At 63.7% G+C, this 56,358-nt stretch carries 57 protein-coding genes, 2 tRNA genes, 1 other RNA gene and 2 pseudogenes (2 of these 62 only partly in view); 34 read left to right on the forward strand and 28 right to left on the reverse strand.

From position 1 onward, the window contains the following. The 3 genes from APZ21_RS32255 to APZ21_RS32265 all read left to right on the forward strand — a co-directional run. On the forward strand, positions 1–558 hold the end of the coding sequence (locus APZ21_RS32255) for an MMPL family transporter (RefSeq protein ID WP_054816866.1). It extends 1,680 nt beyond the left edge of the window; only the last 558 of its 2,238 coding nucleotides appear in the window; its start codon lies off the left edge, out of view; the stop codon is at positions 556–558. A 44-nt stretch (positions 559–602) separates the two neighbouring features. Next, complete coding sequence (locus APZ21_RS32260; protein WP_239476976.1) at positions 603–1,241, forward strand: TetR/AcrR family transcriptional regulator; 639 nt, start codon at positions 603–605, stop codon at positions 1,239–1,241. A gap of 79 nt (positions 1,242–1,320) precedes the next feature. Continuing rightward, positions 1,321–2,595 carry an ammonium transporter gene (locus APZ21_RS32265; RefSeq protein ID WP_054816868.1) on the forward strand — a complete coding sequence of 425 codons (1,275 nt, stop codon included), beginning with the start codon at positions 1,321–1,323 and terminating at the stop codon, positions 2,593–2,595. Here the strand turns inward: APZ21_RS32265 and APZ21_RS32270 are convergent. Then, positions 2,588–3,721: a neutral zinc metallopeptidase gene (locus tag APZ21_RS32270; protein ID WP_239476977.1), complete on the reverse strand. Its 1,134-nt coding sequence runs from the start codon at positions 3,719–3,721 to the stop codon at positions 2,588–2,590. The two genes, APZ21_RS32265 and APZ21_RS32270, sit on opposite strands and share 8 nt — an antisense overlap. Before the next feature lie 155 nt (positions 3,722–3,876). Between APZ21_RS32270 and APZ21_RS32275 the strand changes: the two genes are divergently transcribed. Then, a complete protein-coding gene (locus tag APZ21_RS32275) occupies positions 3,877–5,502 on the forward strand; it encodes a DUF2207 family protein (protein ID WP_054816870.1) in 1,626 nt (541 codons plus the stop codon). Positions 5,503–5,541: 39 nt separating this feature from the next. Here the strand turns inward: APZ21_RS32275 and APZ21_RS32280 are convergent, their stop codons facing one another. Then, complete coding sequence (locus APZ21_RS32280; RefSeq protein WP_054816871.1) at positions 5,542–6,810, reverse strand: ROK family transcriptional regulator; 1,269 nt, start codon at positions 6,808–6,810, stop codon at positions 5,542–5,544. A gap of 307 nt (positions 6,811–7,117) precedes the next feature. Between APZ21_RS32280 and APZ21_RS34615 the strand changes: the two genes are divergently transcribed. After that, entirely contained in the window at positions 7,118–7,306 is a 189-nt protein-coding gene (locus APZ21_RS34615; protein WP_063125122.1) for a hypothetical protein, read from the forward strand. Between the two features lie 96 nt (positions 7,307–7,402). Here the strand turns inward: APZ21_RS34615 and APZ21_RS32290 are convergent, their stop codons facing one another. Continuing rightward, positions 7,403–7,990 carry an HhH-GPD-type base excision DNA repair protein gene (locus APZ21_RS32290; RefSeq protein ID WP_054816873.1) on the reverse strand — a complete coding sequence of 196 codons (588 nt, stop codon included), beginning with the start codon at positions 7,988–7,990 and terminating at the stop codon, positions 7,403–7,405. A 157-nt stretch (positions 7,991–8,147) separates the two neighbouring features. Here APZ21_RS32290 and APZ21_RS32295 point away from each other — a divergent pair, with 157 nt between their 5' ends. After that, positions 8,148–8,996 carry a methyltransferase domain-containing protein gene (locus APZ21_RS32295; RefSeq protein WP_371852306.1) on the forward strand — a complete coding sequence of 283 codons (849 nt, stop codon included), beginning with the start codon at positions 8,148–8,150 and terminating at the stop codon, positions 8,994–8,996. 54 nt (positions 8,997–9,050) lie between these two features. On the opposite strand, the gene APZ21_RS32300 is transcribed toward APZ21_RS32295, so the two are convergent. Beyond that, the gene (locus APZ21_RS32300) at positions 9,051–10,340 is read right to left on the reverse strand and encodes an aspartate aminotransferase type Ic (RefSeq protein WP_054816875.1); all 1,290 of its coding nucleotides are present in this window, start codon (positions 10,338–10,340) and stop codon (positions 9,051–9,053) included. 151 nt (positions 10,341–10,491) lie between these two features. Next, positions 10,492–10,586: signal recognition particle sRNA small type (gene ffs, locus APZ21_RS33510), an RNA gene on the reverse strand. 150 nt (positions 10,587–10,736) lie between these two features. Between ffs and APZ21_RS32305 the strand changes: the two genes are divergently transcribed. After that, positions 10,737–10,824: transfer RNA gene (locus APZ21_RS32305), tRNA-Ser, on the forward strand. Between the two features lie 952 nt (positions 10,825–11,776). On the opposite strand, the pseudogene APZ21_RS36530 reads toward APZ21_RS32305, so the two are convergent. Then, a pseudogene (locus tag APZ21_RS36530) lies at positions 11,777–12,871 on the reverse strand (recombinase family protein); the annotation flags it as partial. A 549-nt stretch (positions 12,872–13,420) separates the two neighbouring features. Between APZ21_RS36530 and APZ21_RS32320 the strand changes: the two are divergent. The 3 genes from APZ21_RS32320 (at position 13,421) to APZ21_RS32330 (ending at position 16,198) form a co-directional block, all read left to right on the forward strand. Then, positions 13,421–14,068 (forward strand): hypothetical protein, encoded by a 648-nt coding sequence (locus APZ21_RS32320; RefSeq protein ID WP_156371451.1) that lies wholly within the window; start codon positions 13,421–13,423, stop codon positions 14,066–14,068. 871 nt (positions 14,069–14,939) lie between these two features. After that, positions 14,940–15,224: a DUF3892 domain-containing protein gene (locus APZ21_RS32325; protein WP_054816879.1), complete on the forward strand. Its 285-nt coding sequence runs from the start codon at positions 14,940–14,942 to the stop codon at positions 15,222–15,224. Between the two features lie 74 nt (positions 15,225–15,298). Continuing rightward, entirely contained in the window at positions 15,299–16,198 is a 900-nt protein-coding gene (locus tag APZ21_RS32330; protein ID WP_162240406.1) for a 2'-5' RNA ligase family protein, read from the forward strand. On the opposite strand, the gene APZ21_RS32335 is transcribed toward APZ21_RS32330, so the two are convergent. Continuing rightward, a complete protein-coding gene (locus APZ21_RS32335; protein ID WP_156371452.1) occupies positions 16,182–17,456 on the reverse strand; it encodes an NsdA family TPR-like regulatory protein in 1,275 nt (424 codons plus the stop codon). The two genes, APZ21_RS32330 and APZ21_RS32335, sit on opposite strands and share 17 nt — an antisense overlap. Before the next feature lie 325 nt (positions 17,457–17,781). On the opposite strand from APZ21_RS32335, the gene APZ21_RS32340 reads away from it, so the two are divergent. The 12 genes from APZ21_RS32340 to APZ21_RS32375 all read left to right on the forward strand — a co-directional run bounded on the left by APZ21_RS32340 (position 17,782) and on the right by APZ21_RS32375 (position 28,914). Then, positions 17,782–17,997, forward strand: coding sequence for a hypothetical protein (locus APZ21_RS32340; RefSeq protein WP_054816882.1), 216 nt, complete (start codon positions 17,782–17,784; stop codon positions 17,995–17,997). 15 nt (positions 17,998–18,012) lie between these two features. Then, on the forward strand, positions 18,013–18,384 hold the full coding sequence (locus APZ21_RS32345) for a hypothetical protein (protein WP_054816883.1): 372 nt from the start codon (positions 18,013–18,015) through the stop codon (positions 18,382–18,384). Positions 18,385–18,664: 280 nt separating this feature from the next. Then, positions 18,665–20,290 carry a B12-binding domain-containing radical SAM protein gene (locus APZ21_RS33525; RefSeq protein ID WP_204249196.1) on the forward strand — a complete coding sequence of 542 codons (1,626 nt, stop codon included), beginning with the start codon at positions 18,665–18,667 and terminating at the stop codon, positions 20,288–20,290. A 68-nt stretch (positions 20,291–20,358) separates the two neighbouring features. Then, positions 20,359–21,672: a radical SAM/SPASM domain-containing protein gene (locus APZ21_RS33530; protein WP_082393645.1), complete on the forward strand. Its 1,314-nt coding sequence runs from the start codon at positions 20,359–20,361 to the stop codon at positions 21,670–21,672. A gap of 77 nt (positions 21,673–21,749) precedes the next feature. Continuing rightward, entirely contained in the window at positions 21,750–22,799 is a 1,050-nt protein-coding gene (gene selD / locus APZ21_RS33535; RefSeq protein ID WP_082393632.1) for a selenide, water dikinase SelD, read from the forward strand. Between the two features lie 7 nt (positions 22,800–22,806). Then, positions 22,807–23,817, forward strand: coding sequence for a phosphoenolpyruvate carboxykinase (ATP) (locus tag APZ21_RS34620; RefSeq protein WP_156371453.1), 1,011 nt, complete (start codon positions 22,807–22,809; stop codon positions 23,815–23,817). Beyond that, on the forward strand, positions 23,814–24,731 hold the full coding sequence (locus APZ21_RS33540) for a phosphorylase family protein (protein ID WP_156371454.1): 918 nt from the start codon (positions 23,814–23,816) through the stop codon (positions 24,729–24,731). The genes APZ21_RS34620 and APZ21_RS33540 overlap by 4 nt, the downstream gene beginning before the upstream one ends. A 70-nt stretch (positions 24,732–24,801) precedes the next feature. After that, positions 24,802–25,644 carry an aminoglycoside phosphotransferase family protein gene (locus tag APZ21_RS33545; RefSeq protein WP_082393634.1) on the forward strand — a complete coding sequence of 281 codons (843 nt, stop codon included), beginning with the start codon at positions 24,802–24,804 and terminating at the stop codon, positions 25,642–25,644. Next, on the forward strand, positions 25,641–26,561 hold the full coding sequence (locus APZ21_RS34625; protein ID WP_156371455.1) for a hypothetical protein: 921 nt from the start codon (positions 25,641–25,643) through the stop codon (positions 26,559–26,561). The genes APZ21_RS33545 and APZ21_RS34625 overlap by 4 nt, the downstream gene beginning before the upstream one ends. Next, the gene (locus tag APZ21_RS34630; RefSeq protein WP_156371456.1) at positions 26,539–27,792 is read left to right on the forward strand and encodes an HAD hydrolase-like protein; all 1,254 of its coding nucleotides are present in this window, start codon (positions 26,539–26,541) and stop codon (positions 27,790–27,792) included. Before APZ21_RS34625 ends, APZ21_RS34630 begins: the two co-directional genes overlap by 23 nt. A gap of 464 nt (positions 27,793–28,256) precedes the next feature. Then, the gene (locus tag APZ21_RS32370; RefSeq protein WP_054816934.1) at positions 28,257–28,508 is read left to right on the forward strand and encodes a type II toxin-antitoxin system Phd/YefM family antitoxin; all 252 of its coding nucleotides are present in this window, start codon (positions 28,257–28,259) and stop codon (positions 28,506–28,508) included. Beyond that, positions 28,501–28,914 (forward strand): type II toxin-antitoxin system VapC family toxin, encoded by a 414-nt coding sequence (locus APZ21_RS32375; protein ID WP_204249197.1) that lies wholly within the window; start codon positions 28,501–28,503, stop codon positions 28,912–28,914. The genes APZ21_RS32370 and APZ21_RS32375 overlap by 8 nt, the downstream gene beginning before the upstream one ends. 158 nt (positions 28,915–29,072) lie before the next feature. Here the strand turns inward: APZ21_RS32375 and APZ21_RS32380 are convergent, their stop codons facing one another. From APZ21_RS32380 to APZ21_RS33550, 3 genes are all read right to left on the reverse strand, one after another. Then, on the reverse strand, positions 29,073–29,396 hold the full coding sequence (locus tag APZ21_RS32380; protein ID WP_054816888.1) for a hypothetical protein: 324 nt from the start codon (positions 29,394–29,396) through the stop codon (positions 29,073–29,075). Positions 29,397–29,525: 129 nt separating this feature from the next. Then, positions 29,526–31,001 (reverse strand): WS/DGAT/MGAT family O-acyltransferase, encoded by a 1,476-nt coding sequence (locus APZ21_RS32385; RefSeq protein WP_162240407.1) that lies wholly within the window; start codon positions 30,999–31,001, stop codon positions 29,526–29,528. Positions 31,002–31,119: 118 nt separating this feature from the next. Beyond that, entirely contained in the window at positions 31,120–31,329 is a 210-nt protein-coding gene (locus APZ21_RS33550; RefSeq protein ID WP_082393636.1) for a DUF397 domain-containing protein, read from the reverse strand. Positions 31,330–31,717: 388 nt separating this feature from the next. On the opposite strand from APZ21_RS33550, the gene APZ21_RS32390 reads away from it, so the two are divergent. From APZ21_RS32390 to APZ21_RS32400, 3 genes are read left to right on the forward strand one after another with little or no spacing between them, the layout of a single operon-like run. Beyond that, on the forward strand, positions 31,718–32,239 hold the full coding sequence (locus tag APZ21_RS32390; protein WP_054816936.1) for a DUF309 domain-containing protein: 522 nt from the start codon (positions 31,718–31,720) through the stop codon (positions 32,237–32,239). Positions 32,240–32,244: 5 nt separating this feature from the next. Beyond that, positions 32,245–33,165, forward strand: a complete 921-nt coding sequence (gluQRS, locus tag APZ21_RS32395) for a tRNA glutamyl-Q(34) synthetase GluQRS (RefSeq protein WP_371852304.1) — start codon at positions 32,245–32,247, stop codon at positions 33,163–33,165. A gap of 54 nt (positions 33,166–33,219) precedes the next feature. Then, the gene (locus APZ21_RS32400) at positions 33,220–33,876 is read left to right on the forward strand and encodes an RDD family protein (protein ID WP_054816891.1); all 657 of its coding nucleotides are present in this window, start codon (positions 33,220–33,222) and stop codon (positions 33,874–33,876) included. A gap of 76 nt (positions 33,877–33,952) precedes the next feature. On the opposite strand, the gene APZ21_RS32405 is transcribed toward APZ21_RS32400, so the two are convergent. Next, positions 33,953–34,459: a DUF4190 domain-containing protein gene (locus APZ21_RS32405; protein WP_054816892.1), complete on the reverse strand. Its 507-nt coding sequence runs from the start codon at positions 34,457–34,459 to the stop codon at positions 33,953–33,955. 84 nt (positions 34,460–34,543) lie between these two features. On the opposite strand from APZ21_RS32405, the gene APZ21_RS32410 reads away from it, so the two are divergent. Then, positions 34,544–35,323 (forward strand): queuosine precursor transporter, encoded by a 780-nt coding sequence (locus tag APZ21_RS32410; protein WP_082393646.1) that lies wholly within the window; start codon positions 34,544–34,546, stop codon positions 35,321–35,323. A gap of 58 nt (positions 35,324–35,381) precedes the next feature. Here the strand turns inward: APZ21_RS32410 and tgt are convergent, their stop codons facing one another. The 6 genes and pseudogenes from tgt to APZ21_RS35920 form a co-directional block, all read right to left on the reverse strand. Then, complete coding sequence (gene tgt, locus APZ21_RS32415; protein ID WP_054816938.1) at positions 35,382–36,617, reverse strand: tRNA guanosine(34) transglycosylase Tgt; 1,236 nt, start codon at positions 36,615–36,617, stop codon at positions 35,382–35,384. Positions 36,618–36,684: 67 nt separating this feature from the next. Continuing rightward, positions 36,685–38,604, reverse strand: coding sequence for an ABC transporter ATP-binding protein (locus APZ21_RS32420; RefSeq protein ID WP_054816893.1), 1,920 nt, complete (start codon positions 38,602–38,604; stop codon positions 36,685–36,687). After that, complete coding sequence (locus APZ21_RS32425) at positions 38,601–40,334, reverse strand: ABC transporter ATP-binding protein (RefSeq protein WP_054816894.1); 1,734 nt, start codon at positions 40,332–40,334, stop codon at positions 38,601–38,603. Before APZ21_RS32425 ends, APZ21_RS32420 begins: the two co-directional genes overlap by 4 nt. A 67-nt stretch (positions 40,335–40,401) precedes the next feature. Continuing rightward, positions 40,402–40,887 carry an RrF2 family transcriptional regulator gene (locus tag APZ21_RS32430; protein ID WP_054816939.1) on the reverse strand — a complete coding sequence of 162 codons (486 nt, stop codon included), beginning with the start codon at positions 40,885–40,887 and terminating at the stop codon, positions 40,402–40,404. A gap of 97 nt (positions 40,888–40,984) precedes the next feature. Next, entirely contained in the window at positions 40,985–41,359 is a 375-nt protein-coding gene (locus APZ21_RS35915; RefSeq protein ID WP_239476981.1) for a hypothetical protein, read from the reverse strand. A 33-nt stretch (positions 41,360–41,392) separates the two neighbouring features. Continuing rightward, a pseudogene (locus tag APZ21_RS35920) lies at positions 41,393–41,578 on the reverse strand (TetR/AcrR family transcriptional regulator); the annotation flags it as partial. Positions 41,579–41,786: 208 nt separating this feature from the next. On the opposite strand from APZ21_RS35920, the gene APZ21_RS32440 reads away from it, so the two are divergent. Beyond that, the gene (locus tag APZ21_RS32440) at positions 41,787–44,084 is read left to right on the forward strand and encodes an MMPL family transporter (RefSeq protein ID WP_054816896.1); all 2,298 of its coding nucleotides are present in this window, start codon (positions 41,787–41,789) and stop codon (positions 44,082–44,084) included. A gap of 58 nt (positions 44,085–44,142) precedes the next feature. Here the strand turns inward: APZ21_RS32440 and APZ21_RS32445 are convergent, their stop codons facing one another. After that, on the reverse strand, positions 44,143–44,343 hold the full coding sequence (locus APZ21_RS32445; RefSeq protein ID WP_054816897.1) for a hypothetical protein: 201 nt from the start codon (positions 44,341–44,343) through the stop codon (positions 44,143–44,145). A gap of 429 nt (positions 44,344–44,772) precedes the next feature. After that, positions 44,773–44,988 carry a hypothetical protein gene (locus APZ21_RS32450; RefSeq protein WP_054816898.1) on the reverse strand — a complete coding sequence of 72 codons (216 nt, stop codon included), beginning with the start codon at positions 44,986–44,988 and terminating at the stop codon, positions 44,773–44,775. A 133-nt stretch (positions 44,989–45,121) separates the two neighbouring features. Between APZ21_RS32450 and APZ21_RS32455 the strand changes: the two genes are divergently transcribed. From APZ21_RS32455 to APZ21_RS32465, 3 genes are all read left to right on the forward strand, one after another. Further along, the gene (locus APZ21_RS32455) at positions 45,122–45,427 is read left to right on the forward strand and encodes a DUF6191 domain-containing protein (RefSeq protein ID WP_174553582.1); all 306 of its coding nucleotides are present in this window, start codon (positions 45,122–45,124) and stop codon (positions 45,425–45,427) included. Positions 45,428–45,824: 397 nt separating this feature from the next. After that, positions 45,825–46,106, forward strand: a complete 282-nt coding sequence (locus APZ21_RS32460) for a type II toxin-antitoxin system VapB family antitoxin (RefSeq protein ID WP_054816899.1) — start codon at positions 45,825–45,827, stop codon at positions 46,104–46,106. Continuing rightward, the gene (locus tag APZ21_RS32465; protein WP_054816900.1) at positions 46,106–46,495 is read left to right on the forward strand and encodes a type II toxin-antitoxin system VapC family toxin; all 390 of its coding nucleotides are present in this window, start codon (positions 46,106–46,108) and stop codon (positions 46,493–46,495) included. Before APZ21_RS32460 ends, APZ21_RS32465 begins: the two co-directional genes overlap by 1 nt. A 222-nt stretch (positions 46,496–46,717) precedes the next feature. Here APZ21_RS32465 and APZ21_RS32470 read toward each other — a convergent pair whose 3' ends face one another. Continuing rightward, positions 46,718–47,545, reverse strand: a complete 828-nt coding sequence (locus tag APZ21_RS32470) for a hypothetical protein (protein WP_054816901.1) — start codon at positions 47,543–47,545, stop codon at positions 46,718–46,720. A gap of 149 nt (positions 47,546–47,694) precedes the next feature. On the opposite strand from APZ21_RS32470, the gene APZ21_RS35925 reads away from it, so the two are divergent. Both APZ21_RS35925 and APZ21_RS35930 read left to right on the forward strand, forming a co-directional pair. Next, the gene (locus APZ21_RS35925) at positions 47,695–48,198 is read left to right on the forward strand and encodes a helix-turn-helix domain-containing protein (RefSeq protein ID WP_156371467.1); all 504 of its coding nucleotides are present in this window, start codon (positions 47,695–47,697) and stop codon (positions 48,196–48,198) included. After that, positions 48,108–48,857 carry a hypothetical protein gene (locus tag APZ21_RS35930; protein ID WP_162240400.1) on the forward strand — a complete coding sequence of 250 codons (750 nt, stop codon included), beginning with the start codon at positions 48,108–48,110 and terminating at the stop codon, positions 48,855–48,857. The genes APZ21_RS35925 and APZ21_RS35930 overlap by 91 nt, the downstream gene beginning before the upstream one ends. A gap of 108 nt (positions 48,858–48,965) precedes the next feature. Here the strand turns inward: APZ21_RS35930 and APZ21_RS32480 are convergent, their stop codons facing one another. Next, positions 48,966–49,601: a hypothetical protein gene (locus tag APZ21_RS32480; RefSeq protein WP_156371460.1), complete on the reverse strand. Its 636-nt coding sequence runs from the start codon at positions 49,599–49,601 to the stop codon at positions 48,966–48,968. 94 nt (positions 49,602–49,695) lie between these two features. After that, positions 49,696–49,875 (reverse strand): hypothetical protein, encoded by a 180-nt coding sequence (locus APZ21_RS32485; protein WP_054816903.1) that lies wholly within the window; start codon positions 49,873–49,875, stop codon positions 49,696–49,698. 19 nt (positions 49,876–49,894) lie between these two features. Here APZ21_RS32485 and APZ21_RS34645 point away from each other — a divergent pair, with 19 nt between their 5' ends. Next, entirely contained in the window at positions 49,895–50,245 is a 351-nt protein-coding gene (locus APZ21_RS34645) for a hypothetical protein (protein WP_156371461.1), read from the forward strand. A 7-nt stretch (positions 50,246–50,252) separates the two neighbouring features. Here the strand turns inward: APZ21_RS34645 and APZ21_RS32490 are convergent. The 3 genes from APZ21_RS32490 to APZ21_RS32500 all read right to left on the reverse strand — a co-directional run bounded on the left by APZ21_RS32490 (position 50,253) and on the right by APZ21_RS32500 (position 51,408). Next, a tRNA-Ser gene (locus APZ21_RS32490) sits at positions 50,253–50,343 on the reverse strand. A 55-nt stretch (positions 50,344–50,398) separates the two neighbouring features. Continuing rightward, positions 50,399–50,872, reverse strand: coding sequence for a nucleoside deaminase (locus APZ21_RS32495; protein WP_476739091.1), 474 nt, complete (start codon positions 50,870–50,872; stop codon positions 50,399–50,401). Then, a complete protein-coding gene (locus tag APZ21_RS32500) occupies positions 50,869–51,408 on the reverse strand; it encodes a tRNA adenosine deaminase-associated protein (protein WP_054816904.1) in 540 nt (179 codons plus the stop codon). The genes APZ21_RS32495 and APZ21_RS32500 overlap by 4 nt, the downstream gene beginning before the upstream one ends. Before the next feature lie 58 nt (positions 51,409–51,466). On the opposite strand from APZ21_RS32500, the gene APZ21_RS32505 reads away from it, so the two are divergent. After that, entirely contained in the window at positions 51,467–52,417 is a 951-nt protein-coding gene (locus APZ21_RS32505) for a prephenate dehydrogenase (RefSeq protein ID WP_054816905.1), read from the forward strand. 9 nt (positions 52,418–52,426) lie between these two features. Here the strand turns inward: APZ21_RS32505 and APZ21_RS32510 are convergent, their stop codons facing one another. The 3 genes from APZ21_RS32510 to APZ21_RS32520 all read right to left on the reverse strand — a co-directional run. Further along, positions 52,427–53,023, reverse strand: a complete 597-nt coding sequence (locus APZ21_RS32510; protein ID WP_082393637.1) for a putative glycolipid-binding domain-containing protein — start codon at positions 53,021–53,023, stop codon at positions 52,427–52,429. Positions 53,024–53,134: 111 nt separating this feature from the next. Beyond that, positions 53,135–55,006, reverse strand: coding sequence for an ABC transporter ATP-binding protein (locus APZ21_RS32515; RefSeq protein WP_239476978.1), 1,872 nt, complete (start codon positions 55,004–55,006; stop codon positions 53,135–53,137). After that, positions 55,003–56,358 carry the 3' portion of an ABC transporter ATP-binding protein gene (locus tag APZ21_RS32520; RefSeq protein WP_054816907.1) on the reverse strand. The gene runs 519 nt beyond the window's last position, so the window shows 1,356 of its 1,875 coding nt (coding positions 520–1,875); its start codon lies beyond the right edge, outside the window; its stop codon occupies positions 55,003–55,005. Before APZ21_RS32520 ends, APZ21_RS32515 begins: the two co-directional genes overlap by 4 nt.

A 56,358-nucleotide genomic window follows, 5' to 3' on the forward strand; every position in this document is an offset into this window, starting at 1 on the left:
GGCAGCGTCGTACTGCCCGTCAAGGCGCTTGTGCTCAATACGCTGTCGCTGGCCGCGGCCTTCGGGGCGATGGTGTGGATCTTCCAGGACGGCCACCTGTCGGGGCTGCTCGACTTCACCGCGGTGGGCTACATGGTGCCGACCATGCCGATCCTGATGTTCTGCCTCGCCTTCGGCCTGAGCATGGACTACGAGGTGTTCCTGCTGTCGCGCATCCGCGAGGAATGGCTCGCCACCAAGGACAACACCCGTTCGGTGGCCATCGGCCTTGCCCGCACCGGGCGGATCTTCACCGCGGCCGCATTGCTGATGGCTATCGTATTGGGCGCGATGATTACCTCGAAAGTGTCGTTCATGCAGATGATGGGACTCGGTCTGACCCTGACCGTGCTCGTCGACGCGACCGTGATCCGCGGACTGCTCGCCCCCGCGCTCATGCGACTGCTCGGGCCGCTGAACTGGTGGGCGCCCAAACCCCTCGCCCGCCTGCACGACCGGATCGGATTGAGCGAGCCGACCGAGGCCGAACCCGAGCTACTCGGCGCCGGGCGCGCATGACCCGTGCGCGCCGACCCCGATCCCCGCGCGGCTCGGGCGCCCAGTTGCGAACCGAGATACTGGATGCCACAGCCGAATTGCTCGCTCGCGCCGGACACGCCGACGGTGTGTCCATCCGCGACGTGGGAAAGATGGTCGGGGTCAGCGCGCCGTCGATCTACCGGCATTTCGCCGACAAGGACCAATTGATCGAAGCGGTGGTCGCCCGAACCTTCGAGGATCTGTACGACGCCATGTCCGCGGCCGTCGACCCGTCGCTTTCGCCCATGAACCGCCTGCGTGACCAGGGCATGGCCTATGTCCGCTACGCACTGGAACATCCGGCGCAGTACCGGGTCGCCACCGCGCCCGCCGACCATGTCAGCGAGGTCGACCGCGTGCTGAGCAGCGGAGCCTTTCAGCTGTTCACGGCGACCGTGCTGGAATGCATGGACGAGGGCACCCTGCACGCGGGCGACCCAACCCCGGTGGTGCTGGAACTGTGGGCCTCCGCGCACGGCATCGCCGCACTGCTGATCGCCAAGCCGTTCCTGCCGTGGGGTGATGTCGAGGCGATCGCGAGCCGGATCCTCGCGGCGGCCTGTGTCGGGCACGCGGTGCTCGATCTGATCGGCGAGACGCCCGAACCCGACGAGATCCAACGGTGGATGGATCGGGTCAAACAGGACCCGCCACGGATCTGACCGCGCGGCATCGCCCTCGCCCGACCGGTGAGCATTCGGTAACTTCCTTGCAACGCACTACGCGGAGAAGGAGTCAGCCATGCCATCGACCATCGATCCGGCGGCCACCGCGCTGTTGATCGTCAGCACCGCGCTGGTGCTGCTGATGACACCGGCGCTGGCCATCTTCTACGGCGGCATGGTTCGCTCGACCGGCGTACTCAATATGCTGATGATGAGCTTCATCTCGATTCCGCTGGTCACCGTCGTCTGGCTGCTCGTCGGCTACAGCCTGGCCTTCGACGCGGACGCGGGCGGCGGACTCATCGGCGGGCTCGATCATCTCGCACTGCGCGGCCTCGATCCGACCACCCTGCACGAGACCTCAGGCGGCGCGGTTCCCGAATTGCTGTTCGCCACCTTCCAGCTCACCTTCGCGGTGCTGACGGCGGCATTGGTCAGCGGCGCCATCGCCGATCGCGCGAAGTTCTCCGGCTGGATGATCTTCGTGCCGCTGTGGGCACTGGCGGTGTACGTGCCGATCGCGCACTGGGTGTGGGGGCCGGACGGCTGGCTCGCCTCCTTCGGCGCACTCGATTACGCGGGCGGGCTCGTGGTGGAGATCGCCTCCGGCGCATCCGCGTTGGCGTTGGCACTGGTCCTCGGGCCGCGCGTCGGCTTCCGGGTGGACGCCATGCGCCCGCACAACCTGCCGTTCGTGCTGCTCGGCGCGGGTCTGCTGTGGTTCGGCTGGTTCGGGTTCAACGCGGGCTCGGCGCTGGCCGCCGATGGCATCGCCGCGGCCGTATTCCTCAACACGCTGGTCGCGGGCTGTCTCGGCATGCTGGGCTGGCTGGCGGTCGAACAGATCCGCGATGGCAGGCCGACGACCTTCGGCGCGGCCTCGGGCGTGGTCGCGGGTCTGGTGGCGATCACCCCGTCCTGCGGTTCGGTGAGCACGCTCGGCGCGGTCGTGGTCGGTCTGGCCGCAGGCACGGTGTGCTCCTTCGCGGTGAGCTGGAAGCACAGGGCGGGCTACGACGATTCACTCGATGTGGTGGGCGTGCACTTCGTCGGCGGCGTGATCGGCACCGTGTTGATCGGCCTGCTGGCCGATCGGGTGATGACCGGCGGCGTCGAGGGTCTGCTCTACGGCGGCGGCGCGGCGCAACTGGGCAAACAGCTGGTCGGCGTGCTCGCGGTGGCGGCATACGCCTTCGGCGTCAGCTATGTGCTCGGCATCGCCATCGACAAGATCGTCGGCTTCCGTGTCAGCAAGGAAGACGAGACCGCGGGCATCGACTACGCGCTGCACGCCGAAACCGCCTACGCCGAAGGCGTGCACGGCCATTCGCCGCGCTCGACGCTCAGCTGACCGACTTCGCGGACGCGGTGAACGTATTGCACTGCGAGGTCCGGTTCTTGTCGAGGCCGAGTTCGAACCAGTTGCCGCTGTTCTCGGGGGTGCCGTGGTCGCGCGAGTCGCTCGGCGCGTCGCCCCGGCCGTTGGCGTCGCGCTTGGCGAGGGTGATCTGGGCGCTGGTCAAGGATCCGCCGCTGTTCGAGGAACCCACGTACATGCCGTTGAAGCACTGGGCCTGCAATTCGACCCGGCGCGACAGTTCCAGACCGCGGTCGCTGCGGGTGCCCGCGTCGACCCGTTCGGCATTGGCCTTGCGCAGGATGCCCGACATCGCCTGCACGTGATGTCCGTACTCGTGCGCGAACACCGACAGATAGACCACCCAGTTGTCCTTGAACAGGTCGGTCTGCAACTGGCTGATCGGCATGTAGATGGTCTTGTTGGCCGGGCAGTAGAAGGCCGCGAAATTGGTGGTGCTGCCGGTGCACGGGGTGGTGACGCCCGCGGTGCTCGCGGTCACGCTCACCGTCGGTGCGGTGAACGGCAGATCGGCGGCGGCCAGCACCGGCTGCCACGCGGACTCGAGGCAGCCCGCCGCGGTCTCGAAGAACTTGCGCGCCACCTCGACCTGCGTGCTCCACGGCGAATAAGCGCAGCGCGCCGGGATCAAGGTCGCGTTCGGATCGGTGAGCAGCGGATTGTTCGCCGTCTCCGCCGACCCGGAGCCGCCGTCGTCATTGGAGAAGGTCATGCTCGGATTCGGTCCGCCCGCATTGTCGTCGAGTCCGACATGGCGCACCGCGTTCAGCACCAGACCGCCCGCCACCAGGACGATCACCACGAGCGCCAGCGCCAGCAGCCCGCCGCCGCGTTTGCGCGGACGCTGCGGCGGACGGCCGGGCGGGCCGTACGGCATGGGCGCGGGCATGCCCGGACGGTAACCGGGCGGCGGATAGCCCTGCGGTGCACCGTACGCGGGTTGCTGACCGTATCCGGGGCGGAATCCGGGTTGCTGTCCGTACCGGGGTTGCGGCCGGTGTCCGGGCTGCTGACCATACCCGGGCGGCCGGTACCCCGGCGGCGGCACCGGCTGTCCGCCGGGTGGGACCGGTCCGTATCCGTACGGTGGCTGCGTCACTGGCCCCGCACCCCCTCGTCTCGAATGGTGGCCGACAGGATGGATCAGCAGCGCGCACTCGACCCTGAGCGTCACGCCCGTCGCTGCTGTCTGCCGGCCCGTCGCTCGCGCCGCGCCGCTGACGAAGAATAGCAACTTGTCTAGAGTAGGCAGCCATGCTGACATTTCGGGGGGCCGCCGCGAGCGCGCTGATTCTCGCCGGTTCGGTCCTGGCCGCGGCCGCACCGGCCCACGGTCAGCCTGCCCCCGCGGGCGTCACCATCACCGCCGATCTGAAGCTCGATCGCTCGGGTGTGCTGAATGTTGTCGAGAAGGTCGAAGTGCCCGCGGGTGAACGCTTCACGATGGCGTTGCCGCTGCGACTACAGCTGACCGACGACGTGCAGCGGGTCTTCCGGGTCACCGACGTGGACACCGAGGGCGCGGGCACCGCCACGGTGGCGGGCGACCAGTTCACCATCGACGCCGGACCGGGCGAATCCACCTTCACCTACGCCATCCACAACACGGTCCGCGACGCACCGGGCACCCAGGTCTTCCACTGGCTCGGCGTCGTCAATACCGATATCGCCGCCATCAGCGCCTCGGTGATCGCGCCCAGTTTCGAAATGGGCATCGTGGACTGCAAACTCGGCCCGCCCGGCAATGCCCGCCCGTGCGCCGACGTGCGCGTCGAGGCGACCGGTGCGCTGTTCCTCGAGCAGACCGATCTGCGCAAGGGCGACACCATAGACCTGACCCTGCAACTGCCGCCGGGCACCGTGCCCGCCAATGCCGATATCCGCGAGGACGAGGCGGGCGCGTTCGCACTCTCGGGTCCGGTATGGCTCGCCTTCGGCGTGCTGATCGCGGCACTGGCGGGTCTGGCCGCGTTCGTGCTGCGCGCCCGTAGCCAGAACGCCTCGGCCACCGCGGGTTCGGAGGTGATAGATCCACTCCAGCGCGACGGCGAGCAGATCCGCTTCGCCTCACCCGACGGCATACTCCCCGGTGCGGCCGGGCTGGTCGTGGACGAGCACGCCGATCCGATCGACATCGCGGCCACCGTCGTGGATCTCGCGGTGCGCCGCTACATCTGGGTCACGCCGATCGGGGCGTCACCGGACGGCAACGACTGGCGGATCGCCCGGGTCAACGCGCCCGACGATCAACTGCGCGACTACGAGAAGGCCGTGTACACCGCACTGCTGCCCGCGGGTGTCGACGCGGTCACGGTCGCCGAATTGCGCGCGCCCGGCCGGGTTCCTGTCGAACCCATTCGCAAGGCGATGGTGGCCGACGCGGTCGAACAGGGCGCCTTCGCCGAACGCTCCCGTCCCGGCCTGCCGGTCAGGATCGGCGCGGCGCTCATCGTGGCGGGTATCGCCGCGACCATCGCGCTCGCCTTCTCGGCCGGACACGCCCTGGTCGGCGTCGCGATCGCCCTCGCGGGCGTCGCCGTCGTCCTGCTGCCCACCTACCTGCCGGTGCGCACCGCCTACGGCCGCGAGCTCGCGGGCAGGGTGCGCGCGCTACAACGTGGGCTCGACGCCGTTCGGCGCGAACAGATTCCGGCGCCCGAACAGGAGACGGTGTTCTCCCGCGCCCTGCCGTTCACCGTCATCGGCGGCCGCGCCGACAACTGGATCCGCACCTTCCGCGATCTCGACCCGGCCGCGGACTCCCAACCCGGGCTCTACTGGTTCGGCGGATTCGATCGCGACACCGATCTCCAGCGCTTCGCCGGACATTTCCCGTACTTCATCACCGCGATGGAAGGACTGTTCGGACGGTCGTCCTGATCGGGTCGAAACGCACGACGGCCGTTTCCTTCGCGCGGCTCACTCGGCGGGGGGCGACCTGCGCATGGCCGCGAGCGGATCGGCGTAGATCGCGCTGAGCGAGGTCACCACCGCCGCGAATTCCTGTACCTTGCCGCCGAATCCGCTGATCCGTATGTCGGTGGGCGGCAGGATCGACGCCTGGCGGAAGGCGGTCGCCACGTGCGCCAGCGCGGGCCGGTATGCCGTGAACGCCTGTCCGCCGAGGATGACCCGATCGGGATTGAGCATGTCCCGCACCAGCGCGACGGTATGCCCCAACATGGTCGCCCGTTCGGCCAGCAGTTCCCGCGCCGACTCCGAACCCGCCTCCGCCGCGCGATACAGATCGGTGATGGTCGACCCGGCGGTTCCGTTGTAGGCCGGGATGATTCCGCGCCCGACCGCCCGCGCGTGCAGCGCCCGGTCTCCCACGGTGACCTCCAAGCAGCCGCGACGTCCGCACCCGCATTCCACATCCGAACCGGTCGGCAGATGCGCGATGGACCCGGGCCCGTTGCTCGGGGTGTGCACGCGACCCTCCAAAGTCACCGCGATACCCGCGGTTTCGCGCACGTAGAAATACAAGCTGCTGCCGCGTTGCGGTCCTTCGCGCGGTTCCGGTGTCGGGAGCAGCAGTTCCGACGCGGCCATGGCCTCTACGTGCGGGGCGACCGACACCGGGAGTTCGAGTACCTCGCCGAGGACCGCGCCGACCGGGGCGTTCTTCCAGTCGAGTTTGGGGTGATCGACCACACCGGTGAACGGGTCGACCCGTCCGCCGGTGGCGACACCGGCCCACAGTGGTTTGCGCCGATGCCACCGCTGGAGGAAGGCACGCGCGCTGCGCGCCACGGTGTTCGTCGCGAAATCCTGTCCGGTCCGCGGGGTCGCGATCGCGAGTCCGCCGAGAATCCGGCCGCGCGGATCCGCAGCGACGATCTTGGTGACGGCCGCGCCGATGTGAATGCCGAGGGTCAGATATGCCTCGTGATCGATTTCGAACGGCACGCGCGGACGCCCCACCGCACCCGAGGCGGTCAGGTCGTTGCGCTCGCGCAGCAGGCCCGCGGCCAGCAGTGCCGAAACCTGACGGTTGACCGTCGCGATACTCAGACCCGTTGTGCGCGCGGCATTGTCACGCGAGATCGGCCCCGCGGTCGCCGCGCGCAGGACGGCCGCGGCCGGATTGTCGGCGATACGGAGTTCCGGGGCGATAACTGGACGGGCCGAGCGGACACGACCGGTGGCGACCCGCGAAGCGGATCGCTCCAGGATGGGAAGGGACATATGAAGATTCCTTGCCGAAGTCCCGAAAGAGACGGGATATGCCTACTACGTGCGATGACGAGGCAGCATGAAGCCGGGAGCGAGCTCAGCTCAGCCGCAGCGGCAGGAACGACACAGTTCGCGAGTCAACGGCAACCGCAGCCCCAGCGCGGCGGTCACGTAGGTGACCCGCACGGCAGTGGAATGGTTGCTGGACATAAAAAAACGGTAACACCGGTTCGGACCGGATTCCAACCTCCAGTTATCTTTCGGTGTGCGATCACACAAGATTCCGGCAGGTGACACGCATCACGCCGCGCCTATACCGATGGAGCCGGCATCGGTGGTGATCACCGAGCGGGTCTCGTCGGTGTTCGCGGTGAAATTCACCGGGGCGGTCACGGCCGGCTTCGGTGCGGCGCCCGCGGTGCCGGACACCACACCGGTCGCCACCGTCAGCAACGCGGCCACGACGGCCAGTTTCCTCATCCTCATAGACCTGCATTCCCTCATCTAGAACGAGCATTCGAGGGCAAGCATCACGGAGAAGTCGCCTGCGAACGAGGGAAAAACGCAGCGCGATTCCAATGGGACGCGCAGGTTTTCGAGCCGTCTATTTCGCCCCGGACTCCTTGGCGGCCGCCTTCAACTGCTTCTTGAAAGCACGGACCTCCAGCAGCGATTCCCCGTCGACGATATCGGCGGCCGAGCGCCGCGAACCATTCTCCGAATACGCGCCCGCCGCCTTTTCCCAGCCCGCGGGCCGGACCCCGAGCTGTTTGCCGAGCAGCGCCAGGAAGATTCGCGCCTTCTGGTCGCCGTAACCGGGCAGCGCCTTGAGCCTGCGCAGCACCTCGGCGCCGTTCGGATCGCCCTCGGTCCAGATCGCCTCGGTATTCGCGCCGTAGTTCTCGACGACATAGCGGGCGAGCTCCTGGGTGCGCCGGGCCATCGACCGACCGTAGCGATGGATCGCGGGCGGAGTCGCGCACAGATCCTCGAATGCCTGCGGATCGGCGGCCGCGATTTTCTCGATGGCGAAACCGTCCATGCGGTCGGCGATCTTCTTGGGTCCGCGGAAGGCGTGTTCGAGCGGATATTGCTGGTCCAGCAGCATTCCGGTGAGCAGAGCGAAGGGATCCTCGGACAGCAGTTTGTCCGCCTCGGGCTCCTGCGCCAGACACAGTTCCACCGTCACCATCGGTCCTTTCGCCGTACTCGGATCGCGGGCACGCACTCGATCATCGCACTGTCGCGTCACCGTGCGGTCACTCGCACGGATGGGCGCGACTCGAAATGGTGACACATCTCACAACCCAGCCGGGCAGATGACATCGCCGCCGCGTAGGCTACGCGCCATGCCTCAGACGACCGCACGACCCAGGAACGGACTCGCGGCCATGGACACCTTCGCACCGCGCCCCGACCGCTTCGACAGCGCGGGCCAGGACCAACTCGTCGACGTCCGCGACCTCCAAGCGGCATTACCGGGCATCCGCAGACTACGGAACTGGGCGCATGAGGCGCTGGCACTGCGACCGGGCGAATCGGCGATCGACATCGGCTCGGGCAGCGGTTCGGAGGTGCTGACCTTCGCCGAGGCCGTCGGGCCGACCGGCAGCGCCATCGGCGTCGAGCCCGACCCCAACCTGCTCGCCTCCGCCGAACGCCGCGCGCGCGAGGCCGGTTCCACCGCGCGGTTCCACTCCGGCGACGCCTACGGCATCCCCTTCGGCGCCGACACCTTCGACGCCGCACTATGTGAACGCGTCTTCCAGCACCTGACCGCGCCCGCGCGGGCGGCCAACGAGATCGCCCGGGTGCTGCGTCCCGGCGGACGCGCCGTCGTAGTGGACGTCGACTGGGGCACCGCGATCATCCATCCCGGCGATATCGGGGTCGTGCACAAGATCATCGAGACCCTCGCCGCGGCCACCACCAACCCGCGGTCGGGACGCCGCATCCCCGGCCTGCTCGCCAAGGCGGGCCTGGAGATCGATGACATCGGCTCGCACGCCCTGGTGCAGGATCGCAGCGTCGGCGCGGGCGCGCTGGTCACCCGAATCTCGGCCATGGCGGTGGCGCGCGGAGCGATCACCGAAGCTCAGCGCGAAGAATTGCTGGCGCAATTGCGCCGCGGCGCGGAAACCGGCGATATCCACCTGTCGGTCACGATGTTCGCCGTGCTGGCCCATAAACCACGCTGATCGCCGTAGTCGACGCGGCGGCGGCCGATACCCGTATCGGCCGCCGCCACCGATCTATTTGCCCAGCGCCTTCTCGGTGGCCGCGAGCAGGACGCAGGTGGCCAATCCGTCCATCGCCTTCTCCAATTCCGGCAGCTTCGGAAAGCTCGGAGCGATGCGAATGTTCTTGTCGTCGGTATCATTTCGGTACGGGAAGGCCGACCCCGCCGCGGTGAGCGCGATGCCTGCGTCCTTCGCCAGCGCGATGACCCGTGCCGCGGTGCCCTCCATCACGTCGAGACTGATGAAATAGCCGCCCTTGGGTTCGGTCCAGGACGCGACCTTCGACGCGCCGAGCCGGTCCTCCAGAATCTTCAGCACCAATTTGAATTTCGGCTCGAGGATTTCGCGGTGTTTCTGCATGTGCGCGCGGACCCCGTCGGCGTTGCCGAAGAAACGCAGATGGCGCAGCTGATTGATCTTGTCGGGGCCGATGCTGCTCTTGGCCGCATGGCCGAGATACCACTCCAGATTCTCCGTGGAGGCGCCGAGGAAACTCACGCCCGCGCCCGCGAAGGTGATCTTGGAGGTGGAGGCGAAGACAATGGGCCGGTTCGGATTTCCGGCGGCAGCGGCCATACCGAGCACGTCGAGCACCGGCGCGGCGGTGTCGGTGAGCGGATGCACCGCATAAGCGTTGTCCCAGAACAGACGGAAGTCCGGCGCCGCTGCGGGCATCGAAACCAGTTCCCGCACGACCTCTTCGGAATACACCGCGCCGGTCGGATTGGCGTAGTTCGGCACCGCCCACAGACCCTTGATCTCGGGGTCGGCGGCCACCAGCGCGGCGATCGCGGCGGTATTCGGGCCGTTGTCGGCCATCGGAATCGGGATCATCTCGAAACCGAGCGCCTCGGTGATGGCGAAGTGCCGGTCGTAACCCGGACTCGGGCACAGCCATTTCACGGTCGGTTCCGCGGCCCAGCGGCGCTCGGAATCGTTGGTGCCGTACAGCATTGCGTAGACGATCACGTCGTGCATCAGTTGCAGGCTCGCGTTGTTGCCCGCGATCAGGTTCTCGGTCGGTATGCCGAGCAGTTCGCCGAAGATCGCGCGCAATTCGGGAAGCCCCCGCTGACCACCGTAGTTGCGGCAGTCGGTGCCGGTGCCGTCGCGGTAGTCGTCGGGTCCGGGCAGCGACAGCAGCCCCGCCGAGAGGTCCAACTGCTCCGGTGCGGGTTTGCCTCGCGTGAGGTCCAGCGTGAGCTTCTCGGTCTTGAGCGTCGCGTAATTCGCGGTCTGGGTCTCGTGTTCGGACACGAGTTCCTCGTGGCTCATCACACCGATTTGCGTTTGCCGGGGCATCCTGAGCAGCCTTTCGAAGCAGCGAAGGGGCGAATATTCGACATCCGTACCGGGGGTCGGACGACCGTCGGCGGACCGCTGCTCACGTTACCCGGGGACGGTGCCGAAGTGGTGGGCGATTCTCGACCGGGAGATCGGCCGACGGCCGGAGAATAGGGGACCCCGCGCACCCGGCAGAGCCCGTTGACCCTTGCTGCCTTCCGGCCCTGGGGGAGTTCACAGGATGCGCGCCGCGCGGGATCCGTTGGCCAGTGTAGCGGGTCATCGGACGCCAGCGCGGAAGGGGGGCGCGTCCTCCCGCATCCCCCTTGTGAAGCCCCCGTCCGGCCGCGCGGCGACGCCCGCGCAGGCCCCCGGTTTGGCATCTCGAGGGCATCTGCCGCTATGCTGCTCCACGGAGGATTCGCCTAGTGGCCTATGGCGCTCGCCTGGAACGCGGGTTGGGTTAACGCCCTCAGGGGTTCAAATCCCCTATCCTCCGCCAAGTAGTACACGTTGGAACCCCGGTCAAACGCAAGTTTGGCCGGGGTTTCTGCTTGTCCGGCCTTGTTTCCGCTTTTGTGGCTGTTTCGCCTGGTTGTGACGGTTTCGGGCGTGAGGGCCGCGTCGTGGCCTTGTCCGGCAGTTCCGCGCCCGTCAGAGCGTGAAACGGCTCCTGCTATTCCCATCGCTGCTGCGTCGTCTGTCCTCGCGTGCGGCTGTGTGGATAGTGCTCGCCGGAACACCCCGAGCCCACCGATGTGGGGTGTGTGGACGCGGGTAGGAAGCATGGCGCTGCCACTGTTCGCGTCTGCCGCCTCGCGCTGTGCGTCGAATCCGCCAGCATCCTTCGCTTCGGTTGCCGCTTCCCTCACATCCGGGTGGTACCCCAACACCGCCCCGACGATCTCGCTCAGCTCCCCGCCTGCCAGTTCGGCCTCTTGCGGCGTCCAACCACTGCTGCTTGTGGCGCTGGTCGAAGCATCCGGGTCGTCGTGGCTGTCTATCGTGAGCCAGGCGAACATGGCGCTGTTGAGCAGTTGCCGGGCGGTACCGTCGGCTCGCTCGTAGAGGGTGCGGGCATGCGTCAGCAGGCCAAGCACAACGTCGAGCTGGGTATTGAGATCCGCCAGCTGGATGTCGGCGGTTTGGATGAGTCGTCGTGCGTCAGCGATCTCGGCCATGACGGCGGTCTGTCGCTGTTTGAGGTCTTCGACCGGGATGGCGTCAGCCATATACGCGTCGATCAGTTTCGTCTTCTGGCGTTCGAGTTGGATCAGGCGGCGACGCTGCTGTTCGGCGAGCTGAGTGTGTTGGTCGCGCAGTTGCTTGGCGTCGGCCAAGACTTCTTCGCGGATGCTGGCAATCTCGGTTTCACTGAACCGGATACGGCCCCAGCGCTCAGCCACCTTGTCCTCGATGGCACTGGCTGGAATGTAGGGCAAATCGCAGGTCGAGCGGCCGGTGTGCCGTCCCAGGCAGAAGAAATAGTCGTAGCGTCCGCCTTTGCCTCGGCTCCAGCCGTAGCCGATCCGTCCGCCACACCGCTGGCAGCGCAAGCTGCCCTTGAGATAATGCCCGTGCTTCCAGGAACGATCCCCGGCGATACGCCGTCCGGCCAGCACGTCTTGCACCTGCTGCCAGGTGATCTCATCCACCAGCGGCGGATGCTTGCCCTCGAACAGCACGCCCTTGAAGCGGATCAGGCCCTTGTAGTACGGATTGCTGAGTAGCCGGTGCAGTTGGGCGCGGCTGAGCGGTGTGCCGACATATTTCTTGGTCGGGCGGCTGCGCAGACCCCGTGCTTCCAGTTCGTCGCGTAGCGCCGCGATGCTCCACTCGCCAGTCGCGTACTGCTCGAATGCCCAGGCCATATGGTGGCCGCGTACTTCGTCGATGACCACGCTCTTGATGTCCGTACCGTCCACTCGGTGGACGACGTTGAGGTACCCGATGGGTGCCTGTCCCGGTGTGCCGCCACGCTTGACCTTCTCACTCATGCCTTTCTTGGCTTCGGTGGAGAGGTTGCGAGAGTAGTACTCAGCAAACGACGCCACGATGCCGTGCATGAGCGTGCCCGCCGGGGTTTCGTCCACCATCTCCGACACCGATACCAACGTCGCCCCGGCTTGGCGGATGGCGAGGAGGATCGCCACGTCGTCGGCGCGGTCGCGGGCCAGCCGATCCAGCTTATGCACGATGACGTAATCCACGGGCGGCTGCGAGGGATCGGCCAAGCGTGCCAGCAAGGCTTGTAGCCCCGGCCGATCCGCCGACCGGGCCGAAGCCCCGGCATCCACGAACTCTTCGACCGCAGCGTCGAGTTCATGAGCGCGTTTGTGGCAGCTGGTGCGCTGCGCCGGGATCGAGTAGCCCTCGATTTCACCGTCGCGCTTGGCTTGGCGCGCGGTGGAGACGCGCAGGTACACCAGGGCCAGCTTGGGGCGGAAGGGTTCGCCTCCGAGGGGTAGATCGCTCGGGCTGTTCGGGTCGTGGGACGGGAACGGCTCCTGCGGTGAAGCATGAGGATTGCGAGTGTTTCGTGTTGCCATAGATAACCTCCTTTGCCGGGACTACGTTTCGGTATGGTCGGACGCGCGTCGGCGGAGGCTTCACCCGTTTACAAGGATAGGGAGGGTCGCCATGCGGCGACCCTCCCTATCTCGTGGAGTGAAAATTGTGTTTATTCGCGCTTTTGCGTGGTCGCCATACACCCTATTTTACAATCCCTTGCGGGTTTTGGGAAGAAAGGCGGGGAAACAATTTTGTTACGGCGCAACGGGTTTGGGGAAAATAGGGATGGAAGACGATGATGGGGAATGCTTCCGGCGACAGCGGGCGGCAATCTTCTGCCGCTTTTGAGTGCGTTCTGTCCGGAGGACTCGGATGTGGGCGATGCCCGTGCGGGCTTCCGGCAGCGAGCCGTCGTGACGGTGGCCGTGGCCCGGTTGGTCTGTGGAGTCGAAGATGTGGCCACCACGGTCGATCTGGGCGTATTCGTCCCGCTATTCGCGCCGCATCGACCTGGAAATCGTTCTGACCTCAGCAGATTCCGACTTACGGGAGCCGAATGATGGTGCCCTATCGGGCACCACAACCAGATGCGTGAACCTGTCGGCGCAGCGGCGTATGTTCCTGAGCGAGGCGGCCCCAGATCCACCGCGATCTGCGATCGCCTCGCCGAAGCCGAACCGCCAGAACGGATCATCATGCCGACGTACTACCACCTCGATCGAGGACACCGACTCCAAGAAGGTGCGGTCATCGAGCGTTCACGCAATACATCGCCGAAATGGTTTGACGATGGCTTGTCGTTGCACGGCGAGTCATATTTGCGCGGAACGTTTCAGACGAAGATTATCAATGACAAGGGCAAAGAGCGGTTCGCGGTCGATCAATGTACGAGCCTCGAACTGTTGTGGGAGCTGGTGCGATTGAATAAGTTCCAAGGCGCACCGTCTCGACTCCAGTCCTTCTTCGCGTTCGAGAGCTTGGACGATGCACGCCAGTTCCAAGCCTTGAAGCAGTGCGGAACGATCTGGGAAGTCGAAACCGCAGATCCGGGATTTCGTGCCGACATGTCGCTGCTTCAGACCCTGCCCGAAACAGGGGACGTCCTTCAACTCGCCGACATCTACTGGGCTCAGTTCGAGGGCTACGACCGGTCAGGGATGCCAACCGAATGGGGGCCGCCGGTCTGGGAAGTCCTCCTGAGCGCACCGGTGCGTGTCGTACGGGCAGTGGGATAGCAGGCAGCGTCACCCCACCCTCTCGACCACCCCTTCGCCCTGACATACAAACCCGCATCCACCTCGCTGGATGCCGTCTTGCGGAAGCCGAATGATGGTGCCCTCATGGGCACCACAGAACACTGCCCGTCAACGAATGCCGGTGCGCCCTCGGCGTCGTGGTGGAGGCTGTCCGTCATGGCGGATGCCGCCTGATCGACGTGCCGGAGTCCGTTGAACAGGTGCTCGCCCGTCGCCGCGTTCACCAACAAGAAGAGATGCAGGAAACCCCCATCAGTCGTTGTACGAACACGGCTGGATCTGGGCTGTGACCGGGGCTAGCGGTGAAGCAGAAGACGACGTGATGCGACGGGCGAAGCGGTCACTCCTGACCGGCTTTCTGTTTGATCCGGCCATCGCTTCTTCCGATCTGCTTCACATCATCGCCGGAAACCAAGCGATTGCTTAGCACTGCGGGAGCCGGTTTGGAAGAGGAGTGATTCATCTCACAATCGGAAGTTACTGATCAGCATCCACAGCAAATGACTGAGGAAATGGTCGAACAACGGTTCGAAAGCCGGATTTATCCACAGTCTGTTAACAAAACCATCCACAGCTCACAAATGACCAGGTAGACGTGGACTTACATCCGTGTCATTCGTCGGGTATATGCTGTGCCAAGCACGCGACTACGGAGTCGAAATCCCTGGTCGGGCTTCCGCTCCGTAGTCAACGTGGTTCTGCTTGCGTAGGGCAGGCCACGAAGCTACCAAGAGTCGTAGCGCTGCGCTAATTGAACGCGCCAGTTTGCTGGGAAGTCTCCGGTTTCGGACGTGCTCGGAGATGCCTTCCCTGGTATCTCCGTCAGCCCAACCGGAAGGACGGAGACCTCATGGCCATCCGTATCACTGAAGTCCACCTCGAAGGTGGCAATACGCATGAGCACATTCAGTTGCTCAAGTGGATCGAAGACGGGACCGGCAACTCCGATACGTGGACCAGGGCGCGTCTCGTCACCTGGATCGAAGACAAAGGCGGCCATGCCTACGTCCAGCAGCCGGGAACGAAGCCTGCCACGGTTGAGGTGAAGACGCCGGGCAACGGTCGGCCGAAGTACCTCCAGACTCGGCCGGACGGAGATCCGAGAAACAACCTGCTCAACTTGCCGAAGTTCTGACCTGACGGCACTTCGCCATCACAAATGGCCGGGCAACCCGCTGGAACCTACCGAAATCAGGCAGTTTCGGCGGGTTGTTCGTCGTCAGCAACGACGGTACGCAGGCGGTCAGTAACACCGCTGGCCAACAACGCACCACCACTTCCGCGATTCACAGCCGTGAAGATGCGGAAAGACCGAATCTTGATCTTTCATCTAGGATTAACGCCGTGACTGGCCCTCTCGACATCACCGACCTCCATGTTCCCGTGACTGTGGCGGTGGAGGACGGATCGGTTGGTGGTATATCGTTCCCTCCTGAGCGCCCCGCCTCGCTGACGGATGCCGAAACGATTCGTGCTAACGATTGGCAGGCGTTCCAGACGTTGCCTCGGCTTGACGACCATTGGACGCGGAAGGTCTGGGAACCGGATTACGCCGCCTACTACTGGTATCTGACCTTCACCGATCCGGCACTCGTGCGTCTTGTCGAGCAGAGTCAGTCACGCCTTGATACGACGCATCTGAGTTTGGTGCCAGCCGACGGCCTTCACCTGACAGTCCTGAAAGTGGGTGCGGCCGAAGGCATTACAGTATCCGAGATGGAGGCCATCGTCGCAACTGCCGATGAACAGTTGGCCGAGATGGATGCATTCTCGCTGGATGTTGGCCCGCTGGCTGGTTCGCCCAGCGCAATTCGCTTCTCGGTGACACCCTGGGATTGCCTGGTTGACCTGCACGCTCGACTCACCACAAGCCTGGCCACAGTACGACCAGAGTTCCGGCCGAAGCCGACCTCCCGATTTCGCCCGCACCTCGGCATTGCCTACAACAAGACGCCGCGCGACGCGACACCGGTCATCAGAGAGATTGCGGCACTGCGCGACTTGCCATCGGCGACCGTGCTGGTGGACGCCGTCAAGCTGGTGCGGCTGTGGCGCACCGATCACCGCTATGAGTGGGATGAGTGCGCGGTCATCACTCTTCGGCCGTAGCCCTGTCAGGTGACGCAACCGTTCGTGCTTTGGCTGACCATTCGCGCAGTTCATCCGCGTAGTCCTTGGCCTTGCGGACGTCAACCATCGTCACGACGTCGGCGAGGTCGTGGGCACGCTGCCACACCGACCGGATGGGCCGGTCTTGAGAAGCGTTGAGCGCTTCGACGCCGAGATCCATCGCATGTTCGACGTCGCGATCAGGCTGACGCACCAGTGCCGTGGCTACATCCAGGCGAACCAGCGACCGGCTCCATACCGAGTCCGATGCATTGACGTGTGCTTCAACCTGCTGGCCGTAGGTGAGTGTCTGCTCGTAGTCGCCAGCTGAGAGATACGCCGTGGCCGCGTTGGCCTCCAAGCGTGCCTCGCTGTACGGCTGGAACGACAAAGCTGGGGTCAGGCCGGGCGGCGTCTCGACGGACGAAGCGATTGACATCGCCGCCTCAACTGCGCGTTCGACACCCTTCGCATCTCCGATCTTCCCCAGCGCTCGGGCTAATCCGTTCGTGTAGAGGCGGATCGCCTGCGCAGTATCGCCCACGAGCCGAATTCCTTCCTCGGCAAGTCCAACCGCAGTCGTGTACTCCTCTTGGTAGTAGGCGCAGAAGCTCTGCGTCCCTTTGACCCACGCTTGCAGCTCAACATCTCGAATGAACTCGGCGATCCTCAGTGCTTCCCGGCTGTACATGTTCGCGGCGTGGAACCGCCCGCGGTTGACCGCCATATAGCCGAGTGCACCCGCAAGCTGTCCGTCCAATCTGTACAGGCGTTGCAGCTGCACTGGCTGATGGCACTGTTCCAGGAGTGAATTGACCTCTTGGCGCAGGGAACGCACCTCAGGTGCCAGACGGACCGGTCCTTCCAGTTCGTAGCGACCAAGCACGTCCGCAAGCGCCACGTCGATGACATCAATGACAGCCTCGTCAACGTCGAAGGCGTGCAGTCTGCTCATCCGCCGGACAATCTCCGCCGGAGGTTCAAAGACATCGCTGCTACTTGTCGCTGTGGCCACTGTGATTGACGCTGCGGGCACTTCATACTGCCGGGTAGTGGACGGATGCCGCCTCCGCCAAACATCCTCTCCCTCCCCAACAATCTCCTCGAACCTGGCCCGGTCGTCGTCGGATGCCCGCGACTGGTAGGTCGTATCCAGAATCGCCTGGGTGTTGGAGCGCGGCACGACGGCACTCAGACCACTGCGCCAGTTGGCGACGGTGGTCGTCTCTAGCCCGAGCAGTGCAGCGAATTCCCGCACCGACCGTCTCATCGCTTCTTGCAAAGCGGCTGCTTCAAATCCTGTCCATTCCCGCCCTCGTACCATCGCCCCTACCTACCGCTTTTCGGTCCTGAACTGGGCAAACCCTTACCTAACGCCAACGGTACCCCAACACCGGGCGAGTCCGGCCCAAACCCCTTGTGAGCCAGGCTCAGAAGCGGTACCCGGTACCGGGCTGACGCCTGGAACCCCCCCGTCCGGCGCACCGGCCGCCCTGCGGTGTGGCAGGCCGGTGGCGAAACGCCCCCGGTGCCGGGTACCTCCGTCAATTTCGCTTGCTCTTGTTCAGCTACGGAGGATTCCGGTGACCACGAATTCGCTTGCCATGTACCAACTCATTGCCATGACGCGGCAGGAGGCCCACGCCACACCGCTCTCGCCGTTCACGATCGAACAGGCGCATGTAGTCATGCAGTTCCATGTGGCCTGCCGGGCGAATCAGTGCCCGCGCAAGGGCGCCGCGTTGGATGCGCTCGTGGCGGCGGAACGGGTGATCCTCGACCCGACGAAGCCGCAGTAGTGGGCAGGAAGCGAGATGCTCATGCCGACATGGCTGAACCTGTTCCTCGCCGGAATCGCTGGCGTCGCGGCCATCGGACTGCTGGTGGGCATCATGGCGCTGGCAACCAGTTTGGGCCGCGATCCAGACGGCGGCATGGCCAGCAGGCCGGCGCCAGCCAGGGATTCGGCATCAGGCCCGGCGACTAACGAGTCCGCCGCGGACATCTGGCCGCATTCCTGGACACACGACGCACCGGCCGAACCGCTCACAGCCGACGAAGCTCACCACGAGATGCAGGTGCATCGGACGTGTCGCCTGGATGGCTGTGCGCGAAAGACTGCCGCCTTCCGCACGCTCATCGAGGCCGGACGGGTGACGCCGGATACGGGGCGGCAGAAGTATTGAGGAAACGGGTGTCGACACGCGGACGCGACGGTGGTGCAGTCGGTTTAGAGATGCGCCCACTCCGGCACCTCGCGACGAGTTTCGGTCGGGGGACTCGTCATGCCGAGACGGGACGGTGCGAATGATGAGAGGGCCTGACGTAGCCACAGCCTGAGCCGACTTTCAGACATCTTCCAGCAAATGTTAAGAGTTTCGCGACATCGCGAGGATTAACCCGTAGAATTTGTGCAGGAATGCCATTGGGGGTGAAGAAATCGATCCAAACTATATCGCCGAGAGTGTGCGCCAGCCCAGATTACGCATTGCGTTAGCGACGCCTTCACCGGTAACACATAGAACTGCTGAGGAAAATCTCGGCTTGGGCTTTCTTGCTGCTGCCCTGCGGAACGCTGGGCATACCGTGCATTTGTTTGATGCATGGCTGGAGGGGCTCGATGTTCCTGGTTTGGTTCGCAAGATCGTGTCTTTTGAGCCCGATCTTGTCGGTTTCGCAGCGTATAGATCAAATATCGAACCAGCAGTCGCAGCGATGACTACAATACGTCTTGTCCTGCCTGATATCCCTGTAATTGCTGGCGGATTCGGTCCAACATTTCACGCTGACGATTTTCTCAATGCCGGTTTCGATGTTGTGGCGATCGGCGAGGCAGACAATACAATTCTGGACTTGGCCGATCACTATGCTTCCGGTAAGCCTCAACTGTCAGAGATATCGGGAATCGCGTATCGTGACAAGCTAGGCCAAAAAGACACGATTTTACGTACCCAACCTCGGCGTCTGGTCGCTGATCTTAATCAGCTCCAGCTACCGGCACGAGATACGGTGGGGCTGTCTTTGAGTCGCCGCAGTCCCTCGCATGTGCAATCTTCCAGAGGGTGTCAGGCGTCGTGCGTATTTTGCTCCATTGTGGCGTTCGAGCGCATCTCGGAAGGGCCGCAATGGCGTCAGTACTCAATTCCCAGGTTTGTTGATCAGATCGAAGACTTGGTATGTCGAGGTGTCCAACATATAAAAGTTGTTGACGATAGTTTCATAGAGCCTCCTCGGGATACGGCGTGGTGTATCGAGTTGGCCAGCGAGATCGAGCGTCGAAAAATCAGAGTCTACTTACGGGGCCAGATACGAGCCGACAGAGTAGACGGTCCAACGATCGCCGCCCTGGCTGATGCCGGATTCTGGTCATTCGCGTGCGGGATCGAGAACTTCGCCCGGACGGCCCTACGCCGAATGGCGAAGCGTGCGTCGATTGAGGCAAATCACATAGCGCTGCGGGAGTTTCGGAAAGCTGGGATAGTCGTTCAGGCGGGACATATCCTATTCGATAGGGATACGACGTTACAGGAACTCGAAACCAACTACGCCGGGTTCACAAGATATCCGTGGACTATCTCGAAAGGCGTGTTCACCGAGATGTACGCAGCCACAGGAACAGCTTATACTCGGCGGCTGATGAAGGCGGGATCGATTGCGCCAGGCGACGCAACGCCTGGCACGGGAGGTCTCGGAAATATGAGGTACGTCATTCGAAGTCCAAGAGCTCAGATAGTGTACGCAGGACTCAAAACCTGGCAGAAAAGTCATTCTAGGATTTACGACATGACGATCGATCCACTGTCTGCGCCGAAAGCGATCGATCCCACACACCGGGTCACCTTCCAGAGACTTAGTCTTGACTTGAGGCAGCAAGATTTGGAGACAATGCGCGGACTGCTACACCTCGCTCGGGAGATACCGGAGAAGGCCGAGTATCTCAGTACTCACGAGAATAAACGTGCGCTTGACTACGTTCGGCATCGGATCGCGTCTACTGCGTCGCTGTATGACGACTTGTCGGCGAAAGCTGTCGATGCATATCAAGCAGCTGGCTTAGTCTACGATGCCGACGACAACCCTTTTATTTGTTGATTTCCTTAAGCCTGCCAAGATCACCTCACGCTCACGGAATAATCATACTTTGCATGAAGGATATAAGGATGAGAAATACCGATCCACCTGAACCGGTGCAGGACATTGACAAGGAGGGCAGTAAGGGACCTCAGCCTGTTTTTCCTTGGGAACGCCCTGGTAGTTCTACGACATTGCCCCTTCTGATCGATGCGAGCGAACATTTCAACCGACAAGTTGGCCCGATCGAATATCAACATTTAGAGCAATGCCCACCAACTATCAAGAATATCGGATGGACACTCGGCAACGACTGCCCATACCGGTGTACTCACTGCTATTCCATGAGCGCACGAGAGAAAGGGCAAGACTTCACCGAGGAGATTGTCGACCGCATCGTTGCGCAACTAGCAAGTGTCGGTGTCGAGACAGTCAACCTCGGGGGAAATGAGCCACTGTTTACGAATGGCGCGAATCCCGCGAATACTTTACTGCCCAGGATCATACATGGACTGACCGACGCCGGAATATTGGTTGGATTGACGACGTCGGGAATCACACTGCTTTATCTTCACCGTAACCATCGTGCGGCCTTCAACCGCCTGAACGACGTCGATATCAGTCTCGACTCTCCGTACCCCGAAGAGCACAATGCGAACCGCGGAGCCAAACTCTACAAACAGGCCATGCAAGCACTGACTCTGCTGCAAGATGCTGAGATCCCCCACAGTGTCATTATGTGTGCAATGAACTGGAATTTCACAATTGACAGAATAGACGCGTTGCTCGATACGGCCCGACGTTACGACGCGCACGTACGCATAAACCCGCTGAAGCCTGTGGAGCAGGCCCATATGCAGTCAGCGCTCAGCGCTGAGGCATACTACGAGGGATTCTCGCACTTGATGGAGAGATGTGCTCCCGTTGACCTCGGTGAACCTCCGCTAGCAACTGTGATGGGGTATTCAGGAGCGAAGGGCTGCCCATGCGGACGTACTAGTTTCCGAATACATTCGATAACGCCTGATGGTCGTATCCCGGTATCTCCGTGTGTCTATCTTCACGACTACAAAGTGGGAGATCTCGTAGTCGACGAGCTAATCGACATCATCAACTCGCCACAGTTCGCGACATTTCGTCGCCGAACAGCGAATCCCGACGTGATACCGACCTGTAGCGGATGCGGGCTTATCGAAGCCTGCCGGGGTGGTTGCGCAGGCCGGGCCTATCTCCATCACGCTCATACGACAGGCACTAGAACTCTGTTCGCAGCAGATCCATACTGCCCACGCGATATCGCTCCTAAGAATAGATTTCCGATGAATCCGACGATCAGCAGCGGACAGCGCCTAGTGCACATGGACTATTTGTGCACTTGGATCGGGAAGCCTCTTGATGAATGAACTCGCAACGGACTGGGTAGGTATGCCAGTTCTCTGAGGGGACTTCTTCGAGATGTCGGAAACAAAGAGGAGCGAAGATGAGCAATCATAATATCGACGGCGTACCGGCGCTAGGTAATTGGGCAACCGGTGGTTGCGGTGCGAAGGTGGATCGAACCACTCTTTTGGAGGCTCTCAGCGGTCTGCGTGTCGGAGACGACAACGCAGCATTGCTGGCTGGCGTGCGTGAGCACGATGATGCGGCGATATTGTCGCTCCAGGAGGGAAGGAACCTGGTCGCCAGCCTCGATTTCGCACCGCCCGTTTGTCGTGACCCATCCGTGGCAGGCTCGGTTGCGACGGTCAATGCCTTGAATGACATATGGGCGTGTGGAGGAACACCGGCAATAGGTCTGAGCATCCTTGGCATGCCACGCGAGAGCGACATCGAGTCGTATCGGACACTGCTCGGTGCCGCTGAATCAACCTGTGCAAATGAGGGTGCATTGCTCGTCGGTGGGCATAGCATCTTCAGCCCGGAACCTCTCTTCGGTCTATCTGTTGTCGGATTCGCCTCGCTCGACCACACTTGGGCAGTTGCAGGAGCCCGTCCTGGCGACATAGTCCTGTTGACCAAACCGGTCGGCGTCGGCGTCATCATCAGTAGGGCGCGACACGACGCGGCCGTCGAAGACACTCTGTGCACACTCAGCCCCGAGATTGCCAAGGGCCACGGCCGAGCTCTTAACGCACTCGCAAGCTACACGGTTCATGCAGCTACCGATGTGAGCGGATTCGGTCTTGCCGCACACGCTGCCAACATCGCCGAAAGCTCGCACGTCACCATGCTTCTCGACGTCGACCACGTGCCTGTCTATGATGCTGCGTATCCGCTGTTCGAAGCCGGACATACCACGTCCTTGACCAACTCCAATGCAACCGACAACCGCGTCCGCTCTCTCAACAAACCGCACACTGTTACTCGTGCAGTGCTGACCGACCCGCAAACCGCTGGTCCTCTGCTGTTGTCCATATCAAGGGATGAAGCAGCCGACGCGCTCGAATCCCTCCGGTCGAGCGGCTATGAAAAGGCTTCCGTAGTTGGTGAGGTTGTCGAACGAGAAGATGTCCCGGTGATAGTCAGATGAAAGGAGTTTGGAGGCATTGCGCTTCGGTATAGGGCGATCAGTAGTAGTCTCGGTCGATGTAGACAACTGGAAAATAGAGAAATTCTTGGAAGGCTATCTATCGCCTTTCTTTCCGGATCCCGGCTGCACGGACAACGAGTGGCAAATTTCGTGGAGTTTCCAGGACCCACTAAGCTTGATGTCGAGCCTCCTATCCGTTGCAGAGGAGGGCGCCCTGGAAGGCAACGGTGTCATAGCTGATGGCGAGACGTGGCTCGCATGGCACCGCGATTCACCATCCGACGACTGGACTGTCGAGCTACTCGATGAGGGACCGCGGTCGCTGACGGTATCGATCCCGATCGGCAGTGCCACACCGGAATATATATTGGCGCGTGCTATCCGGTCGCTGCTTGCAACCCTCGCGTGCTTCTCGCATTGGGTTCAGGTTCACGCGTCGGCGTTCGTGTTCGAGAAGCGTGCCGCCCTGGTTGTTGGTACAAAGGGTGTAGGCAAGACGAGTTTGTTGTTGACGGCGCTAACTTCGGGTGCCAACTTCCTGAGTAATGATCGTGTACTTCTGACATCCGGCCCCAATACGGTTGCCGTACGGGGGCTCCCGCATTCAGTGACTGTCCGAACCGGGACTGCGGCTGCACGGATAATGGCTGCAACACCGTCGAGCTACCGCGATCGTCAACCGGCCGGACTTCAGCAAGTAAGGTACCACATCAACGATGTTCTGGCCGCTACGCGCCGCACTGTATCCGCCGAAGCAACACTCGGACTACTGGTGATTCCAGAAGTCATCCAGCAGGAGGGCATACTGACCCGACGTCTGCAAGCGAACGACACAACTCGAATGATTGCTGAATCATACCGAGAGTCCATCTCGTCGTTCGATCCGCTATGGGACGCATGGTATTCGGAGGCCAGCCAAATCCCGGAGTGGAGTGACGCGCGGGGACTTTGGGTCGGATATAATCCCGATTCTATCGGTCTGGCAATGGACACTATTCGCGAGGAGCTATTGAGGTGAGAGTCAGCAACCTCCAGACTGCATACGTGGTTCATCCGGACAATGTCGAACAAGCCAAGAGCACAATCGACGTGTCGGTAGCAGTAGTAGCAAGACCCGATGCCTACATACGGCAAGCGGACGTAGAGCTGATCGTTATAGAAACTGACAGAGGTGTCCATCTACGCTGTTATCTCGCCGAGCACAATAATATTCGGTTCGTAATTGTGTATGGACGGTTTGATCGTGTACGCTCACCCGCTAGAGAGATCGACTTTTCAAAAACCCAAGCAGCCCTCAATATGTTGGGTATACGGACGCTCATCGGCACCTTTGTTGTGGGCGCCATTTCCCAAGAGGATCATGCAGGTACGGTTGTAATACCTGACGACTTCATCGGCCTTGGTAACTATTCTGACGAATCATGGAAGGATCGGCCTGAAGGATTTCGCAATGTCGAGATGTTCAGCCCTTTCTGTACAGAGGCCCGCCGCGCCCTCACGAATCAGGTCCATGTCATTGACGAAACAGTCCACACGGATGGTACGTACGTATGCTTCCACGGCTGGCCCAGGATTGAAACCGTAGCCGAGCTCAAACACTATTCGAACCTCGGCGGAAAAGTCATCGGGCAAACTCTCGATCCAGAAGCCACCCTCGCTAGGCAATTCGGTATGCATTACGCGGCTCTTGCAGTGATGATGGACGATTTCCGTGTCCGAGAACTTTTTCGGAGCGACTATCGGGAAGGTGCTGCAACCTTGAGCCGAAATATCGTAGAAGGCCGACGAAAGACGTTTGAACTATTCTTGGCGGCGCTACCGGATCTAGCCTCGATCGGCCATGTCAGCTGCGGATGTGGTCAGCACGTAAATGTCAAGCGGCAAGCCTCCCGAAATTTCTACTATCGTCCACCCAAGTTTATAGTGGATTGAAAAGCGCCTGTTTAGCGGATATACTACTGAACGGAATCATTCTAGATATGAAGAAAGGTGACGAACGTTCATGACCGACATCCTCGACAAACTTCACGAAGTAGCCAGCCGATATGGCGAGAACAACCTGGTGATGACAGGTGGGGCGAAGTCCTCAGTCGGAATCGGCGAACGTTATGTGTTCAAAGTTGTCGAAGGTGGAAAAATTGATGCTGCCAACCATAAAGAGCAACGCGTACTTCAGACCCTCGCAGATAGCCTTCCTCGATCGGCGGCGCGACTGATACCGACGTCGGTTGATGGAGTATTTGCGCCGGGCTTGGGATACATAGAGGTGCAAACCCGGCTCCGAGGGATAACCCCTCAATTTTCGTCACCGTCGCTGCCCGAGGAGCTCGGTACATTCCTGAAGGCGCTGCACGCTGTTCCGGCACCCGATGGCATCACCGAGTTCGAAGGTGATGATCCGCGACCACTCTTCGACTATCTTGTGACATCCGCACTCAAGTTTCAGGCAAAATTGATGCCAGCAGTGAACCAGTACGACCAAAAACTGGTGACAGCCGCTGTCGGCCTGGTTCGTCGCTATGTTGACAGACACGACTCGATTCCTCCACTAGTGATAGTACATAAAGATCTCAGTCTACGAAATCTGCTGGTTGACGATGGACATTTGAGTGGCGTTATCGATTGGGCGGCAGCGCAAACTGCTCCACGAGAATGGGAGTTCGCCATCCTCATGCAGCGTTTTCCCGTCGAGCTGGAGATAATCCAGAAATCATACGGCCAGGTTCTAGACAATGAGCTGACGCGATGTTGCGCAGCCCTTCAGGCAATCCGATTCTGGAAGTCTTTTATGGATGACTCTGCTTTTGTCAACGATCAACGAGCGCTTTTGGAACAGGTATTGTGACCATCTCCGACTGGCGCACTCTGTTCGATCCACGTGAAGTTATAGTCTACGATCTGCTGCTTGATTCTGAATCCGACGGTTGGCATATCATCGACGTTATTCAGGCAGCCGGATCAGGCACTTTGGGCGCCGATGTCGAAGAACTGCCATCCCTGGTAGTGCCGCTGCAACGGAGCTTAGATATGATCCGATCCGTCGTTGATCAATATCCAGATATTTTCCCACCCGTCTGTCTCCGACCGGGACACTATCCATGGATTCGACAACGCAGAGATGTTCACCAGTTCGATGTCGGGAGCCATCTCGTGTGCTGCTGCGCCCTGACGGTCCGGGACTTCGCATTGGCGCGAACCCGACAACTCGGCGCCACTACAATCACCCAAGAATTGAGCTCATTCATCTTGAGTGAGCCACCCGGACTACTGACATATGCCGCAATCTTCCACGACCTGTTCAAATGTTTTCGACCTCGCCGACCGTTGCCGGGAAAGATCGGTCCTAAGATATCAATAGTATGGTCGGCAGAACTCGGCCAGGAATCACATGAGCAAGACGAAGTCGATATAGTAAATTCGCTCTTGCCCGATATCATCGACGATATCGCACTGCGAGAATCGTTGTCACGATGCCTTCTTTCTTCGAAGAAATTCTCCAAATTGACCACCAGCATGCGCACCATGGATTATGCCGGGGCAGAATCTGCCGCACAACTGTTCTGGCAGGCACAGTTCGAGCGGCCGGACCTGGCCGGTCTCGCCCTCTATCTGTCCGATACCGAAGCAAAGGGATTCGTGCGCAATATTCCTACTGAAAGAAAAGGGTTCAGCTGGTCGCTAGATGATGTAAGCGCGATCCTGTTGTCGACAGCCGAAACTCACTTCCAGGGAGATATCCGTGATCCTGCGCACATTCTCTGAGTTTTCGGACTATGTTAAGAGCTGCCGAACCAGTTTGGTCGCCATTGATATACGCGGGACGCTACTAAAGGCACCTAGAGGTGGTCACCTGAGCCGAGCGCTCCAGAACAAGGGTATCCCACCAGATGTGATGGCCCACTTGGACTCGGTCGTACCAGCGCTTGTACTGGAGCGATACAAAGAAGCAACCTCGGTTGTCGACTGGACCATGATGACCCTTCTTGAGGCTGCAAATTTGGCTTCGACGCTCGAATACCCGATTGGACCATTGGATATCGAGAGCGCTTTCCAAGCCCTCAATTCGGAGTACCGCACGAAATCGGTAGCCCTCGTTGACGACAACGAACTGCGCGAAACCATAGTCTCGATGAGGCGGCTGGGTGTAGACGTGATATTCGCGGCAGACGGCCCCAGCCAAAGAGAACGTGATGTCTTGAGATCCTGTCTGCCGAACACCGCAGCACTCAATTTGGATGTCTTCTCGTCGGAGTTGGCTGGAATCAACAAACTATCGGACACCTACTTCGTTCGTCTGGTGGAACTCTATGATAGACGGCCATCCGACGTCTTGATTGTAGGTGACCGTATCGACAAGGACGTCATGCCAGCATTGAGAGCTGGTTGTCACGCAATTCATATCGGATCGACGGTCGACACTAACTTTCCAACAGCGGAATCCATGGGTGCCATACTGGCATCGAAACCAGAGAGGATGCCACACGCGGTTGTGCTGGGAAGATTTCAACCCTTCCACAGTGAGCATGCCCGCTACGTGCTGGCGGCTCTGGAAGCAGCCGATCATGTAACAGTGGGAATAACACATCCCTATGCAGCTATCGAAGAGATCGGCGACACAAGAAATAGCGACGGTGCAAATCCTCTGCCCCTCTGGCTTCGCAGAGAAATAATATCGGGCTGGGCGCGCAATGAAAGAATTGACACGCGAACTACTGTAATTCCGATTCCACTTTCGTCCGACGGCCTGAAATCAACGATTCGCAACGATACTGTAGTGCTAGTGACTGATGTCGAGCCGTGGAGTCGAAAGAAGATATCTCTCATAGAATCCGCAGGATTCACAGTCAATATTTTGGATGTGGGAGAGAAGACAATATCCGGCAGTCAAATCAGGACAATGATCCGAAACCAAGATCATAGGTGGCGTGAGATGGTCCCGATGACCGTGGATAACGACACCTTGAAGGTGGCGTACGACCTCATCAAGTCCTGACAGAACTACTCCTCACGCGTGCTGAACTGACCAGGAGACGACTGTGTACAAGCCGTGCATTGGATCCGAGTTAGGCCCCAGATGTGGCCTAAAACACATGACTCTCGGACGGATCTCGTAGCACTCCACAGGAGCGAAACCCGCTCGGCATCAGACTCAGAATAGTGCCGATAGCTTCTACACGAAGTTCAACGACGCCGTTACTCTCCCGAGGACTCCTTCAGCAAACGAGCTATCCCGCCCCACAGCTGAGTGTTCCAACGTTGTGTCAGTAGGGCCGCCATGGCCCTTCACTTGTTCACGCAGGTGAGGGGCTATTTTCTTCTCCGCGGTAGGCGGGATCCCGATTCCTCGCGAGCATTGCCACAGGTGTGGGCTGAGCCTCTCGACCCGAGGCGCGGTCGGCAACCCACACAGTGTGTAGCATTCTGTACACCATGTAGCAGTTCGGGTAGCGTATGGGTATGAAGACGATCCAGCAACGCGACCTCCGTAACGACAGCGGCAAGGTCCTCGCTGCGGTCGAAGCCGGTGAGAGCTTCACCATCACCCGCAATGGCAAACCCGTCGCCGAACTCAAGCCCCTGACACGGCGAACCTTCGTGCCCATCGCCGAACTCGCCCGCACCAGCGCCCACCTGCCGCGCATCCCCTACGACGAGTGGCGTGCCGACATGGATGCGATGATCGACCAGGAGATCGCCGGTGGTGAGTGAACCCACCATCCCCCGACACGTGCTGCTCGACACGTCGGTTCTCATCGATTACTCCGAGGCGCAATCAGCGCTGCCCGATGAAGCGGAAGCCGCCATCAGTGCGATAAGTCTTGCCGAACTCGCCGCCGGACTGCACTCGACCAAAGATCCGGTGAAGCAAGCCCAACGCCAACTCCAGTTCCAGTGGGTCGCGAGATCGTTCAACCCGCTCGCGTTCGACGGCGAGACAGCCAACGTGTACGGGTCGTTGGCTTTTCTCCTCGAGCAGATCGGGCGCAAACCGCGAAGACGAGTGGCTGACCTCCGGATAGCAGCTACAGCAGTCCAATACAGCTTGCCTCTATACACCCGCAACCCGAACGACTTCAAGGGGCTCGGACCGCTGCTGAACGTCGTCGCGGTGTAGACGGGCGCCTCGGCAGTTGCACCCGAGTTCAGCCAATATCCGAACTACAGCATCCCACAGCCGGTTGTTCCAACGTTGTGTCAGTTGGGCCGCCATCGAAAACGCCGGGTGGGAAGCATCGCTTCCCACCCGGCGTCGTCGTATCGGGGCGACCCTTGTCAGGGCTGCACGCACTCGCCGTTGAGCACGACGCCGCGGACCCAGATGCCGAAGCCCTGGTCGCGGGTGCATTCGGTGCCGTCGGGCAGGTTCACCTGGACGTAGCTGCCGTCGGGCATGAGGCAGCCCGCCTTGCCGGCGAACTGGCCGGGCACCTGGAAGTAGTTCTGCGGATAGGTGCCGCCGATGGCGGCGCACGCCTGCTCGACCTGCGCACGAAGCTGGGCCTCGTTCTGGTCGGCGGAAGCGACGCCACCCGCCAGGAAGGACAACGCGGTCGCGGCCGACACCGCGACGCCCGCGGCCAGAACCCGTACACCCATACCGAAACTCCTTGCTATACAACGCTGTTATGAACGGAATCCCACCCTAGAGGGGAACAGGCGGATCAGCCAAGCAGCGCGTCTTCGCAGCCTTCGCTCCAGCGCCCGACCTCGAACGTTCTCGCGGCCTCACCGGGGTCGAGCCCTTCCGATCGGCGGGGAGATGCGCATGACCCTGCCGAGCGCATCCCGCAGCAACTCCACGTAGCGGTCGAGATCGGGCAGAACCGCCGGGTCGACGTGCACCGAGACCGCGACCGTGTCGCCGAGGCCGTGCACACCGTGGGTCAGCCGCATGACCGACCCGATGGCCGGAAATCCCCCGGTGAACCACACCGGGCCGCCGAACACCAGGTCGGCGGGGCCGCGATGCACGCTGGACACGACGGTATGCCCGGCGATGCTGTCGGGAGTCTCCAGGCGATAGCGAGCGATATCGCGACGCAGCATCGGCGCGGGCGTGACGGCGGTGACCCGATCCTGCGCTCCCAGCAGCGGATTCTCGGCACGGACCCGACGCGCGGCCAGATCGGCGGCGATCCGGTCGGCCCGCACCGCAAGATCGGCTTCGGCGATGTGCAGGTCCACGCCGACTCCGCGGTAATTGTTGCGCGCGCCCGGCACCGACACCGCCACCGGGATCTGCGCGCCGAGCCGATCGACCGCCGCATCGCGTTCGGCGAGATAGTCGGCCAGCGCCACCGAGACCGCGGTCGACACGGCGACCGTGACGGTACGCCCGGTCGCCCGCAGCCGCGCCGCCTCCAGCACCAGGATTCGCACCCGGTGCGCCGAAACCTCGGCGGTCGCACCGCGGTTCACCACGGTCGGCGCGAACCCCGGTCCGGGACCCGGTATTTCCCCCGCGGCGGTGGCTTCGGCAAGGGCGCGCTGCGCTCGATAGGCGGCCACACACCGGACGACGGTCTGCCCCATGCGAATCGGCAGCCGTACCAGACCGAGCACCGTCGCGAGCGAGCTGCCACCGCATTCCGCGACCCGCGCATGCGGACCGGCGGAGACGACCGGCGGCAACGGCGGTCCGTCCGTCGACGCCGCCACCCCGGACGACTGTGCCACCCCGGACGACTGTGCCACCCCGGACGACGGCGCGACCGGGTCGGCGGCGGCGTCCGGTGCGAACAGCGCACGCGCGAGCGCCGACGCCCGTGTCCCGTCCGCCAAGGCGTGCGACATCTGCAAGACCGCCACGGTCGCGAGTTCGTCGCCTGCGCGTTGCGGCGCACCCGCGACACCGCGGAAGACATGTATCCGCCATGGCCGCGATGCCGCGTCGACTCCGGTGTCGAGCAGTTCGCCGATCGCTTCGAGTAGGTGGTCCCAATCGGGCGGGACGAGGTCGTGTTCGATGAACTGGTCGGCACGGAATGCACACGGCGCCCAGCGGGGATAGTCGAGATTGCCCGGCACTTCTCGCAATCGCACGGCGAGATCGGGTACGCGCGCCGCGCGGGCGGCGATGTGCGCGCGGAGTTCCGCGGTTGGCACGCCGCGATCGGCGAACGCGTAGAGCAGGAACAGATCGTTGCGGATGCGATGCGAGAGCCAATACATGGTCGCGTCCTGCGGCGCGATCCTGGTCATCCGCGTCACCGCGCCGAACTCCTCATGGAGGCGACGATATCGATACGCCGTCGGGCACGCGAAGGCCCCGAGCCGGTCCGACCCGGGGCCCATGCCGACCGACTTCCGGCGATCCCGATCAGGGGCGCCGGAAATCCCCCGCGATGACCCCTCCTAGGAACGCATCCCATTCGCCCGGAACGAAGGCCAACACGGGGCCGCTTCCATTGTCTTTGGTGTCGCGGACGGCCACATTGCCGTCGCCGAGAAATGCGACTTCCACGCAGTTCCCATCGGGACCGCTGTGGCGGCTCTTGCGCCACACCGCACCCGTCAAATCTACCTCCACGGCACATGCTCCTTTGCTGCGTCGAGTACGAGAAATAATTCGGACATCGCTGTAACCAGCCGGTGCGCCTGGTGTTAGCGCGCGACTCTCACGGTGCGCCGTAATCGCACGGTGGTTCGAGGTGAATACACCCCGCGGGGCTACCCCCGGGCTAGACCCTAGCAGGTCCGCCCATAGTTTGCCGATCAGTTGTTTATTCGATCATGACATTTGCCAATCTTGCGAAGACGTGAGTTTGCAGAATCATTGCCGAGCGCGGCCATTCACCGTTGTGAGTAACGAGTGTGCCCACTATTGAAGCAGCGTGATTGGTCTGTAATCCATCAAATGCCACACGCTCGAACCACCGCCGTGAGGACGGCGGCCCCACGATGTGGATCATGGGTATATGGTCGAACGTGCCCGCGACGAGGCAGGTCGCGCCCGCAACCCACGTCCCCGCGATCGGTTCGGGCGACCGCTACCGCACGGTAGCGTCGGCGTACCGCGAATTCCCGACGATCTCGACCTGCCGCCTCAGCAAACTCTCACCTTCGCCCAGCAACTGCTGGACGACGGTTTGGCTTTCAACGCACACGAGGTATTGGAGGCCGCATGGAAGAACGGCCCGTTCGCCGAGCGGATGCTGTGGCAGGGTTTGGCGCAATACGCGGTAGGTATCACTCACATCCAACGCGGCAATCGAAAGGGCGCGCGGACGCTGTTGACGCGCGCTATCGCCCGCCTCGACCACGATCGGTCGTCCGGCGATAGCGGAGAACGACGTGACACCGCACTCCCCTATGGAATCGACCGAATGGGACTTATCGCCCACGCACGAACCCTGCTGTCCGCGCTAGACACCGGAACTCCCATCGAACCCGACGATTTGAAGCCCCGGCTGACCCGCGACGCCGACGACCTAATATGACAGCCGTGTCCGAACCATCCGGCGCGGGCCGCTACGCCCCGAGCCCCTCGGGCGATCTGCACCTGGGCAATCTCCGCACCGCCCTGCTGGCCTGGCTGTTCGCCCGCCACAGCGGCAGGCGCTTCCTGCTGCGCGTCGAGGACCTCGACCGCGTGCGCCCCGGCGCCGAGCAACGCCAACTCGCCGACCTCGCGGCCATCGGATTGGATTGGGACGGACCGGTGGTGCGCCAGAGCGAACGCCTCGACCGGTACCGGGCGGCCGTCGATGAACTGACCGCGGCGGACCGCACCTACGAATGTTTCTGCACCCGTCGCGAAATCCAGCAGGCGGCGAGCGCACCGCACGGTCCGATGGGCGCGTATCCGGGAACATGCCGCGCGCTCACCTTCGCGCAGCGGGCCGCGCGGCTGACCGAGGGTCGCCCGGCCGCGCTGCGATTGCGCGCCGAGGTCGGCGAATTCGAGATCATCGACGAACTGCACGGCCGCTACCGGGGTCGCGTGGACGATGTGGTGCTGCGCCGCGGCGACGGTATGCCCGCCTACAACCTCGCGGTGGTGGTCGACGACGCGGCACAGGGTATCGATCAGGTGGTACGCGGCGACGACCTGCTGCCGTCCACACCGCGCCAGGCCTATCTGGCGACACTGCTCGGCCTGCCGATACCGCGGTACGCCCACGTCCCACTGGTTCTCAACGCCGACGGGCAACGATTGGCCAAAAGGGACGGATCGGTCACCCTCGCCGATCGACTGAGGCGAGGTGACACCGTAGAAGAGGTGGTCAGCGCGTTGACGAGGTCCATCGGCCATAGCGCGCGGACACCGACACAGCTGTTGGCATCCTTCGAACCCGCCGAGTTGTCTCGGCAACCGTGGACCTTCGACGACAATAGGTTGTTGCAACCTGGCAGTTGTCCGTAACGTACGCAGTCGACCGATCTACTGATCTACTGATCACGACGAGGACGAAACACTATGACAAGCGGTGGCTACGACCCCAATCAGAATCCCCAGGGCGGGCAGCCGTACGGCCAGCCTCACCAGCAGTACCCGCAGGGCCAGCCCCAATACGGACAGCAGCCGCCGCAGTACGGGCAACAGCAGTACGGCGGACAGCAGCAGTACGGCCAGCAGCCGCAGTACGGGCAGCAGCCGTACGGCCAGCCCCAGGCGCAGTACGGCCAGCAGGGCTACGGCGATACGGGCGTCGGGCAGGGCGCGGACGTGGGCGTGCGCATCGGCGCGCGCGTCATCGACGGTCTGATCCTGATGATCCCCTACATGGTCCTGTACTTCGTGTTCAACGATTCCTTCGTGCTTCAGCTCGTCATCGGCGTGCTGTGGACCGCCGTGCAGCTCGGCTACTTCATCGGCATGGAGGTCACCCAGGGCGCCACCCTCGGTAAGAAGATCCTCGGCCTGAAGGTGCTGCCGCCCGCGGGAGCGGCCGCGCTGACCCCCGAGGTGTCGTTCAAGCGCAACGCCTTCCTGGCCGCCAACGCCATTCCGTGCGTCGGCGGGCTGATCACGCTCGGCCTGATCATCTACATCATCATCACCGTGTCGCAGGACCCGAACAAGCAGGGCTGGCACGACAAATTCGCGGGCGGCACCCAGGTCGTCAAGGTCTAGCAGGACCGCGCCCGGACGCACAGAAAGGGGCGCTCCCGAATCGGGAGCGCCCCTTTCGCCGTCGTTATGACCTCGCCTAGGTGCTGCCGCTGGCGACGATGACCGCGATGTAGATGATCCACGCGACGATGCCGCCCGCGCCCACCCATATGCCCGCCAAGGCCATACCGCGCCCGTCCTGGCCCGGACGCTCCTTGAGCTGGTTCAAGGAGATGACGCCGAGGATGATGCCGACGATCGACCCGATACTGCACGTGCACAACCCGATCAGCGAGGCGACCAGCGCACCGATCGCCATACCGTTGGTGCCCTGCGACGTCGGCTGCCCGTAGGGCTGATAACCCGGCGGCTGCGGATAACCGTAGTTCGGCTGCTGCGGATACGGCTGCTGCGGCGAGGACTGGTACGGCTGCTGATATTGCGGCTGCGACGGCGGCTGCGGATATTGCGGCTGCGAGTACTGCGGCGGCGGCTGCTGAGGGTACTGCGGAGCAGAGGGGTACCCCGACGGTTCGGACTCGGGCTTCACGCCTTCGCCGCCGTACTGTTTCCACCACTCGTCGGAATCGCCGGGATTCGTCATGGCTACAGAGTAATGGTCGCCGCCGCGCCCGCACCCCGAAGTCCCGTCCGCATACCCGGACCGGCCACGGGCGAACCTGGTTGGATGAGGTCCGTGAGTGATTCGATCAAGTCCGAAGAACACGAGGGGTCTGGACACCCCGCAGACCATGCGGCATTCGCCCAGGTCGCGCGGGGGTACTACCCGGCCATCGTCGCACTGTTCACCGCCACCCTGATCATCTCGAACATCTGCGCCACCAAGGGCGTGGAGTTCCTCGGCGACAAGTCGGTGACACTTGGGCCGTTGCAGATCTTGCCCATCGCGACCGACGGCGCGTTCTTCCTGTTTCCCCTGGCCTACATTCTCGGCGACGTCCTCAGCGAGGTATACGGATTCCGCGCGACCCGCCACGCGATCTACTACGGCTTCGCCGCGCTGCTGCTCGCGGTCGTCTGTTTCACCATCGCCGTACAGCTGCCCGCCGCGGGCTTCTACGAGAACCAGGAGGCGTTCCGCACCGTCATCGGAACCACGCCGCGCCTGGTCATCGCCGGTCTCGCGGGCTATTTCGTGGGACAGTTGCTCAATTCCGCCGCACTGGTGCTGATCAAGGAACGCACGAAGGAGAAGTACCTGTGGGCCAGGCTCATCGGATCGACCATCGTCGGTGAATTCGCCGACACCCTCATCTTCTGCTCGATCGCCGCGGGCGCCATCGGCATCGACACCTGGCAGCAGTTCGTCAACTACGTGATCATCGGATTCGTGTGGAAGACGCTGTGCGAGGTCTTCGTCATGCCGATCACCTACCGCGTGATCGCACTACTCAAGAAGTACGAACCGACCTACGCGCCGACGCCGACGGACCCGCTGCACGCCTGAGTTCCCCCGCCGACGGGCCGCTCGCACCCCGCGTCCAACGTGAGTGCGCCGCGGCCCGTCACCGTTTCTTCCACACCGCCAGCGTCTCTTCCTTGAACTCGTCGAAGTAGCCGCCCTGGATGCTGTCGCGAATGCGGTCGACCAGCCGGATCGTGAAACGCTCGTTGTGAATCGTGCAGAGCGTGGCCGCGAGCATCTCCTTGGCCTTGAACAGGTGATGGATATAGGCGCGGGTGTAGTTCGCGCAGGTATAGCAGTCGCAGGTGTCGTCGATCGGTGTGAAGTCGCGGCGGAATCGGCTGGTGTCGATGTTGAACCGGCCCTCGGCCACATAGATCGCGGCATTGCGCGCCACCCGTGAGGGGTTGACGCAGTCGAAGGTGTCCGCGCCGTTCTCCACGGCCACGAAGACATCCTCGGGTTCGCTGATGCCGAGCATATGGCGCGGTTTGTGTTCGGGCAGCTCGTCGCAGCACCAGCCGACGATGGCGCCGAGATTGCCCTTCTCCAGCGCGCCGCCGATGCCGTATCCGTCGAATTCCATACCGCGCATACCGCGGATCGCCTCGAGGTCGCGGCACGCCTTGCGCCGCAAGTCCTCGTATTGCGCGCCCTGGATCACCGCGAACAGCGCCTGATACGGCCGGTGCGTGCGCGCGGCGGTCAGCCGCTCGTGCTCATCGATGCACCGCTGGGCCCACTCGTGCGTGCGCTGGACCGACTTCTCCTGGTACTCACGGGTATTGAGCAGGGTGGTCAACTCGTCGAAGGCGAACATGATGTCCGCGCCGAGGCGATGCTGGATTCCCATCGACACCTCGGGGGTGAAACGGTGGCGCGATCCGTCGAGATGGGAGCGGAAGGTGACACCGTCGTCGTCCACGGTCGCCAGCCGTTCCTTGCCCTTGGCGATCACGTCGTCGCTGCGCACGCCCACCGCCTCCATCGCGATGACCTTCTTGAATCCGACGCCGAGCGACATGACCTGGAAGCCGCCGCTGTCGGTGAAGGTCGGACCGGGCCAGTTCATGAACCGCGCGAGTCCGCCCGCCTCGTCGACGATATCCGGCCCCGGCTGTAGGTAGAGGTGGTAAGCGTTGGCGAGCAGCGCCTGGGCCCCGATCTCCTTCATGGTCTCGGGCAGGACGGACTTCACCGTCGCTTTGGTGCCGACCGGGATGAACGCGGGCGTGGCGATGGACCCGTGCGGGGTGTCGATCACCCCGGATCGCCCGTGCCGGTCCGCGAGCCGGGTGCCGACGGTGAAGGAGAACGATTCGGGTGCTGCTGCCACGTCCACATCCTCCCAGGCGCGTCCGGGCGCTCTCCCCCAGGTCACGAGCGGGAGCGCCCGGTGCGGATCAGACGTCCGCCGCGGCGGCCGCGAACTGGGCGTTGTAGAGCCGGAAGTAGGCGCCGCGGTCCTCGAGCAGCCGCTCGTGGGTGCCGTGTTCGACGATGCGGCCCGCCTCCATTACCACGATGAGATCCGCGTCGCGAATGGTCGAGAGACGATGCGCGATCACGAAACTCGTACGGTCGCGGCGCAGTGCCGCGGTGGCGTGCTGCACCAGCAGTTCGGTGCGGGTGTCCACCGAACTCGTGGCCTCGTCCAGGATGAGGATGGACGGTTTGGCCAGGAAGGCGCGGGCGATGGTGATGAGCTGCTTCTCGCCCGCGCTGACACCGGAACCTTCCTCGTCGATGACGGTGTCGTAGCCGTCGGGCAGCGCGTGCACGAAGCGGTCGACATAGGCGGCGCGGGCGGCGGCCAGGATGTCCTCGTCGCGGGCGGTGGGATCACCGTAGGCGATGTTCTCCTTGATGGTGCCCTTGAACAGCCAGGTGTCCTGCAACACCATGCCGATCTTGGACCGCAGGTTCTCCCGCGTCATCTCGGTGATGTCGACATCGTCGATGGTGATCGTGCCCGCGTCCACGTCGTAGAAGCGCATGAGCAGATTCACCAGCGTGGTCTTGCCCGCACCCGTCGGCCCGACGATCGCCACCACATGTCCGGGCTCCGCGACCAGCGACAACCGCTCGATCACCGGCTTGTCGGGCTGGTAGCGGAACGACACCGCCTCGAATTCGACCCGGCCGCGCTCGACCGGGCGGACCTCGCCCATCACCGGGTCGGGAGTCTGCTCCTCGGCATCGAGAATCTCGAAGATCCGCTCGGCGGAAGCGACGCCGGACTGGAGCAGATTGGCCATCGCCCCGATCTGGGTGAGCGGCTGGCTGAACTGGCGCGAGTACTGGATGAAAGCCTGCACCTCGCCGAGCGATATCTGCCCGGTCGCCACCCGCAGACCGCCGACCAGGGCGACCAGCACGAAGTTCACATTCCCCAGGAACATGATCGCGGGCATGATCAGACCCGAGATGAACTGCGCCTTGAAGCTGGCGTCGTAGAGATCCTGGTTGCGCTTGTCGAACTCTTGGCCGACCTCGCGGTTGCGGCCGAAGGCGGTGACCACCTCGTGGCCGGTGTATGCCTCCTCGACCTGCGCGTTCACCATGCCGGTGTATTTCCACTGGTTCACGAAGTGCGGTTTGGACCGCTTGGCGATCTGCGCGGTCACCACCACGGCGGCGGGCACCGTGACCAGGGCGATCAGCGCGAGCAGCCACGAGATCCAGAACATCATGGCCAGGATGCCGAGCACGGAGAAGACCGAGACCAGCAATTGGCTCATCGTCTGCTGGAGGCTCTGCGAGACATTGTCGACATCGTTGGTGACCCGGCTGAGCACATCGCCGCGCGGTGCGGAGTCGAAGTAGCGCAGCGGCAGCCGGTGGATCTTGTCCTCGACATCGCTGCGCAGCCGCTTCACCGTGCGGTTGATGACGATGTTGAGCAGGAAACCCTGCAACCAGCCGAAGATCGCCGCGGCGATGTAGAGCGCAAGGACCAGCATGAGAGTCCGCCCCACCGCGTCGAAGTCGACGCCGACGCCGGGCTGGACGTTCATCGCGCCGAGCATGTCGGCGAAGGTGTTCTCGCCGCGGGCACGCAGCTGCTCGATGACCTGATCCTTGCTCATCCCCTGAAAGGCGCTGAGCTGCTTGCCGATCACGCCGTCGAAGACGATGTTGGTGGCCTTGCCGAGGATGTAGGGGCCGAGGGTGTTCAGCACCACCGCGACGATGACGAGCGCGATGATGGCGCCGACGTAGAGCTTCTCCGGTGCGAGCCTGCGCAGCAGGCGTTTCAGCGACGGGCCGAAGGATTTCGCCTTGGCGTCCGGCGCACCGGGCATCGGGCCACCGGGTCTCATGCGACTTCCTCCGCGCTCAGCTGGGATTCGACGATTTCGCGATATTCGGCGCAGTCGCGCAGCAGTTCGTCATGGCTGCCGATACCTGCCATCTCCCCGTCCTCCAGCACCACGATCTGATCCGCGTCGCGGATCGTGGAAATGCGTTGCGCCACGATGATGACCGAGACGTTCCTGGTCTCCGGGCGCAGCGCCGCGCGCAGCCGCGCGTCGGTGGCGACATCGAGCGCGGAGAACGAATCGTCGAATACGTAGACGCGCGGTTGCCGCACCAGCGCCCGCGCGATGGCCAGGCGTTGGCGCTGACCGCCGGACACCGTGGTGCCGCCCTGGGCGACCGGGGTGGCGAGACCCTCGGACATGTCGCGGACGAAATCGGCGGCCTGGGCGATCTCGAGCGCGTGCCACAGCTGTTCGTCGGTGGCGTCGGGATCGCCGTAGCGAAGATTGCTCGCGACGGTGCCGGAGAACAGGTACGCCTTCTGCGGCACCAAGCCGATCTGACTGCGCAGCACCTCGAGGTCGAGTTCGCGCACATCGGTGCCGCCGACGCGGATCGCGCCGCCCGTGACGTCCATCAGACGCGGCAGCAGATTCACCAGCGTGGTCTTGCCCGCGCCGGTGGAACCGACGATCGCGGTGGTGGTGCCCGGTTCGACGCGGAACCGGATGGACTTCAGCACCGGCTTCTCCGCGCCCGGGAAGCTGAATTCGACATCGTCGAACTCGACCGAAGCCGGATCGCTCTCGAACGGCCGCGGCAGGTCCGGGGCGACCACCGAGGAATCGGTGTCGAGCACGTCACCGATGCGGTCCGCCGAGACCGCCGCTCGCGGGGCCATCATCGCCAGGAACGAGGCCATCATGACGGCCATGAGGATCTGCATGATGTAGGACAGCATGGCGGTGAGCGAACCGATCCGCATCGAGCCGTCTTCGATGAGATGGCCGCCGAACCAGATCACGCCGACCGCGGTGACATTGCTGATCAGCATGACGGTCGGGAACATCAGCGCCATCAACCGGCCGACGCGCAGCGCGGTTTCGGTGAGCTCGGTGTTGGCGATGCCGAACCGCCAGGTCTCCTGGCGTTCCCGGACGAACGCGCGCACCACGCGGATGCCGGTGATCTGCTCGCGCAGCACCCGGTTCACCTCATCGATGCGAAACTGCATATCGCGGAAGCCGGGCACCATCTTGGCCACCACGACGCCCATCGAGAGTCCGAGGGCGGGCACCGCGATCAGCAGCAGCCAGGACAGTCCGAGATCCTCGCGCAGCGCCATGAATATGCCGCCGACACACATGATCGGGGCCATCACCAGGATGGTCGCCGACATGACGATCAGCAGCTGCACCTGCTGGATGTCATTGGTGTTGCGGGTGATCAGCGACGGCGCGCCGAACATGCCGACCTCGCGCGCGGAGAACGAGCCGACCCGGTGCACGAGCGCACCGCGCAGATCCCGGCCCGCGCCCATCGCCGCCTGCGCGCCCAGATACACCGAGCAGGCCGAGGCCACGATCTGCACCCCGCTCACGGCCAGCATCCACAGACCCGTGGTCCAGATGTAACCGATATCACCCTTGGTGACTCCGTCATCGATCAGATCGGCGTTCAGGGTCGGCAGGTACAGCATGGCGATCACCGAGATCAGCTGAAGCACAACGACCCCCGCCAGCTGCGTGCGGTAGGGGCTCAGATAGGTACGAAGCAGTGCGATCAACATGATGAACGCAGGCTACCGGCATCGGGTGACATCGTCTCGGGCTTTCTTGACCAGCGAAATTAGCTGGTCATGCGCGGGTTGACGGCTCTCGCCGGGCCCAAGCGCCCGGATCGTCGGTGAGGTTGTCGACGAAACCGGGCAATCGGCCCGAGGCGATCTCCTCGATCGTCACGTTCTCCAGAACCGCGCGGATGTTGACCCGCAGCGCGATCCACACCCGTTGCAGCGATTCGGCCGCGCCGCCGTAGCTGACATCCTCGGGCCGCAGCCCGCGCACCGAGGCCAGCGGACCCTCGATAGCGCGGATGACATCGGCCACCGATATCCGCGCGGCCGGACGTGCCAGCCAGTAGCCGCCGTCGGGTCCGCGCCTGCTGACCACCAGATCGGCGCGGCGCAGATCACCGAGCACGGTTTCGAGCACCTTGGGCGGTATGCGCTGCTCAGCGGCGATGACATCGGCCTTGAGGGCGGCGGTGCCGCTGCGTTCGGCCGCGCGGGCGATTTCGAGCAGGGTTCGCACCGCGTAGTCGACCTTCGCGGTGATGTGCACGCAGAACTCCTGAACCGGTCGAGGCATACCCGGCGCGGCGGCCGCCGGATTCGGCTCGAATCTACGCCGCCGCGAAGGGGCGTCGCGCGGGCAGTCGCTACCGTGTCCCGTCCGCGGTCAGTACGGAGGTGGCGGCGTCGAGCAGGACGGACTCCACCAGCGCGTCGCCTGCCGCGGGCGCGAATTCCTTGGAGATCAGCGCCACTCCGATGACCTCGAGCGCCGCGCAGGCGCGCAGTTCGGCCTCCGGCGTCGGTTCGGGCCCCGAGAGCCAGGTGCGCAGTATCCGATTGGAGTCCATGAGATCCGGGTAGCGGTCGGCCATGGCGTTGAGGATCGCGACGGTGTCGCGAATGCACAGCGCGCCCGCGTCGCGATGGCGGATGAGCCCGCGCAGATAGGTGCGCAGCACGGCGCGAATGCCCTCGGCGTCGTGGGGTACGGCGTCGATGTCCTCGGTGACGTCGCGCATGTGATCGATGATCGGATCGATGATCGCGAGTAGCAGATCGAGCTTCGAGGGGTAGTGATAGTACAGGGAAGCCTTTGTGATTCCTACCGCATCTGCGACTTCCCGCAGGCTCGTCTGCTCGAAGCCTTTGCTGCCGAAAAGTCTCACAGCGGCGTCCCGAATCGCGATTTTGGTCCCGCTAGCTGGGACAACAGTCTCCGGAACCACACGGGCGGCCATCCGATCATCCTCTCACCACTACTGCGCGGAGCCAATGGAAGCACCGATGCTGAGGTTGTGCCTCCGCTTAGCCGGTAGGTAGTCTACCTACCGCACGGTAGGCAGAAAGCGTCAATTGGAGGCGGGGCAGCAGGCAGGCAAGCCCCGCGTAAGTGCTGTCTACACGCCACGTTCCAGCACGACCCAGCCATTCGCTAGGAGATCCCTCGTGTCCGTATACCTGTACAGATGGGGAAGATTCGCCTTCCGCCGGAAATGGATAGTGCTGCCGGTATGGCTGGTGCTGTTCGTCCTGCTCGGCGGGCTCGGCGCCCAGCTGAGCAAGCCGATGACGAACGACTTCAGCATGCCTGCGCTACCGTCCGAACGCGCCAACGAGATACTCGACAAGCACTTCCCCGGAGCCTCCGCCGCCTTCAAATTCGACGCCGTGACCGGCACGTATGTCATCGCGGCCCCCGAGGGACAGAAGCTGACCGACCCGACGAACCGTGCGGCGCTCGAGGCGTTCATCGCAAGACTCGACCGACTCGACATCATCGATCACAGCAAGCCGCTGTCGAATCCGATCAATGCCGCCGAGAAGATGGGCTGCCTGAGCGATCCTGATCCCGCCAAGTGCAGTGGCGCCCCGCTCAACGTGCTCAACAAGAGCGAGCCCGCCACGGTCGCCTACATGAGCGTGCCGTTCGCCATCAAGAACTTCGAAGACGTCACCGACGAGAACCGCACGGCCGCCTACGATGTGGCCGCAGACGCGCGCAACTCCGGTCTCGCCGTCGAGTTGAGCGGCACGATCGCCAACAAGAACGAGGGCCCGAGCGGCCAGGCCGAGATGATCGGCATGGGCGTGGCGCTCGTGGTCATGATCCTGGCGTTCGGCGCGATCGTGGCAGCCTTCGTCCCGATCGTCACCGCCATCGTCGGCCTCGGCTCGGCCATGTCGCTGATCATGCTCGGCACCGGATTCATCTCCATGCCCAGCTTCACCACCTTCCTGGCCTCGATGATCGGCATCGCACTGTCCATCGACTACGCGCTGTTCATCGTCTCGCGCTACAAACACGAACGCGCCGTGCGGGTTTCGCCCGAGGAGGCCGCGGGCATCGCACTCGGCACAGCCGGCTCCGCGGTCGTGTTCGCCGGGCTCACCGTCATCATCGCCCTGGCCGGACTCAGCGTCGTCGGCGTGGAGTTCATGACCTTCATGGGCTTGGGCGGCGCGATCGCCGCGGCCTTCGCGGTGCTCACCGCCATCACCCTCATGCCCGCGCTGCTCGGCGCGTTCGGCCGGTTCCTGTTCACGCCGAAACTTCCGTTCATCGCCAAGCACGATCCCGAGAACGACAGCGAGATCACCAACGGCATGCGGTTCGGCAGGCTCATCGGCAAGGCGCCGTGGGTCACGCTGCTGCTGAGCGTCGTGGTGCTCGGCGCGCTGGCGGCCCCCGCCGCCGGTCTGAACCTCGGCCTGCCCGGCGAGGACAGCATGCCCAAGACCTCCACCGTTCGAAAGGCGTACGACCTGCGCACCGAGGGCTTCGGTGAGGGCAGCAACGGCAAGCTCAATATCGCGGTCGACCTCAGCGGCGTAGCCTCCGACAAGCGCGAGGAGGCGGTCGAGGCACTGCGAACCAAGCTGGCGTCGTACCCGCACATGGACTACGTCACCGCGCCGGAGTGGAGCGAGGACGGGCAGGGCGCGCTGCTCGACGGCGTGCCGAAGTCCGGGCCGAACAACCAGGACACCAAGGATCTCGTGCTGGACGCGCGCGACGCCGAAGACGAGCTCCGGTCCACCTACGGCATGGAATACGGCATCACCGGCACCACCGCCATCTACGCCGACATCGACCACGTGCTGCTCAGCAAGATCGCGCCCTACCTCGCGATCGTGGCGGGCGCGGCGTTCATCCTGCTGATCCTGGTCTTCCGCTCCATCCTGGTACCGCTCACCGCCGCGCTCGGCTTCCTGCTCTCGATGGCCGCCACCTTCGGCGCCACCGTGCTCATCTTCCAGGAAGGCGCGCTCGGCCTGATCGAGGATCCGAGACCGCTGGTCAGCTTCCTGCCGATCATGCTCATCGGTCTGGTGTTCGGCCTCGCGATGGATTACCAGGTCTTCCTCGTCACCCGCATGCGGGAGGAGTACGTGCACGGCAAGACGGCCAAGGACGCCATGATCTCCGGCTACCACCACGGCGCCCGCGTCGTCACCTCCGCCGCGATCATCATGATCTCGGTGTTCGCGTCCTTCCTGCTCGAGACCGACGCGATCGCCAAGCAGATGGGCTTCGCCCTCGCGGTCGGCGTGCTGCTGGACGCCTTCCTCGTCCGCATGGTGCTCATCCCGTCACTGCTGGCGATCATGGGCAAGTGGTCCTGGTGGATCCCCAAGTGGCTGGACCGCGTCATTCCCGATATCGATGTCGAGGGAGCCAAGATCGTCGATCTGCACGACAAGACCGCCGACGATGTCGTCAAGGAGCCGGTCCGCGTGAGCTGACCCCGCCCGCTGTCGCGCTCGGCCCCGCACCTGATCGAGGTGCGGGGCCGGCTACTCGCTACTCGCTCGGCTGCGGCAGGTCGCATTCCCCGATCTTGGGATTCACCCCCAGGTAGTTGAGCGGCCCCGCGGCGGCGGTCACGGCGATGGTGCCCAATCCCGCGCAGTCGATGGGGCCGGGGAAGAAGTAATGACGTTGTCCCGCGGCGAGGACGCCGACCGCGAGCCAGATCATCAACAGGCTGCTCGCGAGGCGCATACCGACCTCGTGAGCCGGTCTGTGCCGCACTACTCGAACCACACGCTCGCGCATTGACATCGCATCCTTCCGCACTCGCGCAGGAGGTCGAACGTGCCCGGTCGGGGCCCGGTCGACCCCTTTCCATCCGGCCCCACCGGAACTTCCGCCACAGACAGCAATTCTCGTACCGAATCTCGGTAATTCTGTGGTTTATTTCCGCTTGCTGGGGGCATCTGGTTGTTTCGTGTGAAATTTCGTGTGAAACACTGCCTCACACAGCACAGTGGACTGACAAGTCTCCATTCTCCCCCACCGACGCGAGGCGATCCGGAGCCATAGATATCCAAAGGCGATCCGATCGCAAACGACCCGCGATCTCGCCGCTGACCGCCGGATACGCAAAAGGGCCGGGTGGCGGCGCACCCGGCCCTCGCTCACTCGAATCCGCTACGGACTCGGCTGCGGGACATTACAATCAGCGATCTTCGGATTGACACCCATGTAATTCAGCGGACCCGCGATTGTCGTCACCGCGATGGTGCCGAAACCGGCGCAGTTCACCGGCCCGCTGTCGAAATAGCCACGTTGGGCCGCGGCGATGATGCCGATAACCAACCAGACGAGGACAATCAGTCCACCGACTCTCGAATAACTGTCGCGCATTGTTCTCCACGCGGCTCGTTCGGCGACGCCCTGAGCGTCACACCCATCCGCGCTCTCCTTACCGCGCGCATACCCACTTCCGCGCGGAACTCACTCGAAGGAACTCGCGACACGCGGACATCGTTGTCCCTACGTGACCGGACTGTTCGCATGGATGATCCCCGGCTGGGTGCTGCTGCTCCTCGCGGTCGCCGTCTTCGAAGCGCTCACCCGCAAGGGCCGCGGACGCCGCACCCCCGTCGCGAGCACCTGCACCGACGAACTGACCGCCGTGTTCTACCCGACCAAACGCATGGAACTCGACCACCGAGCCTCCACCTCAATGCTCGCCGACACCGAATCCCCTTCCACCGCACCCCCTTTTATCCTCGACCTGAGCGGCGGCAAGGCGGTTCTACGCGGCCACTCCGGTGCGCAGACGCACTACCTACCGACATGAAAGAGCAGACCACGAAGCAACTGTGGTATCTGCTGAGGCGGTAACCCTTGCGCGCCGCTAGACGGCGGAGGCCGCCGACAACCCGAAACCCATCCCCACCAGGGTGATACAGATCGGGGGCGATGCGGTGACGGAGGGATTTGACCTTGCCATAGCCGCGTGTAAACCGCACCTTCAGTGAAATTCATTGCGTTTCAGCATGTTTCGTGGATGCCGACAATGATTGACGTACGGCCAGGTGTTGACGTGGTCAACGCCTGTTTCAAGGCAATTATCTGGGCCCGGGCCGTCGCCGACCGACCTGGCTCGCCGGCTCCGACTGGTTCACAACGCTGCCGATCAGGTGGATGGTCTAACCGCCGGGGTGTACACGGTGTAAGCGAGGTACCATTACACCATGGCCTTGAACATCAAAGATCCCGTCACCGAACAGCTGGTCACCGAAGTAGCAACCCTCGTCGGCAAATCCAAGGTGCAGACCGTGCGCATCGCACTGGAGGAGTACCTGATGCGCCACGCTGCCCAGAGCAGCGCCAACACCGGACTCGGCAAGCGCGAACGCCTGGAACGGTTCCTCCGCGACGAGGTCTGGCCCGTCACTGCACCCAACGGACCCAACCCGCCGACCACAAAAGCTGACATCGAAGACATCCTGGGCTACGGACCGGACGGTGTCTGATGATCGTGGACACCTCCGCGCTGGTCGCTATCATCCTGGAAGAACCTGGTCACGAGAAGTTACTGGACATCTTGTCTCGTGACGAGTTCATCGGCGTCTCCTCTGCCACCCTCACCGAAACCGCCATCGTGCTCACTGTGAAGCTGGGGGTCGCTGGGCGCAGCTTCCTGGATGCGTTGATCCATCAGGCCGGGATCACGGTCATGCCGTATGAGCAGGACTATTGGACGATCGCCGCTAACGCATTCATCCGGTACGGGAAGGGTCGCCACCCGGCGAAGTTGAACTTCGGGGACTGCATCACCTATGCAGTTGCCGCCGGGTCGGGTCAGCCTTTGCTGTATATGGGTGACGATTTCGGCAAAACTGATCTGGCTACCGTGAGTTGATTCACCGGGCTGGAGAACGAAGACCATTACCGCAAGACAACCGTGCGACCAGCGATACTCGACGTGTTTCAGCATGTTTCGGGAATGCCGACAATGATCAAGGTACGGCCAGGCGTTGACGTGGTCAACGCCCCTGGCGAGGCAGTTCCGAGTACGGATCGGTCCGCACCGCGGCCGTACTCGACCTGCTGTCCTGCGGCTACCCGCCCGGCATGTTCGTGGTCACCCGGGCCGCCCGCCACGACATCCCGGTACGGCTGCTCGGCCGAATCCGACACGACCACAAGAAACTCCGATCCAGGACCAGAGCCGTGTCACCAACTTTCTTGGTGCGCCGCCGCGGACCGCGGCGGTGCGGACATGCTGCGCCGTTACAAGAAGGACTGGTACGACAACCCGCCCCTGCCGCGGATTGTGCCGGTGGACTCGCGAGTCGCGGCACGGGTCAACTCGGTCGAGCGGAAAGCCCGCAGGCGTCAGCTCTTTCGTGGACGGTAGGTCAGTCCCCCGGCAGGGACTGAAATGTGTGCCCGCTTCCGGCGTCGTTACGTCACCCGCTTGGAGCGGGACCCTCGATACCCAGCGCGTCACGTTCGCGGCGCGATGATCTTGGAACTGCGGTCCGGCCCCCGTTGCGCCCGCCGGACCGGCCGTCCCGATCACCGCGACGGGCAGGCCGATCACCGCGGCGAGGCCCAGCTGTACCCACGTCATCGCACACCCCCCCAGATGTGCCAGTGAAGGCCGCGTGTGCCCGCGCCCGTACCCGACATACCGGTAGATCAACCCATCACCCGCGTGCAGATCCGCCACACCGGTCACCGCGCGGTCGAGGTTGTGCACGTGCCGGATATCCACAACGCACACCGCGTGCGCGCTCATGAGGTGCACTGCCTCGATCATGCGGAACACCCAGCCCTGCTGGGCCGGGCGAAAGGTCATCACGTCTACCAGGGTGAGACCCTGCCTCGTCGCGATCCGACGTAGCTTGCGCCGGGCCTCGTCGAGATCCTCGATCGCATCCAGGTCGATCACACCCAACGCCTTCATGCTGCCCCTTCCCCTGCCGATGGTCGGCACCCGCCGCCGGGGAGTCGCGCTCAGCCCGACGGCGGGGCTGACAGGGAATATTGGCGTCGCGCAAGGGGGTTGAGGGCCAGTGCGGGGACAGCCACGCGGTATCGATCTACCCTCTGGATATGAGCGAGAACGTGGGGCATCGGATCGCATCCGAACGCAAGATCGCTGGACTCAGCCAGCGAGGACTCGCAGCACGGGCCGCCTACAGCCTGTCGATGGTCAAGGCGGTCGAGCAGGGGCGAGAACCTGCCTCACAGGGATTCATCTCCGCGGTGGCGCGCGTTCTGCGCATCGCCCCCGAGCAGTTGACCGGCGCACCGTATGACGACGGAAAACCGTTGTCGGACGCCGTGAACGAACTTTCCGTGCTGCTGACCGAAGGTCGGTATGCGCGCGCAAGCGAGCCGGGACCGCTGGCACAGCTCGAGGCGGACTTGTCGGCCGCACAGGACTTGTACGACGGGACCGCACCCGGCAGACGATCCAGGTGCTTCCCGGCATCATCCGGCGGTTGCACGGCGCGGTGCGGGATATGTCCGACGACGACCGTGCGCGCGCCTACACGATGTTGGCCGCGACGTACGTCCTCGCCGAATGGTCGGCGCGGCGCACCGGTCACCTGATGCTGACGTTGCCCGCGCTCGATCTTGCCGACGCCTACGCCCCGTTGGGCGACGATCCCCGATGGGGTGCGTTCTCGATTCTCGCGCGAGCGCGGGTGCTGACCCACTACGGGGAATCGGAGGTGGCCGGCCAACTCATCGACACGGCCATATCGTCGGGTGAGGACAGCACCGATGCCGGGCTCGTGCTGGGCGGGTACTCCCACCTTGCAGCCGCAGTGAACGAAGCTCGCAAGCTCAACTACAGCGGCGCTATCGACCACATCGACGCAGCGCGCGAGACCGGCGCGCGCACCGGCGAGACCGACATGTACATGACGGCATTCGGACCGCTCAACGTCGAAATTCATTCGCACGCAATCGAAATGGAGGCGGGCGACCCGAGTCGTGCCGCCGTCGAAGGTGCCGCGCTCACCTACCCGACCGGCGCACCGCCGACCAGGATCGGCCACCACTGGCAGGACAACGCACGCGCGTGGTTGATGTCGGGCAAGCCCGACAAAGCTCTCGCTGCGCTCAACAAGGCTCGCGCCGTCGCGCCACAGCAGACACGCCTGCACCCGTCGGTGCGGGAGACAGTGCACGGCATCGCCGCAGCGCAACGGCGCCAGAGTGAGAACCTGTTCGGATTCGCTAGTTGGCTCGGCACAACACTCTAGGGTGTTCAGCGTGGTCGAGTTGGCGTTCCATTGCGCGTTCGGCGACGGAACCGAGTACCTACCGCGACCGAAGTCGAGCTTGCAGGCCGGCCGACGGTTGCCGACCTGTCAGATGGTGCGGAACATCTTCACGTTGTCCGATCTTGTCCCGTACGCCGGAGAGATCACTTCGTAGTCCAGACTGCGCAGCGCCTCTGCGGCCACTTCCGGTGCGTCGCGCACTACGGTAGCCAACTGAAGTCGCCTCCATCGTTCGCGGGCATCGGCCAACTGCTTGCGCGCCGCGGCGACCGATTGTCCGCCGTGGGGCGTGATGCCAAACTCCTCGATCAGCATCTCCATAACGTCTTCGAGCGCCGGGCGGAACCGGGACCCACCGACAGGAAAGTGCAGGTCGGGTAGCCCGAACTTCACTTTTCCGTTTCGACGCTTCTTGGCCCGCTGCGTGCTTTCGCCGCATTCGGACATGGCACGTTCGAGTTCGGCATGCTCGCCGTGAAAGTGGATGTGCGCTGATGGCAGCCGGTCGGACGTGCGTTTGTCGAACTCGTACCGGAATAGCGGCTGTGTGCCGTCGCAAGTGAAGACGTGAATCTTGGACCGTTCAACGGCAAGAAACTTCTTCGGCCCGTCCCACACGCACTGGAAGCTCACTTCGAGGCGCAGTAGAGGACCGTCGGTGTCCCGCAACAGGATCCCTTCGGGAGGGTCTTGCTCGACGACCATCGCGCTCGTGGCAGGCACAGCGAGCGCAGTAAACGCCGGACAGTCCGGTCCAACTACGGACTGGACTGTCCGGGTGAGGTCACTCGCGAATCGGATTGCCTGCTGTTCGAGCTCACTCACCGTTGCCGCGAGCGAGGAATTCCAGATTCCGGATACGCGACAGAATGCCGCGATCCCGCGCGTCCAGCTCCCACCGGGCACCGCGTTCCTTGAACGTGTCGAGAGACAGCCCGCGATCCGTGATCAGCTTGATCAGCTTGGTCAGCTCTTCGCGGACTTCTTTGGTGGTCATCGTTCGAACGGTCGGTGGCATGGAAGCAGTTGTCATAGCGGTTCCTATCCTCTCCCCTGCAAGAGGAACTGGCTGTCAGATCATCGTAGGCGACTGGTCTGACATTCTCGTTCTGATCTGCTATTACGCTCGTGGTGGCGGTAGGCGTTACAGCAGACAGCGGGTCGAGTCCACCACGCAGCGCGCCCTGCCCGAACAGAGGGCGAAACGCGCAATCGACGCGGCAACAGCTCTGAGTATCGCGCTGTTCGGCATCGCCACGACCGCTGTCGGCATCGTGCCCGGCATGGTGAGCGATGGGTCGTTGGGAAAACGGGTGCAATCGCCCGCCGAGCGACATAAAAAGCGCCCTACCTGGCATTTCAGGTAGGGCGCTCTGGCGGTGGCGGAGGGATTTGAACCCTCGGAGGGGGGTTACCCCTCACACGCTTTCGAGGCGTGCTCCTTAGGCCGCTCGGACACGCCACCGCCGCCAACGATACCGGAAGGGAGCGGGATCGCTAAATCGCCTGGGCAGCGAGCATCAGCGGTGGGTGCGGAAGAAGTTGTCCAGTAGGGCGGCGCAGTCGGCTTCGAGTACGCCGCCGCGGACCTCGGGACGATGAGTGAGGCGGCGGTCACGCACCACGTCCCATAGGGAGCCGACGGCGCCGGTCTTGGGCTCCCAGGCGCCGAAGACGACGCGGCCGATCCGGGCCAGCACGAGTGCGCCCGCGCACATGGTGCACGGCTCGAGGGTGACCGCGAGGGTGGCGCCGGCCAGCCGCCAGCCTTCACCGTGCACCGCTGCGGCACGGCGCAGGGCGAGGATCTCGGCGTGTGCGGTCGGATCGCCCAGCGCCTCACGAGCGTTCGCAGCGCGCGCGAGTTCCCGTCCGGCCGAATCGAATACGACCGCGCCGACCGGGACGTCGCGGGGGTCGGCGGTGGCCGCGGCCTCGATCGCCGCGCGTACCATCGCGATATCGGCGTCGAGCGGATTCGGCGGCAGACTCACCGCGGCAGTTTGTCCAGGACCGCCGATAGTTCGTTGGCGAAACCGAGGCGCTGGGCGATCATGCCGAGCTGTTCGTCCGGGTAGAGATCGGTCTCGGCGAGGATGACGCTCAGCACCGGCTCGGGAAGTCCGAGATCGGCGAGCACACCGAGGTCGCCTTCCTCCCATGGCTCGATATCGTCGAGTTCGTCCGGGTCGATATCGGGGATCTCGATATTGAGCGCCTCGAGGACGTCGGCGGCGATGTCGTAATCGATCGCTGCCGTGGCGTCCGACACCAGCATCCTGGTCCCGCTCGGCGCGGGCCGCAACACGATGAAGAATTCGTCATCGATGTCGAGTAGTCCGAACACCGCGCCTGAGCTGCGCAATGCCTTGAGTTCGGTCTCCGCGGCGGACAGATCGGTGAGCGCGGCGGAGCTCAACGGACTGCACCGCCACTTGCCGTCTTCGCGGACAACCGCGACTGCGAACCCTTCTACGTCGTCGTAATCTTCCGACGTCGCCCTGTTCGTGCCCGAGCGCTGTGCTGCCATGGCCGCAACGGTAGTCTGCCTGACCCTAAATGTTGAAGTCGTATGCCAATCTGGTCCGATGACTCGTGACCAGAAAGCACCGGTTTGCGTCCTCGGGGCGGGTTTGATCGGCGGTTCCCTGCTGCGAGCCGCGACCGCCGCCGGATACCCGGCCTGGGGTTACAACCGTTCCGAAGCCGGTGCGCGGGCCGCGGCGGCCGATGGATTCGATGTCACCGGCGATCTGGGCGCCGCATTGACCCGTGCCGCCGAATCCGACGCGCTGATCGTGATCGCGGTGCCGATGCCCGCGGTGGACCATCTGCTCGGCGCGATCGAAGACCTCGCGCCCGCCTGCGCGCTCACCGACGTGGTCAGCGTCAAGGGCCCGGTCGCGCGGGCAGTGCGCGAGCACGGGCTCGCACGACGCTACGTCGGTGGTCATCCGATGGCGGGCACCTCCGAATCGGGCTGGTCCGCAACCGATCCCGAATTGTTCCGCGACGCCGTATGGGCGGTCGGGGTGGACGAGGGCGCGCACGCGCAGGTGTGGACGCGGGTCGCGCGGCTCGCGCTGGACTGTGGCTCGGTCGTGGTGCCGGTCGAAGCGGAGGATCACGACCGCGCCGTCGCGCGCATCTCACATCTGCCGCACGTCCTGGCCGAGGCGCTGGCCGTCGCGGGCGCGGCGGGTGGCCCGCTGGCCCTTGGACTCGCGGCCGGCTCCTTCCGCGACGGCACCCGGGTCGCGGGCACCGCGCCGGAGTTGGTGCGCGCGATCTGCGAACCGAACCGCGACGCGCTGCTGAGCGTCATCGATGACGCGCTGACCGTGCTCACCGCCGCCCGCGACAGCCTGAGCGCGGAGGGTTCGCTGGCCGAACTCACCGAGGCGGGCCACGACGGTCGCCTCGAGTACGACACCCTGCGGCGCTGGGAGATCACCGGTGTCCGGCCCGGCGACCACGACTGGACCGCCCGGCTACGCGAGGCCGGACGCGACGGCGGGGTGTTCACGAAACTCCCGTGACCGCGCGACTCAGATGCGTTCGGCCAGCCCGGGATAGTTGAGCAGGAAGCCGTCCGCGTCGACGGTGACCGTCGCGCTGGACACCGGCGACAGCACGCTGATGCCGTCCGCGCCGCTGCTGTAGACGAGGCCGGCCTCCTGCACGAGCAGATCCGGCAGTCGCACGTACACCACGGGCACGTGCACGTCCTCGACGGCGTGCTGCAATCCGAAACGCCGGATGGGCAGCGTGTTGAAGAACGGGCTCAACACCACGTCCACGTCGAGAGCGCCCGCGAAGGTCGACCGTACGTGGCTGCCGCCCGCGTCGACGAGCCAGTAGTCCTCCTCGTCACGGGCGATGGAGGCGTGCCGCTCCCCCGCCGCGGTGGTGGTGCGAAGGGAGAGCCGTTTGGTGACGCCGTTCTCGTCGGTGACCAGATCGTAGGAGGCGCTGAACGCGGGATGCTCGTCGCAGGCGCCACCGATCATGCGACCGGCGGCACGGATTCGATTGCCGTTCACGGTCACGCGCACGGACTCCATCCGGGTGCCATTGGGCGAACGCCACGTCAGGATCGCAGGCCACCGGGATGCGCTCTCGGAACCAGGGGCAGGATTGGTCACCTATCTACCGTAAGCGACAAACTCCCGGCGACCGCATCACATCACGTCCCACCCGCATCACATCGGTGACCTCGATCGGGCGTTCTGCGAGTCGAATCACATCCCCGCGCGTCACACCAGTGATTCCCGCCACGCCGCGTGCAGTCCGGCGAACCGGCCCGAGCCCGCTATCAGCTCCTCGGGAGCGCCGTCCTCCACGATCCGGCCGCGATCGAGCACGAGCACCCGGTCGGCGATCGACACCGTGGACAGCCGGTGCGCGATGATGACCGCCGTGCGCTCGCGCAGCACCGTCTCCAGCGCCCGCTGCACCTGCCGTTCGCCCGGAATATCCAGACTCGAAGTGGCCTCATCCAGGACGATGACCGCCGGATCCGCCAGGAACACCCGGGCGAACGCCACCAATTGCCGCTGTCCGGCCGACAGCCGCCCGCCGCGCTTGCGCACGTCGGTGGCGAATCCGTGCGGCAGGGCCGCGACGAAATCGTGGAGTCCGACCGCCCGCGCCGCCTCGTACACCTCTTCGTCGGTGGCATCCGGCCTGCCGAGGCGGATATTGTCGGCGACCGATCCCGAGAACAGGTACGCCTCCTGGGTGACCATGACGATATGGCGGCGCAGATCCGCGTCGGTGAGCCTGCGCAGATCGACGCCGTCGAGGGTCACCGTGCCGCCGGAGGGGTCGTAGAACCGGGTCAGCACCTTGGCCAGCGTCGACTTGCCCGCACCCGTGGACCCGACCAGCGCGATGACCTGACCGGCGGGGATATCGAGCGAGAATTCGGGCAGCACCGTGCGGGCCGCGTCCTCGCCGCGTGATTCGTAGCCGAACCAGACATTGTCCAACCGCAGCGCGCCCTCGGCCCTCGGCAGCGGAATCGGGTCGACGGGTTCGGCCACCGACGGCTCCTCCTCCAGCACGCCGGAGATCTTCTCCAGCGCCGCCGCCGCGGATTGGTAGGAGTTGAACACCTGCGCGAGTTCGTCCAGCGGACCGTAGAACTCGTTGAGGTAGAGCAGATAGGCGGCGAGCACGCCGAGTGCGAGATCGCCCTCGATGACCTGCCACGCGCCGACCACGATCACCACGGCCGTGGTGAGGTTGCCGAGCAGTCGGGTGAGGCCGGCGTAATCGCCCATACCGCGCATGGCCGCCGTGGTGGCCGAGCGATACTCGGCGTCCTCGATCGCCAGCACCGACTCGTTGCGCTGTTCCCGCCGGAACGCCTGCACCGCGCGCATACCGCCCATGGATTCGACGAACTGCACGACGACCTTGGCGATGGCGCCGCGGGTGCGCCGGTATCCGGCCCGCTGGCGGCGCTGGGCCCACCGGGTGACCAGGGCCAGTGGCACGAATCCGATGAGGACGATGGCGGCGAGGGTCTGATCGAGGTACACCAGCAGCACCGCAATGGTGAGCACGGACAGTATCGCGCTCAGCGCCTGATTGAGCGCGCCCTCGAGCAGTTCCTGAAGGCTTTCCATGTCATTGGTAAGCCTGGTCACGACCTTGCCCGAGGTGTATTTCTCGTGGAAGGACACGCTCAGCCGCTGTATGTGGGCGAAGGTGCGCACCCGCAGGTCGAACAGCACGCTCTGGCTCAACCGGCCCGATACCCGCAGGAACAGGTAGGTGGTGAGGGCGGAGAGTCCGATCGAGAAGAGGAAACCCGCCACCGTCCAGCTCATCGGCGCCCAATTCCCCGCGGCGCCCTCGGCGATTCCGGTGTCGAGTCCGTGCGCGATGAACAGCGGGGCGGACACCTTCGCGGCATTGTCGACCACGATCAGCGCGAAGGTCAGCAAAGCCCGGCCCCGGTAGGGCCGCAGCAGGCTCGTCAGCAGACGCCGCGAACGCCCGGCCAGCACCAGATTGCCGGTATGGGTGACCTCTTGTTCCTCACTGGCGATACCGCGCCAGTCGGCGCTCTCGGTATCCGCGGCGATTTCCACGTCCGCGGTGGTTTCGGTCGAACTCACGACGCCACCCCCTCCTTGTGATCGGCGTGCTGCCGAATCACGTTGCCGCCCATCAGTTCCCGGTATCGGGAATTGGTGCGCAGCAGATGTTCGTGAGTGCCATCGGCCGCGATGCGGCCATCCACGAGCAGCGCGACCCGGTCGGCCAGCGCGGCGGTCGACGGCCGGTGCGCGACAAGCAGCGTGGTCACCCCGGCCAGTACCTCGCGCAAACGCCGCTGCACCCGCTCCTCGGTTTCCACGTCCAAGGCCGACAACGGATCGTCGAGCACCATGATCCGGCCACGTGCAGGAGCGTCCGACCTGGTCAGCACGGCGCGGGCGAGAGCGAGCCGCTGGCGCTGGCCGCCGGACAGGCTCAGGCCCTGCTCACCGATCCTGGTGTCGAGTCCCCAGGGCAGTTCGTCCACGAAGTCGGTGGCCTGCGCGATGTCGAGGGCGCGGCGCACATCGGCGTCGGTGGCCGCGGGATCGCCAAGGGCGACGTTCTCGCGCACGCTGGCCGAGAAGAGCACCGGATCCTCGAAAGCCACCGTCACCACCTCGCGCAGATCGGCGATCCGCAGCGCGGCGATATCGATGCCGTCGATGGTGACGCGACCTCCGTCGACGTCGTAGAGTCGCGGAATCAGGTTGAGCAGCGCGGTCTTTCCGCTTCCGGTCGCGCCGACCAGCGCGACCGTCTCGCCGGGCCGCACGCGCAGCGACACATCGCGCAGCACCGGTCCGCTGTCCACGCCGTCGTCGCCGCGCGGAAAGGCGAAACGCACGCCGTCCAGCCGCAGTTCGCCGGATATCCGCGCTGGCAACGGCACCGGGCGTGCGGGCTCGCGAATGTCGATCGGTATGTCGATGATCTCCCAGTAGCGATCGGCCGCGGTGCGGGCGTCGTTCAGTTCGGCCAGCAGAAATCCGGTCCAGATGATCGGCCACTGCACGAAGGTCGCCAGGGTGATGGCCGCGACCAGCGTGCCGAGGGTCATCGTGCCGTGCACCACAGCGTAACCGCCGTAGCCGAGCGCGAAGGCGATCGCGATCTGCGGCAGGCCGACCATCGCCGACCACAGTGTGGCGTCGAGCCGGACCTTCTCCAATTCGGTCGCCTGCAATTCCCGCGACTGCGCGGTGAAGCGCGCGCCGAAGAACACGCCGCGCCCCAGCGCCTTCAGCACCCGCACGCCCTGCGCGGCCTCCTCGGCGGTGGTGGCCAGATCGCCCGCCTGGTCCTGACTGCGCCGCGCCGCGACGCTGTAGCGGCGGTCGAACCGGTTGCACAGGTAGCCGAGCGGAAAGGCGATCAGGACGAAGATGCACCCCACCTGCCAGCTCAAGACGAACAGGATGATCAGGCC

Source organism: Nocardia arizonensis (genome assembly GCF_001310275.1).
GTDB classification, from domain to species: domain Bacteria; phylum Actinomycetota; class Actinomycetes; order Mycobacteriales; family Mycobacteriaceae; genus Nocardia; species Nocardia arizonensis.

Excerpts from the sequence above, each read along its gene's own strand:
- APZ21_RS32265 (WP_054816868.1), top strand. The coding sequence starts at position 1,321 with ATGCCATCGACCATCGATCCGGCGGCCACCGCGCTGTTGATCGTCAGC.
- APZ21_RS32275 (WP_054816870.1), top strand. The coding sequence starts at position 3,877 with ATGCTGACATTTCGGGGGGCCGCCGCGAGCGCGCTGATTCTCGCCGGT.
- APZ21_RS32280 (WP_054816871.1), bottom strand. The coding sequence starts at position 6,810 with ATGTCCCTTCCCATCCTGGAGCGATCCGCTTCGCGGGTCGCCACCGGT.
- APZ21_RS34615 (WP_063125122.1), top strand. The coding sequence starts at position 7,118 with ATGGAGCCGGCATCGGTGGTGATCACCGAGCGGGTCTCGTCGGTGTTC.
- APZ21_RS32290 (WP_054816873.1), bottom strand. The coding sequence starts at position 7,990 with ATGGTGACGGTGGAACTGTGTCTGGCGCAGGAGCCCGAGGCGGACAAA.
- APZ21_RS32295 (WP_371852306.1), top strand. The coding sequence starts at position 8,148 with ATGCCTCAGACGACCGCACGACCCAGGAACGGACTCGCGGCCATGGAC.
- APZ21_RS32300 (WP_054816875.1), bottom strand. The coding sequence starts at position 10,340 with ATGCCCCGGCAAACGCAAATCGGTGTGATGAGCCACGAGGAACTCGTG.
- APZ21_RS32320 (WP_156371451.1), top strand. The coding sequence starts at position 13,421 with ATGCGTGAACCTGTCGGCGCAGCGGCGTATGTTCCTGAGCGAGGCGGC.
- APZ21_RS32325 (WP_054816879.1), top strand. The coding sequence starts at position 14,940 with ATGGCCATCCGTATCACTGAAGTCCACCTCGAAGGTGGCAATACGCAT.
- APZ21_RS32345 (WP_054816883.1), top strand. The coding sequence starts at position 18,013 with ATGCTCATGCCGACATGGCTGAACCTGTTCCTCGCCGGAATCGCTGGC.
- APZ21_RS33530 (WP_082393645.1), top strand. The coding sequence starts at position 20,359 with ATGAGAAATACCGATCCACCTGAACCGGTGCAGGACATTGACAAGGAG.
- selD (WP_082393632.1), top strand. The coding sequence starts at position 21,750 with ATGAGCAATCATAATATCGACGGCGTACCGGCGCTAGGTAATTGGGCA.
- APZ21_RS33545 (WP_082393634.1), top strand. The coding sequence starts at position 24,802 with ATGACCGACATCCTCGACAAACTTCACGAAGTAGCCAGCCGATATGGC.
- APZ21_RS32370 (WP_054816934.1), top strand. The coding sequence starts at position 28,257 with ATGAAGACGATCCAGCAACGCGACCTCCGTAACGACAGCGGCAAGGTC.
- APZ21_RS32380 (WP_054816888.1), bottom strand. The coding sequence starts at position 29,396 with ATGGGTGTACGGGTTCTGGCCGCGGGCGTCGCGGTGTCGGCCGCGACC.
- APZ21_RS32385 (WP_162240407.1), bottom strand. The coding sequence starts at position 31,001 with ATGACCAGGATCGCGCCGCAGGACGCGACCATGTATTGGCTCTCGCAT.
- APZ21_RS32390 (WP_054816936.1), top strand. The coding sequence starts at position 31,718 with ATGGTCGAACGTGCCCGCGACGAGGCAGGTCGCGCCCGCAACCCACGT.
- APZ21_RS32400 (WP_054816891.1), top strand. The coding sequence starts at position 33,220 with ATGACAAGCGGTGGCTACGACCCCAATCAGAATCCCCAGGGCGGGCAG.
- APZ21_RS32405 (WP_054816892.1), bottom strand. The coding sequence starts at position 34,459 with ATGACGAATCCCGGCGATTCCGACGAGTGGTGGAAACAGTACGGCGGC.
- APZ21_RS32410 (WP_082393646.1), top strand. The coding sequence starts at position 34,544 with ATGAGGTCCGTGAGTGATTCGATCAAGTCCGAAGAACACGAGGGGTCT.
- APZ21_RS32420 (WP_054816893.1), bottom strand. The coding sequence starts at position 38,604 with ATGAGACCCGGTGGCCCGATGCCCGGTGCGCCGGACGCCAAGGCGAAA.
- APZ21_RS32425 (WP_054816894.1), bottom strand. The coding sequence starts at position 40,334 with ATGTTGATCGCACTGCTTCGTACCTATCTGAGCCCCTACCGCACGCAG.
- APZ21_RS35915 (WP_239476981.1), bottom strand. The coding sequence starts at position 41,359 with ATGCGCGACGTCACCGAGGACATCGACGCCGTACCCCACGACGCCGAG.
- APZ21_RS32445 (WP_054816897.1), bottom strand. The coding sequence starts at position 44,343 with ATGCGCCTCGCGAGCAGCCTGTTGATGATCTGGCTCGCGGTCGGCGTC.
- APZ21_RS32450 (WP_054816898.1), bottom strand. The coding sequence starts at position 44,988 with ATGCGCGACAGTTATTCGAGAGTCGGTGGACTGATTGTCCTCGTCTGG.
- APZ21_RS32460 (WP_054816899.1), top strand. The coding sequence starts at position 45,825 with ATGGCCTTGAACATCAAAGATCCCGTCACCGAACAGCTGGTCACCGAA.
- APZ21_RS32465 (WP_054816900.1), top strand. The coding sequence starts at position 46,106 with ATGATCGTGGACACCTCCGCGCTGGTCGCTATCATCCTGGAAGAACCT.
- APZ21_RS32470 (WP_054816901.1), bottom strand. The coding sequence starts at position 47,545 with ATGAAGGCGTTGGGTGTGATCGACCTGGATGCGATCGAGGATCTCGAC.
- APZ21_RS35925 (WP_156371467.1), top strand. The coding sequence starts at position 47,695 with ATGAGCGAGAACGTGGGGCATCGGATCGCATCCGAACGCAAGATCGCT.
- APZ21_RS35930 (WP_162240400.1), top strand. The coding sequence starts at position 48,108 with ATGTCCGACGACGACCGTGCGCGCGCCTACACGATGTTGGCCGCGACG.
- APZ21_RS32485 (WP_054816903.1), bottom strand. The coding sequence starts at position 49,875 with ATGACCACCAAAGAAGTCCGCGAAGAGCTGACCAAGCTGATCAAGCTG.
- APZ21_RS34645 (WP_156371461.1), top strand. The coding sequence starts at position 49,895 with ATGGAAGCAGTTGTCATAGCGGTTCCTATCCTCTCCCCTGCAAGAGGA.
- APZ21_RS32500 (WP_054816904.1), bottom strand. The coding sequence starts at position 51,408 with ATGGCAGCACAGCGCTCGGGCACGAACAGGGCGACGTCGGAAGATTAC.
- APZ21_RS32505 (WP_054816905.1), top strand. The coding sequence starts at position 51,467 with ATGACTCGTGACCAGAAAGCACCGGTTTGCGTCCTCGGGGCGGGTTTG.